46 protein-coding genes and 6 tRNA genes are annotated in these 46973 nt (G+C 67.2%); 36 read left to right on the top strand and 16 right to left on the bottom strand.

The features are described from left to right. Positions 1-191 precede the first annotated feature (191 nt). Positions 192-527: a hypothetical protein gene (locus tag AC1RHV_RS19590; protein ID WP_156337323.1), complete on the bottom strand. Its 336-nt coding sequence runs from the start codon at positions 525-527 to the stop codon at positions 192-194. A gap of 120 nt (positions 528-647) precedes the next feature. Between AC1RHV_RS19590 and AC1RHV_RS19585 the strand changes: the two genes are divergently transcribed. The 5 genes from AC1RHV_RS19585 (at position 648) to AC1RHV_RS19565 (ending at position 3477) form a co-directional block, all read left to right on the top strand. Then, the gene (locus tag AC1RHV_RS19585) at positions 648-962 is read left to right on the top strand and encodes an ArsR/SmtB family transcription factor (protein WP_054451557.1); all 315 of its coding nucleotides are present in this window, start codon (positions 648-650) and stop codon (positions 960-962) included. Further along, positions 959-1318: an SRPBCC family protein gene (locus tag AC1RHV_RS19580; protein ID WP_492301742.1), complete on the top strand. Its 360-nt coding sequence runs from the start codon at positions 959-961 to the stop codon at positions 1316-1318. Before AC1RHV_RS19585 ends, AC1RHV_RS19580 begins: the two co-directional genes overlap by 4 nt. Positions 1319-1362: 44 nt before the next feature. After that, complete coding sequence (locus AC1RHV_RS19575; protein ID WP_054451559.1) at positions 1363-1968, top strand: ATP-dependent Clp protease proteolytic subunit; 606 nt, start codon at positions 1363-1365, stop codon at positions 1966-1968. 70 nt (positions 1969-2038) lie between these two features. Next, entirely contained in the window at positions 2039-2716 is a 678-nt protein-coding gene (locus tag AC1RHV_RS19570; RefSeq protein ID WP_054451560.1) for a VOC family protein, read from the top strand. Between the two features lie 50 nt (positions 2717-2766). Then, positions 2767-3477: an alanyl-tRNA editing protein gene (locus AC1RHV_RS19565; RefSeq protein WP_492301739.1), complete on the top strand. Its 711-nt coding sequence runs from the start codon at positions 2767-2769 to the stop codon at positions 3475-3477. A 190-nt stretch (positions 3478-3667) separates the two neighbouring features. Here the strand turns inward: AC1RHV_RS19565 and AC1RHV_RS19560 are convergent, their stop codons facing one another. Further along, positions 3668-4429, bottom strand: a complete 762-nt coding sequence (locus AC1RHV_RS19560) for a phosphatase PAP2 family protein (protein ID WP_460360844.1) — start codon at positions 4427-4429, stop codon at positions 3668-3670. A 171-nt stretch (positions 4430-4600) separates the two neighbouring features. On the opposite strand from AC1RHV_RS19560, the gene miaB reads away from it, so the two are divergent. From miaB to lnt, 5 genes are all read left to right on the top strand, one after another. After that, the gene (miaB, locus tag AC1RHV_RS19555) at positions 4601-6034 is read left to right on the top strand and encodes a tRNA (N6-isopentenyl adenosine(37)-C2)-methylthiotransferase MiaB (protein ID WP_054451562.1); all 1434 of its coding nucleotides are present in this window, start codon (positions 4601-4603) and stop codon (positions 6032-6034) included. After that, positions 6031-7056, top strand: a complete 1026-nt coding sequence (locus tag AC1RHV_RS19550; RefSeq protein WP_054451563.1) for a PhoH family protein — start codon at positions 6031-6033, stop codon at positions 7054-7056. Before miaB ends, AC1RHV_RS19550 begins: the two co-directional genes overlap by 4 nt. Next, positions 7046-7519 carry an rRNA maturation RNase YbeY gene (ybeY, locus tag AC1RHV_RS19545; protein WP_119451034.1) on the top strand — a complete coding sequence of 158 codons (474 nt, stop codon included), beginning with the start codon at positions 7046-7048 and terminating at the stop codon, positions 7517-7519. The genes AC1RHV_RS19550 and ybeY overlap by 11 nt, the downstream gene beginning before the upstream one ends. Positions 7520-7756: 237 nt before the next feature. Next, positions 7757-8647, top strand: a complete 891-nt coding sequence (locus AC1RHV_RS19540; RefSeq protein ID WP_192354022.1) for a CorC family transporter — start codon at positions 7757-7759, stop codon at positions 8645-8647. Beyond that, complete coding sequence (gene lnt / locus AC1RHV_RS19535) at positions 8644-10272, top strand: apolipoprotein N-acyltransferase (RefSeq protein ID WP_054451566.1); 1629 nt, start codon at positions 8644-8646, stop codon at positions 10270-10272. Before AC1RHV_RS19540 ends, lnt begins: the two co-directional genes overlap by 4 nt. Positions 10273-10279: 7 nt before the next feature. Here the strand turns inward: lnt and AC1RHV_RS19530 are convergent, their stop codons facing one another. Continuing rightward, positions 10280-11335 (bottom strand): aldo/keto reductase, encoded by a 1056-nt coding sequence (locus AC1RHV_RS19530; protein ID WP_492301735.1) that lies wholly within the window; start codon positions 11333-11335, stop codon positions 10280-10282. A gap of 353 nt (positions 11336-11688) precedes the next feature. Here AC1RHV_RS19530 and AC1RHV_RS19525 point away from each other — a divergent pair. The 9 genes from AC1RHV_RS19525 (at position 11689) to AC1RHV_RS19485 (ending at position 16307) form a co-directional block, all read left to right on the top strand. Beyond that, positions 11689-11764 (top strand) — tRNA-Ala (locus tag AC1RHV_RS19525). A 39-nt stretch (positions 11765-11803) separates the two neighbouring features. Then, a tRNA-Glu gene (locus tag AC1RHV_RS19520) sits at positions 11804-11879 on the top strand. A gap of 64 nt (positions 11880-11943) precedes the next feature. Beyond that, positions 11944-12020 (top strand) — tRNA-Asp (locus AC1RHV_RS19515). Between the two features lie 102 nt (positions 12021-12122). Further along, positions 12123-12198, top strand: a tRNA-Ala gene (locus tag AC1RHV_RS19510). A gap of 39 nt (positions 12199-12237) precedes the next feature. Continuing rightward, positions 12238-12313 (top strand) — tRNA-Glu (locus tag AC1RHV_RS19505). A 71-nt stretch (positions 12314-12384) separates the two neighbouring features. Beyond that, positions 12385-12461: transfer RNA gene (locus AC1RHV_RS19500), tRNA-Asp, on the top strand. 215 nt (positions 12462-12676) lie between these two features. Beyond that, the gene (locus tag AC1RHV_RS19495; protein ID WP_119451031.1) at positions 12677-14170 is read left to right on the top strand and encodes a PAS domain S-box protein; all 1494 of its coding nucleotides are present in this window, start codon (positions 12677-12679) and stop codon (positions 14168-14170) included. A 245-nt stretch (positions 14171-14415) separates the two neighbouring features. Beyond that, positions 14416-15435, top strand: coding sequence for a biotin synthase BioB (gene bioB / locus AC1RHV_RS19490; RefSeq protein ID WP_054452235.1), 1020 nt, complete (start codon positions 14416-14418; stop codon positions 15433-15435). Continuing rightward, a complete protein-coding gene (locus tag AC1RHV_RS19485) occupies positions 15432-16307 on the top strand; it encodes an EamA family transporter (protein WP_175213130.1) in 876 nt (291 codons plus the stop codon). The genes bioB and AC1RHV_RS19485 overlap by 4 nt, the downstream gene beginning before the upstream one ends. A gap of 16 nt (positions 16308-16323) precedes the next feature. Here the strand turns inward: AC1RHV_RS19485 and AC1RHV_RS19480 are convergent, their stop codons facing one another. Both AC1RHV_RS19480 and AC1RHV_RS19475 read right to left on the bottom strand, forming a co-directional pair. Beyond that, positions 16324-17718 (bottom strand): MFS transporter, encoded by a 1395-nt coding sequence (locus AC1RHV_RS19480; RefSeq protein ID WP_492301733.1) that lies wholly within the window; start codon positions 17716-17718, stop codon positions 16324-16326. 86 nt (positions 17719-17804) lie between these two features. Beyond that, positions 17805-18308, bottom strand: a complete 504-nt coding sequence (locus AC1RHV_RS19475; protein WP_492301731.1) for a peroxiredoxin — start codon at positions 18306-18308, stop codon at positions 17805-17807. A 245-nt stretch (positions 18309-18553) separates the two neighbouring features. Here AC1RHV_RS19475 and AC1RHV_RS19470 point away from each other — a divergent pair, with 245 nt between their 5' ends. Beyond that, entirely contained in the window at positions 18554-18976 is a 423-nt protein-coding gene (locus tag AC1RHV_RS19470) for a hypothetical protein (protein ID WP_175163597.1), read from the top strand. Between the two features lie 947 nt (positions 18977-19923). On the opposite strand, the gene AC1RHV_RS19465 is transcribed toward AC1RHV_RS19470, so the two are convergent. Together AC1RHV_RS19465 and AC1RHV_RS19460 are read right to left on the bottom strand one after the other, a co-directional pair. Next, on the bottom strand, positions 19924-20802 hold the full coding sequence (locus AC1RHV_RS19465; RefSeq protein WP_119452207.1) for a dienelactone hydrolase family protein: 879 nt from the start codon (positions 20800-20802) through the stop codon (positions 19924-19926). A gap of 63 nt (positions 20803-20865) precedes the next feature. Beyond that, positions 20866-24510: a DUF748 domain-containing protein gene (locus tag AC1RHV_RS19460; RefSeq protein WP_492301729.1), complete on the bottom strand. Its 3645-nt coding sequence runs from the start codon at positions 24508-24510 to the stop codon at positions 20866-20868. 171 nt (positions 24511-24681) lie between these two features. Between AC1RHV_RS19460 and moaC the strand changes: the two genes are divergently transcribed. The 5 genes from moaC to AC1RHV_RS19435 are packed head-to-tail and all read left to right on the top strand — an operon-like array spanning position 24682 to position 27619. Continuing rightward, positions 24682-25170 carry a cyclic pyranopterin monophosphate synthase MoaC gene (gene moaC, locus AC1RHV_RS19455; protein ID WP_042794830.1) on the top strand — a complete coding sequence of 163 codons (489 nt, stop codon included), beginning with the start codon at positions 24682-24684 and terminating at the stop codon, positions 25168-25170. Continuing rightward, a complete protein-coding gene (locus AC1RHV_RS19450) occupies positions 25151-25402 on the top strand; it encodes a MoaD/ThiS family protein (protein WP_054451574.1) in 252 nt (83 codons plus the stop codon). Before moaC ends, AC1RHV_RS19450 begins: the two co-directional genes overlap by 20 nt. Before the next feature lie 5 nt (positions 25403-25407). Next, on the top strand, positions 25408-25875 hold the full coding sequence (locus tag AC1RHV_RS19445) for a molybdenum cofactor biosynthesis protein MoaE (protein WP_054451575.1): 468 nt from the start codon (positions 25408-25410) through the stop codon (positions 25873-25875). Between the two features lie 13 nt (positions 25876-25888). Further along, positions 25889-26410 (top strand): molybdenum cofactor biosynthesis protein B, encoded by a 522-nt coding sequence (gene moaB / locus AC1RHV_RS19440; protein WP_054451576.1) that lies wholly within the window; start codon positions 25889-25891, stop codon positions 26408-26410. Between the two features lie 3 nt (positions 26411-26413). Then, entirely contained in the window at positions 26414-27619 is a 1206-nt protein-coding gene (locus AC1RHV_RS19435; protein WP_054451577.1) for a molybdopterin molybdotransferase MoeA, read from the top strand. On the opposite strand, the gene mobA is transcribed toward AC1RHV_RS19435, so the two are convergent. Genes mobA through AC1RHV_RS19420 form a run of 3 tightly spaced genes read right to left on the bottom strand, consistent with a single transcriptional unit; the run spans position 27604 to position 30420 of the window. After that, entirely contained in the window at positions 27604-28218 is a 615-nt protein-coding gene (gene mobA / locus AC1RHV_RS19430; RefSeq protein ID WP_492301727.1) for a molybdenum cofactor guanylyltransferase MobA, read from the bottom strand. The genes AC1RHV_RS19435 and mobA overlap by 16 nt on opposite strands. Continuing rightward, entirely contained in the window at positions 28211-29305 is a 1095-nt protein-coding gene (moaA, locus tag AC1RHV_RS19425) for a GTP 3',8-cyclase MoaA (RefSeq protein ID WP_119449253.1), read from the bottom strand. The genes mobA and moaA overlap by 8 nt, the downstream gene beginning before the upstream one ends. 35 nt (positions 29306-29340) lie before the next feature. After that, the gene (locus AC1RHV_RS19420) at positions 29341-30420 is read right to left on the bottom strand and encodes a substrate-binding domain-containing protein (protein ID WP_492301725.1); all 1080 of its coding nucleotides are present in this window, start codon (positions 30418-30420) and stop codon (positions 29341-29343) included. 140 nt (positions 30421-30560) lie between these two features. Between AC1RHV_RS19420 and AC1RHV_RS19415 the strand changes: the two genes are divergently transcribed. The 7 genes from AC1RHV_RS19415 (at position 30561) to AC1RHV_RS19385 (ending at position 39716) form a co-directional block, all read left to right on the top strand. Beyond that, positions 30561-31118, top strand: coding sequence for a formate dehydrogenase subunit gamma (locus AC1RHV_RS19415; RefSeq protein ID WP_054451579.1), 558 nt, complete (start codon positions 30561-30563; stop codon positions 31116-31118). Beyond that, positions 31115-32686 carry a formate dehydrogenase beta subunit gene (locus AC1RHV_RS19410; RefSeq protein WP_175212474.1) on the top strand — a complete coding sequence of 524 codons (1572 nt, stop codon included), beginning with the start codon at positions 31115-31117 and terminating at the stop codon, positions 32684-32686. The genes AC1RHV_RS19415 and AC1RHV_RS19410 overlap by 4 nt, the downstream gene beginning before the upstream one ends. A 13-nt stretch (positions 32687-32699) precedes the next feature. Beyond that, positions 32700-35576 carry a formate dehydrogenase subunit alpha gene (gene fdhF, locus AC1RHV_RS19405; RefSeq protein ID WP_054451581.1) on the top strand — a complete coding sequence of 959 codons (2877 nt, stop codon included), beginning with the start codon at positions 32700-32702 and terminating at the stop codon, positions 35574-35576. Positions 35577-35605: 29 nt separating this feature from the next. Continuing rightward, complete coding sequence (gene fdhD, locus AC1RHV_RS19400; protein WP_310534958.1) at positions 35606-36427, top strand: formate dehydrogenase accessory sulfurtransferase FdhD; 822 nt, start codon at positions 35606-35608, stop codon at positions 36425-36427. A gap of 18 nt (positions 36428-36445) precedes the next feature. After that, positions 36446-36703 (top strand): formate dehydrogenase subunit delta, encoded by a 258-nt coding sequence (locus AC1RHV_RS19395; RefSeq protein WP_054451583.1) that lies wholly within the window; start codon positions 36446-36448, stop codon positions 36701-36703. Positions 36704-36811: 108 nt separating this feature from the next. Next, positions 36812-38479 carry an OFA family MFS transporter gene (locus AC1RHV_RS19390; protein ID WP_054451584.1) on the top strand — a complete coding sequence of 556 codons (1668 nt, stop codon included), beginning with the start codon at positions 36812-36814 and terminating at the stop codon, positions 38477-38479. A 118-nt stretch (positions 38480-38597) separates the two neighbouring features. Further along, the gene (locus AC1RHV_RS19385; protein WP_192352649.1) at positions 38598-39716 is read left to right on the top strand and encodes a methyltransferase; all 1119 of its coding nucleotides are present in this window, start codon (positions 38598-38600) and stop codon (positions 39714-39716) included. Between the two features lie 52 nt (positions 39717-39768). Here AC1RHV_RS19385 and AC1RHV_RS19380 read toward each other — a convergent pair whose 3' ends face one another. Genes AC1RHV_RS19380 through AC1RHV_RS19370 form a run of 3 tightly spaced genes read right to left on the bottom strand, consistent with a single transcriptional unit; the run spans position 39769 to position 41589 of the window. After that, positions 39769-40455, bottom strand: coding sequence for a DUF1345 domain-containing protein (locus AC1RHV_RS19380; RefSeq protein ID WP_125473546.1), 687 nt, complete (start codon positions 40453-40455; stop codon positions 39769-39771). A 34-nt stretch (positions 40456-40489) separates the two neighbouring features. Continuing rightward, positions 40490-41014, bottom strand: a complete 525-nt coding sequence (locus AC1RHV_RS19375; protein WP_054451587.1) for a chromate transporter — start codon at positions 41012-41014, stop codon at positions 40490-40492. Then, positions 41011-41589 carry a chromate transporter gene (locus AC1RHV_RS19370; protein WP_054452241.1) on the bottom strand — a complete coding sequence of 193 codons (579 nt, stop codon included), beginning with the start codon at positions 41587-41589 and terminating at the stop codon, positions 41011-41013. Before AC1RHV_RS19370 ends, AC1RHV_RS19375 begins: the two co-directional genes overlap by 4 nt. 124 nt (positions 41590-41713) lie before the next feature. Here AC1RHV_RS19370 and AC1RHV_RS19365 point away from each other — a divergent pair, with 124 nt between their 5' ends. From AC1RHV_RS19365 to AC1RHV_RS19350, 4 genes are all read left to right on the top strand, one after another. Further along, positions 41714-42634, top strand: a complete 921-nt coding sequence (locus tag AC1RHV_RS19365; protein ID WP_119449246.1) for a LysR family transcriptional regulator — start codon at positions 41714-41716, stop codon at positions 42632-42634. Between the two features lie 47 nt (positions 42635-42681). Beyond that, positions 42682-43485, top strand: coding sequence for a glutamate racemase (gene murI / locus AC1RHV_RS19360; RefSeq protein WP_492301721.1), 804 nt, complete (start codon positions 42682-42684; stop codon positions 43483-43485). A gap of 141 nt (positions 43486-43626) precedes the next feature. Further along, positions 43627-44052, top strand: coding sequence for a universal stress protein (locus AC1RHV_RS19355; protein ID WP_192492452.1), 426 nt, complete (start codon positions 43627-43629; stop codon positions 44050-44052). A gap of 16 nt (positions 44053-44068) precedes the next feature. Next, a complete protein-coding gene (locus AC1RHV_RS19350) occupies positions 44069-44497 on the top strand; it encodes a universal stress protein (protein ID WP_119449244.1) in 429 nt (142 codons plus the stop codon). A gap of 16 nt (positions 44498-44513) precedes the next feature. Here the strand turns inward: AC1RHV_RS19350 and AC1RHV_RS19345 are convergent, their stop codons facing one another. The 3 genes from AC1RHV_RS19345 to AC1RHV_RS19335 are packed head-to-tail and all read right to left on the bottom strand — an operon-like array spanning position 44514 to position 46848. After that, positions 44514-45890, bottom strand: coding sequence for a sensor histidine kinase (locus AC1RHV_RS19345; RefSeq protein ID WP_054451591.1), 1377 nt, complete (start codon positions 45888-45890; stop codon positions 44514-44516). Then, complete coding sequence (locus AC1RHV_RS19340) at positions 45887-46549, bottom strand: response regulator transcription factor (RefSeq protein ID WP_054451592.1); 663 nt, start codon at positions 46547-46549, stop codon at positions 45887-45889. The genes AC1RHV_RS19345 and AC1RHV_RS19340 overlap by 4 nt, the downstream gene beginning before the upstream one ends. After that, positions 46549-46848, bottom strand: coding sequence for a PepSY domain-containing protein (locus tag AC1RHV_RS19335; RefSeq protein ID WP_223283490.1), 300 nt, complete (start codon positions 46846-46848; stop codon positions 46549-46551). The genes AC1RHV_RS19340 and AC1RHV_RS19335 overlap by 1 nt, the downstream gene beginning before the upstream one ends. Between the last annotated feature and the right edge of the window lie 125 nt (positions 46849-46973).

Below are 46973 nucleotides of genomic sequence, written 5' to 3'. Positions count from 1 at the left end.
ATGGCTCTTCGAGCTAAGCCCGAGCCGTCATGCGCCGCAGCGCGCCATGACTTGGAACGCGACGGCTCCCAGCTGACCCTTGCCAATCCAACCCAGGGACTCCACGTGCGGGGCGCTAAGCGTAACGTCCTGTCATGCCGCAGTTTTTCAGGCCGAGTCTATGGCCTGAAAAGCTTGACGGTGGACATTTTTTATTGCGCGGCGCTTGCCGTCTTACGCCTGGCCAGGCGCCGCAGGGCCAAACCGCTCGGAACCACGGCGAATTGCAGCAAGCCGGCGTAGAGCCAGGCCCAGGTCCAGCGGAAACGCCACGGAATGAATTCAGGCACCCCGTTGTCGTCGAAGTACGGGTCATGAATGACCAGCGCCAGGCCGACCAGATACGAAAGCACAAGGCATCCCGCCACGAACAGCCACCGCCGCGTAGCCGGGGCCTTCCAACCATGACGCCGGCCATGCACGGCGCCGGCCGCCAGGCTGATCAGCAGGCTGGCCGCGAACAAGACGGGGAATAGAAGAAAAGCCACGGCGTCGCTCCCGACTGCAGGTCCGGCGCCATTGTGCCAGCCGCGATCGCAAATGGCTCTCGGACGCGCACAGGGTGCTTTCCGCTTGACCAACACATAAGTATTGACTAATGTATTGTCATGCTCGAAACCGACATCTTCAAGGCCCTGGCCGATCCGACCCGCCGTGCCATCTTCGAAAAGCTCGCCGCCGGCGGCATGAACGCCAGCGCCCTGCGCGTCGGCATGGAGATCAGCCAGCCAGCCATGTCGCAGCACCTTGCGGTGCTGCGCAAGGCCCGCCTGGTGCGCGAGGAAAAACAAGGCCGTTTCGTGAACTATGAAGTCGACCCCGACGGGCTTGCGCTCATCGCCGGATGGCTGGCGAAGTACCGCGCTTACTGGCCGGCCCGCATCGAAGCCCTGAACGCCCTGCTCAAGGACATGGACCAATGAAGCCGACCGCGCCGCAAGACCCGCCCCAGGACATCGTGCTCGAATACGAACTCGACGCGCCGCCCGAAAAAGTCTGGCGCGCCATCAGCATCCCCGAATTCCGCGAGCAATGGCTGCCTGGACGGGCGCTGACCAGCGCCGAACCCGCGGACGCGACGCCTGCCGAAGAAATCCAATACCGCATGCGCGACGAGGAGCCGCCTTTCCTCGAAAGCCTGGTGACCTTCCAGATCCGGCCCGTCGCCGACGGCCGCACGCTCCTGCGCATCATCCACGCGCTGGACGACGCGCGGTTCGAACGCCGCGGGCGCCCAGCCGCCAACGACGCCGGCCCCTTCCTCATGCGCGCCGCCTGAACCCGGCCCAAGCGCAAGGCAATCGCAACCCAGGAGATTCGTCCATGCAGGACGTGATGCAATACGTACCCATGGTGGTCGAGCAGTCCGGCCGCGGCGAGCGGTCCTTCGACATCTATTCGCGACTGCTGCGCGACCGCATCATCTTCCTGAACGGCGAAGTCAACGACTCGGTGTCGGCGCTGGTCTGCGCCCAGCTGCTGTTCCTGGAATCCGAGAACCCCACCAAGCCCATCCATCTCTACATCAACTCCCCTGGCGGCGTCATCACCAGCGGCCTGGCCATGTACGACACCATGCAGTTCATCACTGCGCCGGTGCACACGCTGTGCATGGGCACGGCGCGCTCCATGGGCTCGTTCCTGCTGATGGCGGGCGAACCCGGCGAACGATGCGCGCTGGCCAATGCCAGCGTGCACGTGCATCAGCCTTTAGGCGGCTTCCAGGGCCAGGCCTCGGACGTGCTCATCCACGCCGAGGAAATGCGCAGGACCAAGGACCGCGTCACGCGCGTCTACGCCCAGCACTGCGGACGCAGCTACGAAGACGTAGAGCGCACACTGGACCGCGACTGCTACATGAGCGCGGAGGAAGCGCTGGAATGGGGCCTGATAGACCGGGTGCTGAAGCGCCGGGACCTGGGCGTCTGACACTGTACCGCCCGCCCCCGTCGCGCTGTACGGGTACGGATCCGCGCGGATTCGCTACCATAGCCGGACCATGAAACTCGTCATCGATCACCTCGTCATCGCCGCCGCGGACCTGGACAGCGGCACCGAATACGTCGCAGCACTGCTCGGCATCGCCCCCTCGGGCGGCGGCGCGCATCCGCGCATGGGCACCCACAACCGGGTGCTGGGCATGGCCGGCGGCATCTACCTCGAAGTCATCGCCATCGATCCTCAGGCCCCGGCGCCTGCGCGGCCACGTTGGTTCGGGCTGGATCAGGACGCCGTCCGCGCCCGCATCGCCCAGGGTCCCTACCTAGCGCATTGGGCGGCGCGGGTCGAAGCGCCGCTGGATCTGACGCGTATGCAGGCGGAGCATCCCGCACGCATCCCGCCCGCCATTCCCATGGAACGCGGGCAGTTGCGCTGGCGGCTGACGGTGCCCGACGACGGCAGCCTGCCCGCCTGGCGCGAAGCGGGCCATGCGGCCGGCGACGGTCTGCTGCCCACGCTGATCCAGTGGGACGTGGCCGACTACCCCGGCGTCAGCCTGCCGCGCCAGCACCTCACACTCAAGCAACTGTCCGGCAGCCATCCGCAGGCCGGGCTGCTGCGCCAAGGGCTGGCCTGGCTGGGCGCGGACCACCTGATCCAGGTGGAACAGGTCGACGGCCCGCCGCGCCTGAGCGCACAGATCGAAACGGCCGGCGGCCTGAAGATCCTGGCCTGATCGTCCGCCCCGCCTTGCAAAAAAAACCAGAACATCCGGAGACCCTTTACATGCATGCCACCCGCAAGCGATTCGACGAAGACCCTTACCTGGACCAATGCGAGGCCACCGTGATCGCGGTCAGCCCCGAGGGCGTCGAACTGGACGAGACTGTCTGCTACGCACGCAGCGGCGGCCAGGCGGGAGACAGCGGCACCTTGACGCTGGCCGACGGCCGCGCGCTGACGCTTGCCGACACCGTCTACGCCGAAGACCGCAAGCGCATCCTGCACGTGCTGGAAGGCGGCATCGCACCGCAAGTGGGCGACCGCGTCTCGGTGACCATCGACTGGCCGCGGCGCCACCGCCTCATGCGCCTGCACACCTGTCTGCATCTGCTGGGCGCGCTGGTGCCCGCCCCCGTGACCGGCTGCAGCATTTCACCCGACTCCGCGCGCGTCGACTTCGACCTGCCCGAATCCACGCTGGACAAGGCCGACCTGACCGAACGCCTGAACGCCCTAATCGACGCCCGCACCGGCGTCAGCATCAACTGCATCACGCCCGAGGAACTGGCCGCACAACCCGATCTGGTGCGCACCATAGGCGCCGCGCCCCCGGCCGGCACGGCCAGCATACGCATCGTCGAGATTCCCGGCGTGGATCGCCAGCCCTGTGGTGGCACGCACGTGGCCAACACCGGCGAGATCGGCGCGGTGATCGTTACGAAGATCGAGAAAAAGAGCCGCACCAACCGGCGCGTGGTAGTGAATTTCGCGTAAGGCGTAGTCTGGAGCCCGCCCCTGGCCGGAATCATGTATGTGTTGTTCGGCCGCCCGCGCGGCCGAACAACACGGGCAGCCCACGACTCGCCCCCGACCACAGCTCCAGCAGCGCAACTCGCCAAGACGCACGTAGCCCGCGACGACGGGCGACCTACGAAGCACAACCCAACGTCCGCAACAGCAGACCTTATTTCTTCCACCAGCGCCAGGGCGCGCGCAGAGGCCACTGATATCCGGCGCCCAGCACACGGGGCGCCAGCACGTGCCCGACCAGCACCGCAATGCCCGCGGCCGTCATCACGTCCGACAGATAGTGGTCCAGGTTGACCAGCCGGCTCATCGCCACCAGCGCCGCCAGCAGCAGGAAGACCCAGCGCCAGCGCGGCGCCAGGATGCCCAGCACCACTGCCACGGCAAATGCCGCATAGGTGTGGCTGGAGGGGAAGGAGTTGTACAGCTGGGCGCGCGAGAACGACTCGCCCACCCCGTAGATGCCTTTTTCGAAGAACAGCTCGGGACGCGCCCGCGCCACCGAACGCTTGAGCACCAGCACCACCAGTCCGCCGACCGCCAGGGTCGACAGCATCAGCAGGCTGCCGCGCGCCATGCTGGCGTAGCTCATGCGCACCGGATTGCGCCAGCCGCGCGCCAGGCCGACCAACCCGATCACGTAGAAGGCCAGCGCCACACCGATATAAGGGCCGCTTTCGCCGAGTTCACCGATCCATTCGAAGGATTCGTTCACGCCTTCAGATACCGACTGCTTGATCCACACCGCCAGCGGCAGGTCCACCCACAACGCGCACGCGCTGGCGGCCAGCGCCAGGGCGCAGCCCAGCAGCACCCAGGTCAGCGCGGAAAAGGGGTTGCGGAACTGGTCCGGCGCGGGGCCGGCTGAGGCGTCGGATACGGGAGCGGCCGCCGAAGGCGTCAGGGGATTGCTGTTCATCGATACCGCTATCGGGAAATGAGAAACGTTCCTGGGCTGCAAAATCAGCCCAGCACGCTATCGTAACGGCCTGCGCGCGCCAGACCAAGAAGCAAATGCGGGCAAGGGTTAAAATCCCGGGTTTCCTACCATTCTCTGCCCCCGGGATCTACACCCGTCACGGCGACCATCATGCAAGAAACCACCCTCAAGCGCGCCGACGCCGCGCCCGACGGCGCCAGCGCCGCCCTCCCCGCCGCAGACGCCGGCTCCCCCCGCAAGTTGTACATCCGCACCTTCGGCTGCCAGATGAACGAGTACGACTCGGACAAGATGGCCGACGTGCTACGCGGCGACCAGGGCCTGGAACTCACCGACAACCCGGAAGACGCCGACGTCATCCTGTTCAACACCTGTTCGGTGCGCGAGAAGGCGCAGGAAAAGGTCTTCTCGGACCTGGGCCGCGTGCAGCACCTGAAGAAGACCAATCCCAACCTGGTGATCGGCGTGGGCGGATGCGTGGCCAGCCAGGAAGGCGAAGCCATCGTCAAGCGCGCGCCCTACGTGGACGTGGTGTTCGGTCCGCAGACGCTGCATCGCCTGCCGGACCTGATCAAGCGCCGCCGCGACGAAGGCCGCTCGCAGGTGGACATCAGCTTCCCCGAGATCGAAAAGTTCGACAACATGCCGCCGCCCCGCGTGGACGGCGCCACGGCGTTCGTCTCCATCATGGAAGGCTGTAGCAAGTACTGCAGCTTCTGTGTCGTGCCCTACACGCGCGGCGAGGAAGTCTCGCGCCCCTTCGAGGACGTGCTGGTGGAGGTCGCCGACCTGGCCGACCAGGGCGTGAAGGAAGTGACGCTGCTGGGCCAGAACGTCAACGCCTACCGCGGCCGCATGACCGACAGCGACGAGATCGCCGACTTCGCCATGCTGCTGGAATACGTGCACGAAATCCCGGGCATCGAGCGCATCCGCTACACCACCTCGCACCCCAAGGAAATGACCCAGCGCATGGTGGACGCCTACGCCCGCCTGCCCAAGCTGGTGTCCTTCCTGCACCTGCCGGTGCAGGCCGGCAGCGACCGCGTGCTGGCGGCCATGAAGCGCGGCTACACCACCCTGGAATTCAAGTCGGTGGTGCGCCGCCTGCGCGCCGCCCGCCCCGACCTGACGCTGTCCTCGGACTTCATCGTGGGCTTTCCCGGCGAAACCGAGGAAGACTTCGAAAAGACCATGAAGCTGATCGAGGACGTCGGCTTCGACACCTCGTTCTCGTTCGTGTATTCGCGCCGCCCGGGCACGCCCGCCGCCGACCTGCACGACGACACGCCGCAAGACGTGAAGCTGCGCCGCCTGCAGCGCCTGCAGGCGCTGATCAACGAGCAGGCGGCCACGATCGCCCGCAACATGGTCGGCACGCGCCAGCGCCTGCTGGTCGAAGGCCCCTCGCGCCGCGACCCGAACGAACTGATGGGCCGCACCGAGAACAACCGCATCGTGAACTTCGCCGCGCCCGCGCGGCTCATCGGACAAATGGTCGACGTCATCATCACCGAAGCGCACACCAATTCGCTGCGCGCCCGGGTCGCCGACGTGGACCGCACTCCCCAAGAGGCCGAATGACCACTCCCCGCTCCCGCGCCCGCCGCAGCATGCCCATCGTCGTCACCCTGGACGGCGACAACACCCATCTGGCCAATCTCTGCGGCCCGCTGGACGAAAACCTGCGGCAGCTGGCCGACGGCATGAACGTCAAGCTCTCGCGCCGCGGCAGCCGAGTCACCATCGAAGGCGAACTCGCGGAACTCGCCGGCCGGATACTGCGCCGCTTCCACGAACAGGCCGTGCACCGCGCCCTGTCGGTCGACGACATCCAGCTCGGGCTGGTCGAGATCGGCGTCGGGCGGCAGGAACAGGAACTGAAGGAAGAGCAGGCCCGCGAGGCCGACCCGCTGCCCGCCCTGGACGACGAAAGCGACAGCATCGCCCTGCGCACCAAGCGCAGCGACCTGCGTCCGCGCACGCCGCGCCAGCGCGACTACCTGAACAACATCCTCAAGCACGACATCACCTTCGGCGTCGGTCCCGCCGGCACCGGCAAGACCTGGCTGGCCGTGGCCTGCGCCATCGACGCAATGGAGCGCGACACCGTGCAACGCCTGGTGCTGACACGCCCCGCGGTCGAAGCCGGCGAACGCCTGGGCTTTCTGCCCGGCGACCTGGCGCAGAAGGTGGACCCGTACCTGCGCCCGCTGTACGACGCGCTGTACGACCTGATGGGCTTCGAAAAGGTGCAGCGCCTGTTCGAAAAGCAGACCATCGAAATCGCGCCGCTGGCCTACATGCGCGGCCGCACGCTCAACCACGCCTTCGTCATCCTGGACGAAGCGCAGAACACCACGCCGGAACAGATGAAGATGTTCCTGACGCGGATCGGCTTCGGCAGCAAGGCGGTCATTACCGGCGACCCGTCGCAGGTGGACTTGCCGCGTGGCCAGGACAGCGGCCTGGCGCATGCGGTGAAGGTGCTGCACGACGTGCAGGGCATCGCCACCACCCGATTCACCAGCCGAGACGTCGTGCGCCATCCCCTGGTCGCCCGCATCGTCGACGCCTACGACCGCGCCGCAGAAGATGAAACCTGAACTGTCCCTGTCCGTGCAATACGGCGTCGAGGAAGCCCGCCTGCCCCGCTGGCGCCTGCGCCGCTGGGCCGAACGCGCGCTGGCGGGCGCGGCCGACGACGGCCTGGTCGCGTTTTCCGCGGCGGAGCTGAGCTTGCGGCTGGTTGGCGCGGCCGAAGGCCGGCGCCTGAACCGCGACTTCCGCGGCCGCGACTATGCCACCAATGTGCTGACCTTCGAATACGGCGTGGATCCGCTGGGCGTTGCGCGCGGCGACATCGTCATGTGCGTGCCGGTGCTGGTGCGCGAGGCCCGCGAACAGCGCAAGGCGCTCCTGGACCACGCCGCCCATCTCACCATCCACGGCGTGCTGCACGCGCTGGGCTACGACCACATCAAGGCCCGCGACGCCAAGCGCATGGAGGCCCTGGAGACCGCCACGCTGGCCGCCATGCGCATCGCCGATCCTTACATGGCAGCCTGACTCGCGGACTCGGGTCAACCCTGAGAAAAATTGGCCCCCACGCTGCGCGCCTTAGGCGCTTGCTGCCCCCCGAGGGGGCGATTTTTGCCTTGGGGCGGCCCGGCGGCAAAAATTGCCGCAAAATGGCGTCCAGCAAGGCGCAGATGGCGGCGGTTCCCCTCATTTTGGGGGCCGCCGTTACAAATTGCAGGCCAGTATCGGTTATGCTGGGCCCTCCATAACTTGTCCTCCCGGACGATGTCTGACCCTTATCCTGCTCCCGAAGCGACGCCTGCTCGCTCCTCCAAACCCGCCGCCAAATCCCTTCTAGACCGCCTGCTTTCCCTCGTGCGCCGCGAGCCCGAGGACCGCGAAGGCATCAAGGCCGTTCTGGAAGCCGCGCACGAACGCCAACTGCTCGACGCGGAATCCTACAAGATGATCAAGGGCGCGCTCGCCGTGTCCGAAGGCACCGTGGGTGACATCATGGTCCCGCGTTCGCGCATGGATCTGCTGGACGTCACGCAGCCCATTCCCTACCTGGTCGCCTCGGTCATCGAGACCGCCCACTCGCGCTTCCCCGTCTACGAAGGCGATCGCGACAACATCATCGGCATCCTGCTGGCCAAGGATCTGCTGCGCTGCATGCTGGAGCCCGGCATCGAGGTGCGCACGCTGGTGCGGCCCGCCGTCTTCATCCCCGAATCCAAGCGCCTGAACGTGCTGCTGCACGAGTTCCGCGCCAGCCGCAACCACCAGGCCATCGTCATCGATGAGCATGGCGGCATTTCCGGCCTGGTGACGATGGAAGACGTGCTGGAACAGATCGTCGGCGATATCGAAGACGAATTCGACGAAACCGAGGAAGACTCGATCTTCCCCGAAGGCGAAAACCAGTGGCGCGTCCTGGCGGCCACCGACATCTCGCACTTCAACGACGTGTTCGGCTGCCAGTTGCCCGACGACGAGTACGACAGCGTCGGCGGCTGGATGGGCGGACAACTGGGCCGCATCCCGCGCCGCGGCGACATCGCCGAATTCGACGGCCTGCGCCTGGAAGTGGCCCGCGGCGACGCGCGCCGCGCCATCTGGCTGCGCGTCAAGCGCAACGCCGCATCCCAAGCCCCCCGCTCCTCCGAAGACGCATGACCCAGTCCCCGCGCAGCCATAAACTGCGCGGCGCCGCCGGCCTGGTGCTGGCGGGCGCCGCGCACGCCCTGACTTTTTCGCCCGGTCCCCTGCCGGATTGGGCCTTGGCGGCCACACAGGTCCTGATGCTGGCCATCGTTGCGCGCGTGACCCTGTATGCGCCCTCGGCCAAACAGGCCTGGCTGCGCGGCTGGCTGTTCAGCTTCGCCAGCTACTCGCTGGGCCTCTACTGGATTTTCATCAGCCTGCACCGCTACGGCGATCTGGCCGCGCCGCTGGCCGTGGCCGCGGTGCTGGCGCTGTCGGCCTTCCTGGCGCTGTTCCCGGCCACGGCCAGCGCGCTGGCGCGCCGCTACGCGCCGCTGGAGCCGGGCTCTCCGCCCTCCCGCATACTGTCGGGCACGCTGGCCTGGGCTGCGATGTGGGCGGCCTTCGAATGGCTGCGCGCCGTGCTGCTGACGGGCTTTCCCTGGCTCAATATCGGTTACGCGCAAGTCGATAGCCCCATCGCAGGCTGGGCGCCGCTGCTTGGCGTGCACGGCATGGCCTTCCTGGCCGCCTTCGTCGCCGCTGCCCTCGCCAGCCTCTGGCAGCCCTCGCGTAAAAGCGGGACTGGCTCGCGCCACGCCCTGGCCGCCGGTATCGCGCTGGCCCTGGCCGCCGCTGGCTGGCCGCTGTCCCGCATCGACTGGTCCACGCCGTCCGGCGATCCGCTGAACGTGCGCCTGGTCCAGGGCAACATCGAGCAGTCGCAGAAGTTCGACCCCGCCCTGCTCGACCAGAGCCTGGTGCGCCACCTGGACCTGGCAGCCATGCCGCCGGCTCCCGGCGTGCCCGCGCCGCAGTTGATCATCTTGCCGGAAACCGTGCTGCCCATCTTCCAGGACCAGCTGGATCCGCGCGTCTGGGCGGTCTGGCGCGACCTGGCCGCCCAGCGCAATACCACCATCGCCATGGGCGTGCCGCTGCACGACCGCGTCAATGGCCGCGAGCGCTACACCAACAGCGTCATGGGCTTTGACGGCAATACCCCGGTCGAACAGCTCGTGGCCGGCACCACCGCCATGCGCTACGACAAGCGCCACCTGGTGCCCTGGGGCGAATACGTGCCGCCCGGATTCCACTGGTTCGTCGACATGCTGAACATTCCGCTGGGCGACTTCGATCGCGGCGCGGTACGCCAGACGCCCTTCGCGGTCGGCGGCCAGCACATCGCGTTCAACATCTGCTACGAAGACCTGTTCGGACCCGACCTGTTGCCCGCGCTGCAACCCGGCCCCAACGGCGAACCGGGCGCGACGATACTGGTGAACGTGAGCAACCTGGGCTGGTTCGGCGACTCCTGGGCCTTGCGCCAGCATCTGCAGATCGGCCGCGTGCGCACCATGGAAACGGCGCGGCCCATGCTGACCTCCACCAACACCGGCATCACCGCCGCCATTGACGCCAAAGGCCGCGTCGCGGCCCAGCTTGCGCCGCTGCAGGCCGGTGTGCTGCCGGTGGCCGTGCAAGGCATGACGGGGCTGACGCCATACGCGCGCTTTGGCGACAAGACGGCGCTGGCCCTGATCGGCCTGGCGCTGATCGCCGCGTTCGGCAGCGGCCGCAAGACGCGTCGCGCCTGAGGCGCCCTCAAGCGAACAGATTCGCCGGCAGCGCGCCGCTCTCCCCGGGCGGGCGCAGCGGCCCGCTTCCGGCGCCGGTACGCTCGATCGCGTCCGCGATGGCGTCCATGTCATCGCCATCCAGTTCCAGCGACGCTGCGCCCAGCAGTCCATTCACCTGAGCCGCGCTGCGGGCGCCTACGATCGCGCCCGTGACGCCCGGCCAGGCCAGCGTCCAGGCCGCCGCCACGGCCGCCACCGTGGCGCCGTGGCGTTCGGCGATGGGCTTGAACGCATCGGCCAGCGCCAGGTTGCGCTCGATGCCGGGCGAGGCGAACTCCGCGTTGCGCGCGCGCCAATCATCCGCCGGCAGAGCACGGGCGCGCTCCACGCTGAAGGCGCCGGTCAGCAGGCCGGACTGCATCGGGCTGTAGACGATCACGCCCGTGCCGTTACGTTCGCACCACGGAATCAGCTCCGCGCCCGCGGCGCGCTGAATGGCCGAAAACGGCGGCTGCAGCGTATCCACATGCCCCAGCGCTTCTGCCTGCTGCAGCTGGGCAAGATTGTGGTTGGACAGGCCCACCGCCCTGACCTTGCCCTCCCGCTTCAGATCCAGCAGTTCCTGCCAGTACACCTCCAGCGGCGTGCCATCGCCCGCCGGCCAGTGGATCTGGTAGAGATCGATGCGTTCGACGCCCAGCCGGCGCAACGAATCTTCGATTTCGCGCCGGATGCTGGCCGGCGCGCCGGTGCGCCGCGGCATCGCCTGCGGCTGTTCCGCAGACCAGGTCAGGCCGCACTTTGTGAACACGTAAGGCCGGGCGTCAGGCGCCATCTGCGCCAGCGCGCGGCGCACGATCTCCTCGGAATGCCCCAGGCCGTACACCGCCGCGGTATCGATCCAGTTGATGCCGCGCTCGACGGCCCGGCGGATCGCCGCCACCGAATCGGCGTCGTCCTGCGGCCCCCACCCCACCGCCCAACCGCTGCCGCCGATGGCCCAGGCGCCCAGCCCGATGCGGGTGATGTCCATGCCGCTCTGGCCCAGCGGGCGTGTGGGGAACGAAGTCTTGCTGCTCATGGCGATGTCCGTGTGTGCGGGTCCGGCGCAAAAAATGCCGGATCGACGAAAAAAATTTCCGCTCACGATAGCATTCTCACAAGTCTTTGATTTACTTGATTTCTGCATCAATCACGCTAGCTCAAGCTGAGCAATAAAAGCGCGAAATCGGCCCTAAAATGCCTTCCAGCCCCCTTTTTTTCACGACTTTTTAGCTTTTTGCCTCATCGCGACTTGCACACCCAATTTAGTTCGTGCATAATCTCGTTTCTTCGCCAACGGCACTAAACAAAACCGGCAACGAACTACGAAAAAGCACTCGGTAAAACGTGTGTTCGGTTTCGTAAAACGTTGAACGGGCTGATTAGAAAGACGGGGGTATAGCTCAGCTGGGAGAGCGCTTGCATGGCATGCAAGAGGTCAGCGGTTCGATCCCGCTTACCTCCACCAGTCAACGGCGAAGGATGCAGTACCAGTTTGCAAGTCCAAGTCCCCTTCGTCTAGAGGCCTAGGACATCACCCTTTCACGGTGAGTACAGGGGTTCGAATCCCCTAGGGGACGCCAGTTCTTCTGGCAGCAGTATGTAGTGATGCAGTTGAAGTGACAATGTAGTTGAGTACGCCGCTGCGGAGCGGTAGTTCAGTTGGTTAGAATACCGGCCTGTCACGCCGGGGGTCGCGGGTTCGAGCCCCGTCCGCTCCGCCAAAGCTCTCGCTCAGAGTCTTTCAAGAGCTCCGTTTTCGGGGCTTTTTTGCTTTATATAGTGTGAGACCTTGTTGTCTGTAGTTTGGGGCATCGAGGATCCTGGGGGGTATAGCTCAGCTGGGAGAGCGCTTGCATGGCATGCAAGAGGTCAGCGGTTCGATCCCGCTTACCTCCACCAGTAAGCAGTACGGTAGTAAAGTAGTTCTGTTTTGTTCAGGTCCCCTTCGTCTAGAGGCCTAGGACATCACCCTTTCACGGTGAGTACAGGGGTTCGAATCCCCTAGGGGACGCCAGTCTTTCTGGCATGTAGTACCAAACTGCCTTGACACCGCAGTGCATTGAAGAAGTCAGAGTAAACCGCTGCGGAGCGGTAGTTCAGTTGGTTAGAATACCGGCCTGTCACGCCGGGGGTCGCGGGTTCGAGCCCCGTCCGCTCCGCCAAGCACATCACGCAGTTCGCAAGCGCCTCGGCCTTGCCAGCCATAGAAAGCTCCGGTTTCCGGAGCTTTTTTGCATTCCGGCCCGCATCATCTAGCGGCAGCCATCTTCCCCGCCATTGCCCCCTACGCTCAGACTCGTCCATTTCGCCATCTGGACAGCCTTTCAGTGCGCCTTCATTCTCTTTGCGTCGTGCCCTGCGAAAAGAAGAGGACTACGTGACCGCGAACGCCGCCGCTCCCCATCCGCACCGCCAGCATCTGCAACGCATCATCGCAGGCCTGAACGAAGGCATCATCCTGCTCGAAGCGGACGGCGCCATCGCCTGGGCCAATGCCAGCGCGCTCAAGCTGCATGGCACCGATAACCTGGATGAACTGGGCGGCACGCCAGCCGGCTACCGCAAGCGCTACAGCCTCAGCTACCGCAATCATCACCGCGTGCCAGCGCGCCAATATCCGCTGGACCTGCTGGCCGCGGCCGAGCCGTTCGACGAACTGCTGCTGGACCTGGAACGCAAGGACGATGACGCGTTCCTGCGCAACATACGCGCCAGCGGCCTGAACCTGGACGGCAGCGAAGGGACCGACTACCGCGTCCTGATCCTGCATGACCAGACTGAGCAGATCAATGCCGAAGTACGCTTCGAGCGCGCCTTCGGCGCCAATCCCGCGCCCGCCCTCATCTGCCGCCTGTCCGACCTGCGCTATGTGAAGGTGAACCAGGGCTTCCTGGAGATGACCGGCTATGCACGCGACGCCATCGTGGGCAGGTCGGCCTATGAGCTGGACGTGCTGGACGGCGGCGACGACAAGGACAACGCGATCGCCAGCCTCAACGAGGGGCAGACCATTGCGCAGCGCGAGGGCGTGTTGAAACTGGCGGACGGCAGCGTGAAGTTCGTCATCGTCGCGGGCCAACCCATCGACATGCAGGGCGAGCCATGCATGCTGTTCACCTTCATCGACCTCGAGGCCCGCAAGCGCACCGAACTGGCCCTGCGCGAAAGCGAGGAACGCTTCTCCAAGACATTCCGCCTCGCGCCCGTGCCCATGGCCGTCTGCGAGGGCGAGACCCTGCTGGCGCTGGACCTGAACGACGCTTTTGCCACGGCCGCCGGCGCCTCTGCGCAGGACGGCATAGGCCAGACGCTGACCGGATTGGGGCTCCAGCTCGCCGAAGATCTGGAGGCCAGCCTCAAGCGCGGTGAAAGCGCCCGCAACCGCGAGGTGGCATTGGCTGCCCGGGACGGCAGCCGGCTGGATTGCCTGCTGTCGGCCGAACCCGTGACTATCGGCGGGCAGCCGCGCGTATTGCTGGCGGTCCAGGACATCACGGAACGCAAGCGCTCCGAGGCGGAACTGCTGACGGCGATCGAGGCCGTCATGCAGGACACTTCCTGGTTCAGCCGCAGCGTCATCGAAAAGCTGGCGCAACTGCGTGAGCCGGCGCCCGCCACCCGCGACGTGGCAGAACTGGCGCAGCTCACTTCCCGCGAACGCGAGGTGCTGGGCCTGATGTGCCAAGGCCATGACGACGAGGGCATTGCCCGGCAGTTGAAGCTGTCGCGCAACACGGTGCGCAACCACGTGGCCACGATCTACAGCAAGATCGGCGTGCACCGCCGCAGCGCGGCCATTGTGTGGGCGCGGGACCGCGGCATCACCGGGCATGAACAGGCGCAGACGCGAAACAAGCGCGCCAAGGGCTGACATCCCTCGACTATTTACAATTTGATTCAAAATAAACGACTGCCCGGCGTCCCCGAAGATGTGCGCCACTTAGAAGTCGACGCCCCTCAAAATCTTCCATTTCCAACAAAAATCACAGCAACAGGCCGTTAATTTCGGCCACGCAGCCTGCATTGCGCAAACCCTGCGCAGCTTCTTACGATCCGCCGATCCTGCCCTTGCCCGACAAGCGGCGCGATCCCCGCAAGACCGAAAGGAGCCCATCCGTGCAGACCGCCTACATTCCCGTCCCGACCGTCGCCAAACCGACCGCCGCCCCCGCCTGGAGCGCCGCCGACATCATGGCGCTCTACGAGTTGCCGTTCATGGATCTGGTGTTCCGGGCGCAGCAGACGCACCGCGCTCATTTCGATCCCAACGCCATCCAGCTGTCCAGCCTGCTGTCGATCAAGACCGGCGGCTGTCCCGAGGACTGCGCCTACTGCCCGCAGTCCTCGCACTACGACACCGGCCTGGACGCCGACAAGCTGATGCCCCTGGCGGACGTGGTGGCAGCGGCCCGCAAGGCCCAGGAAGGCGGCGCACAGCGCTTCTGCATGGGCGCCGCCTGGCGCAGCCCCAAGCCGCACCACCTGGAGGCGGTGGCCGAGATGGTCAGCGCGGTGAAGGCCCTGGGCCTGGAGACCTGCGTGACGCTGGGCATGCTGCGCGAGGGCCAGGCCGAACAGCTCAAGAGCGCGGGCCTGGATTACTACAACCACAACCTCGACACCTCGCCCGAGTTCTACGGCAAGATCATCTCCACCCGCACCTACCAGGACCGGCTGGACACGCTGGACCGGGTGCGCGACGCCGGCATCAACGTGTGCTGCGGCGGCATCGTCGGCATGGGCGAATCGCGCCGCGAGCGCGCCGGCCTGATCGCCCAGTTGGCCAACATGGAGCCCTATCCCGAGTCCGTGCCGATCAACAACCTGGTGCAGGTGGAAGGTACGCCGCTGGCCGGCGTCGAAGCCCTGGACCCGTTCGAGTTCGTGCGCACCATTGCCGTGGCCCGCATCGCCATGCCGCGCGCGGCCGTGCGCCTGTCCGCCGGCCGCGAAGCCATGGATGACGCGTTGCAGGCCCTGTGCTTCATGGCGGGCGCCAACTCCATGTTCTACGGCGACGCCCTGCTGACCACGGCCAATCCGCAGATGGAAGCCGACCAGCGCCTGCTGCAGCGCCTGGGCATGCGCATCGACGCCGCCCAGCACACGCACCACGACGCCACGGCATGCCGTTGACTCCCGGCCTCCTCTACCTGCTGGCCAGCGTCGCCTGCAGCGTCACCGTGGCCGTGCTGCTGAAGCTGGCGCGGCGCTATCAAGTCGACGTGCGCCAGGCCATCGCCATGAACTATGCGGTGGCCGCCCTGCTCTGCTGGGCCGTGCTGCGCCCGGACCCGGCGGCGCTGCTGACCCCACAGACGCCGTGGCTGGTGCTGGCCGCGCTGGGCGTACTGTTGCCCAGCGTGTTCCTGGCGATGGCGGCGGCCGTACGTCATGCCGGCATCGTGCGCAGCGACGCGGCGCAGCGCCTGTCCCTGTTCATCCCGCTGCTGGCGGCCTTCCTGCTGTTCGGCGAACCGGTAAGCGGCCGCAAGCTGGCCGCGACCCTGCTGGCCGCCAGCGCCTTGTACTGCCTGCTGCGCCGCGCACCCCGCGCGCAGACGCCGGGCGAGGACACGGCCGCAAGCAGCCGCGCCATGTGGCTGTGGCCGCTGGTGGTCTGGGTGGGGTATGGCGTCATCGACATCCTGTTCAAGCAGATGGCGCGCGCGGGCACCGCTTTCGCGGGCGGGCTGCTGCTGGCCTTCCTCGTCGCCGGCGTGCTGATGCTCTGCTACCTGCTGTGGCGCCGGGTGCGCTGCCAGCTTCGGCACCTGGCCGCGGGTGCGGCGCTGGGACTGGCGAACTTCGGCAACATCCTGACCTACATCCGCGCGCACCAGTCGCTGCCCGAGCACCCCGCGCTGGTGTTCGCGTCCATGAACATGGGCGTGATCACCCTGGGCACGCTGGTCGGCGCACTGGCCTTCCGCGAACCGCTGACCCGGCTGAACCTGCTGGGCATCGCGCTGGCGCTGGCTGCCATCGTGCTGATGGCGCCCTGGTAAGGACGCGACCCCGGCCTCAGGTGCCGGTGCGCCTCTGGCGGCCGTCTTCGGCCGCGTCGTCCGCCACATCCGCCGCCACATCCGCCGCGGCATCGCCAGGCGGTTCCGCAGCGGGCGGCTCAGTGGCTGCCACCGGCGCCACTTCGGGCTGCACCATTTCCATGGCGATGTCGGTTGCTGGATCCACGCGCGGATCCAGCACCGCCGCGGCGGGCGAGCTCTGCAGCGTGTCCGGCATGGGCACGAAATGCGTGGGCGCTTCTTCCACCTGATGCGCACCGGTGACGCGCGTGGGACGCACATGCCAGACCAGGATCAAGGCGCAGGCGGAGATGAACACGTAGTACATGCTGGGGCCGGCCAGGGACATCAGCACCCCGGCAATCATCGGCCCCACGCATGCACCGACCCCGTAGGTCATGAGCAGCACGGCCGACAGGCTGACCCGGCGCTCGGATTCCACGTGATCGTTGGCGAACGCCGCGCCCAGCGGGTACAGCGTGAACTGCAGCACGCCGAAGACACAGGACATGGCCACCAGCGCCCAGTACGGCAGCACGATCCAGCCCCACATGACCACCGGCAGCAGCACCAGCAGCAGCGCATTGAAGCGGATCAGACCGGCGCGGTTGATGCGGTCGGAAAGCCAGCCCATGGGCCATTGCGACAGCAGGCCGGCGGTCACTGCGGCGGCCACGAAAATCGCCGCCTGCGAGGTGGACAGGCCATGCTTGGCGCCATAGACGGCCGCCAGGCCATAGAACGCGCCGGAAAGGTTGCCGGCCACGAACAACACCGTCATCGACAGCGGCACGCGCCGCATGAAGAAGCGTATGTCCAGCGGCGCCGGCAGCGGCGTGGGCGGGTGCGAGCGCGCGGTGACGGCGATAGGCACCAGGCACAGCACCAGGCACATGGCCACCAGCGTCAGCGGCCGCAGGTCCAGCGTGGCATAGGCCGTCAGGGCCAGTTGGCCCAGCACGGTGCCCAGGCCGGACACGACCATGTAGACGGAGAAGACGCGCCCGCGCTGGTGGTTTTCGGTCTGCTCGTTGAGCCAGCTTTCGATGACCATGAATTCGGTCACCATCACGATGCCCGAAATGACGCGGAACACCAGCCACAGCGGCATGGATTCGACCAGCGTCTGGGCCAGGATCATGCTGGTGGCCACCGCCGCACAGGCGACGAACGCCCGGATGTGGCCCACGCGGATGATGAGTTTGTGCCCCAGGCGGGCGCCGCACACCAGGCCCAGGTAGTAGCCGGCGATCAGGGCGCCGATCCACACCTCGCTGACAGACTGCGCTGTCAGCCTGAGCCCCATATAGGTGTTGAACAGACCCGTGCCGATGAGCATCAGCAAGGTCGCGAAGTAAAGCGACGAAAAGGAGGAAAGGGTGGCGAGCATGGCGTCGGCAACCGCTGCTGGCGGCAGCGCAACAGGCCGCGAAAGCGGCCCGCTGCGCTAAGCGGTAAAACAGGAACTGCGTGGGATCAGACTTGCGACAGCATCGTGGCGGCGTCGCTGACTTCGAACTTGCCGGGGCCTTCGACGTTCAGCTGCTTGACCACACCGTCGACGATCAGGGCCGAGTAGCGCTGCGAGCGCACGCCCATGCCGCGCTGGATCAGGTCCAGCTCCAGGCCCAGTTCCTTGGTCCACAAGGCGGAACCGTCGGCCAGCATGCGGACCTTGCCTTCGGTCTTCTGCTCGCGGCCCCAGGCGCCCATGACGAACGCGTCGTTGACCGACACGCACCAGATTTCATCGATGCCCTTGGCCTTCAGGGCCGCAGCCTGTTCCACATAGCCCGGCAGATGCTTGGCCGAGCAGGTGGGCGTGAAGGCGCCCGGCAGGGCGAACAGCGCAATGGTCTTGCCGCGGGTCAGGTCGGCGACCTGGAACGCGTTGGGGCCCAGCGAGCAGCCGGCGGTTTCGGTTTCGATGAATTCGGTCAGGGTGCCGTCCGGCACGCGATCGCCGACTTTGATCGTCATGTAGATCTCCAGGAGGAATAGGGGCAATGCATTGGGGCAGGAGCGCCCCACAGGCTCCATCATAGTTCCTGCGCGGCCGCCTTGCTGGCCAGCCAGCGTCAGGGAAAGAAAGATGCACAGTCTGAAACGACTCCACACCAAGGCTACACGGGCGCGAAACGGCTGATTGCCATAATGTTGTGGTTGCAATCACCGCCCGCGCACGCCGCGCTGCCGGCTGGCGGGCATCTAGCGGAGATTCATCGATGCGCAAGATCTTGACCGGCCTGGCCCTGGCGCTGACCTCGGCCGCCACGGCCTGGGCGGCTCCCGATGCCGCCGAACAGGCCCAATACGACTCCTTCGTCATCGCCGCCGGCGCCTCCAACGGCGCCGCCCGCGCCTGCGGGGCTTCCGAACCCGATCTGGCCCAGCACCAGGCCACGGCCCGCAAGAACCTGCTGCAGTATGCGCAGGAATATGGCTTTCCTTCGGGCGGGTATGACGGGCTGTTCCAGAAGGGACAGGCGCAGGGAACGGCGATGATGGAAGAGATGAAGCGATCGGGGGTGGACGGGTGCCGGGGGGTGTTGGGCGGGTTTCAGGGGGAGAGGGTGATGGAGTATGAGGATATGAAGAGGGCGTTGGCGGAGGTTAGTGATGGGTTGCCGGGGGAGAAGGCGCAGTAGCAGGTTCTGTTTCTGTTTCTGAAGGTTCAGGTTCTTGAGACGCCAGTCGCGGCGGCGGGGCCAGAGGCGCGGGGCAACGATTGCGGTCCGGAGCCTTCGCTCCGGACTTCCCCTTCGTCATCTTCGTCACCGCCTTCGGCGGTTCCTTCAGATTCCCTCGGGCTTATCGACGCCCCGCGCCTCTGGCCCCGCCGCCGCGACTGGCTCTGCTGGTTGAAACTTCCTGGCCCCAGGGACGAACGGTGTGCTTAGGGTTCTCGCCGCCGGTGGGGTTTGGCGATGGATCTTGCGGGGCCCGCCCCCGGCCGGCCGCGCGGGCGGCCTCTGGGGGCTTACGCGGTGTCTTGCGATTCCCGATGGCGCTGCGCGCTGGTGGGGAGTGATCGTGGATATCACGGGCACTTTTTCATGACGGCCCATCAAAGCCCGTTGGCAAGTCAATCGCCACTTGAACTCCAAAGCCGGATGGGTGGCGCGCGTACGGGTCTTCATGCGCAAACGGCTGCCCGCCGCGCGCCACCCATCACCGCCCCCCTCCCCCTAACGGCAACGCCATCAGAAAACCCACCTACGCATGCGCGCTAGCGATCACAATCACACTTCAAATAATGACGTATGTATTAATCGGCCGCCCGCGCGGCCGATTAATACGGGCGCCCAAGACTCACCCCCAACCACGGCTCCAGCAGCGCAACAAGCCAAGACGCACGTAGCCCGTCGGCGCGGGCGGCGTGGCGGCTCGCAACCTCGATGCGCCCGAGGGAATCTGAAGGAAAGGCCGCAGGCCTTGACGAAGATGACGACGGGGGAGTCCGGAGCGAACGCTCCGGACCGCAATCGTGGGCGCGAGCCGCCACGCCGCCCGCGACGACGGGCGACCTACGAAGACTCGTGCGCACTCATAGCGCCCAACAAGCCCCAAGAAGACCCAAACGAACCCACGAAGATCAAAGCCCGTTCTGCTTGAACCAATCCAACATCCGCGTCCAAGCCTGCTCCGCCTCAGCCTTCCGATAAGAAGGCCGATAATCCGCATGAAACGCATGCGGCGCGTCCGGATACACATCGATCCGCGAAGCCTTCGCCGCCGCCGGCCCCTGCGCCAGTTCCAGCCGCATCTTGTCCACGTCCGCCATCGAAATCCCGGCGTCCTTGCCGCCATAGGCTCCCAGCACCTTCGCCTTCAGGTCGTTCACCTGGCTCAGCACCGATTTGGGCTTCAGTTCCGAAGGCTGCCCGCCCAACTGGCCGTACCAAGCCGCGCCGGCCTTGAGCTTCGGGTTGTGGGCCGCGTACAGCCAGACCTGGCGGCCGCCCCAGCAAAAGCCCACGATGCCCAGCCGGTCCGGATTGCCGCCGTTGGACGTGGCCCAGGCCGCGGTCGAGTCCAGGTCGGACATCACCTGCGCGTCCGGGACCTTGCCGATGATTTCCGCCTGCAACTTGGGGATCTCGGTGTACTTGGACGGATCGCCCTGGCGTGCGAACAGCTCGGGCGCGATGGCCAGATAGCCCTGGTGGGCCAGCCGCCGGCACACGTCCTGGATGTACTCGTGCACCCCGAAAATCTCCGACACCACCAGCACCGTGGGCAAGTCCTTCTTGCCCTTGGGCGCCGCGCGGTATGCCGGCATCTTGCCGTCCTTGACCGGGATGTCCACCTTGCCGGCGACAAGGCCGTTGACGTCCGTGGTGATCGTGGTCTGCGCCACGGCCTGTCCGGCCGCCAGCGAAAACCCCGTCGCCACCGTGGTGGCCATGAAACCCCGCCGGTTCAGCCGCAGGGGCGGCAGCAGGCTGTCGAAGTGCGCGTCCTGGTCATTCATCGAGAATCTCCTGGCAAAAAGCTGGCAGGGGCGGCTGGACGCCGCCTTCCGGACCAGCCTGGTTCACTTCAGGGAGAAGTCCACGCGCGAGGGTTGCCCCTCGTCCTTGATGCCATCCGCGTCCAGTTGCGGCGCAACGATGAACACGCGATCCGCGAGTCCTTCCTGGGCTTGCAGCTTCTCATAAACCGCCTGCGCGCGCGCATCGGCCAGTTGGCGCAACTGCTCGTCGCCCACCGGCGCCACGCTGCGCAGCATCTCCTCCATCTGCACCGCCGGCACGGATTTGGACATGCCGATGAAGTTGCGCGGCTTGTCCTTGATGTCCGTGTCGTCGTAGACCTCTTCCAGATACTTGGCGCGCTCCGCGCCCGAGACCTCGACGCCGGCCGGGTTCGGCTTCTTGCCGCGCGGCGCGACGTCCGCTGCCTTGGCGGCGCGGATCTTGGCGTCGACCCAGGCCTGGCGCAGGCCTTCCATGTCGGTCTTGGGATCGGCGCGGCCGCTGATGTCCATCTTCAGGGCCGGACGGTCCGTCAGCGCCTTGGTCAGCGTGTCGATGCGCTGCAGGCTGTCCTCGGTCAGCGCCGCGCTGCCCGGCGCAAATTCCACGTAGGACAGTTCTTCCCCGCCGCCGAAGGCCGAGGCCAGCAGACTGAAGGGCGAAGTCACCGCCTTGACCACCAGGTTCAGCAGCACGCGCACCACGATGCCGCCCACCGAGAACTCCGGATCGTCCAGCGAACCGGAAATCGGCAGGTTGATGTCGATGTTGCCGCGCGAGTCCTTCAGCAAGGCCACGGCCAGCAGCACCGGCAGCTTGGTCGCGTCGGGACTGTTGGTCTTGTCGCCGAAGGTCAGCTGGTTCAGCACCACATGGTTGGTGGCTTGCAGCGCGCGGTCCTTGATCTTGTATTCCAGGTCCACCGAGAGCTTGCCGCGCTTGATGGGGTAGCCCACGTACTTGGCCGAATAGGTGTTGAAGCGCGGCAGGTCCACGCCCTTGGCCGAAGCCTTCAGGTCCAGCGACAGGTACTTGGCGAAAGGCTGCACCACCCCGCTGATCGACAGCGGCGCGGTGGTGTAGACGCGCCCGGTAACCTTGACCTTGGCGGGCTGGGGATTGGTGGACGACACCGCCGTGATCGAACCTTCGATGCTGGAGAGCTCGGCCACGTAGTTGGGCTTGACGAAGCGGTCCGTGAAGGTCATGCGGCCGCGGTTCAAGGTGACGCTGTTAACCGAGATGTCCGGCATGCCCCCGCCCCCCTTGGCGGCGGGCGCGGCGGGTGGCGGCGCGGCGCTGCGGCCAGGCGTCTGGGTGTCCTGGGTGATGGAGCCCCCGGCCTGGCCGGGAGCCGCCACCAGGTCCATGACATTCAGGCGACCTTGGGCGTTGAGCAGCACGCGGCCGTAGAAATCCTCGAGCGCGATGTCGCCCAGCTTGGCGCCGATCTTGTCGCCCGCCACCGAGATGTCCATGCCGGTAAAGCCCAGGCGCTTCCAGTTCAGGAAGTCATCCTTGTTGACTCGGTCCTGCAGGTCCACGCCGGTGACTTCGACGCCGCCCTTCCAGCTGGCCTTCATCGGCGCCGAACCGGCCGCGGCGGCGAACTCCGCGTTGCCCTTGGCGCCCAGCGTGATGGCGCGCACCGTGGCGTTCAGGCTGGAGGCCGCATAGGGCGCAAAGGACGCGACGTTCAGTTCCGACAAGTCCACGGAGGTTTTCACCGTCAGCGGCTGCGGCGTGAACGCGCCCTTGAGATCGAGCTTGCCATTGCCCTGGATGCCGGCGGCGGCCAGGGTGAAATTGCTCTGGCCCGGACCCATGGCCAGGCGGTCGGCGGTCACGCGCAGGCTTTGCAGCGCGATGTCCACGGCGGGCTTGAGGGATTCGTCGCGGGCCTTGAATTGGGTCAGGTCGGCCTGCACGGCGCTGGCGGATGCATCCACCGCGCCGTTCGTTTCCTTCACATGAACTTGCGCGCTGGCGGCCAGGCGGCCATCCAGCAGCGCGATCGGCGCCGCGTTGCGCACGGCCGGCGCCAGGGGCGCCAGCGCAATGTTGCCCAAGCGCACGCCCAGTTCCAGCGACAGCGGCTTCAGGACCAGCGGCCCCTTGGCGCGCAGCCAGCCGCCGTCGGTGCTGTTGTCCATGGTCAGCCACAAATTGATGGGCTGGCCGGACACCTGCGGCAGGGCCACGCCCTCGACCGTCGCGGCCAGGCCGGTCATCACGTAGTCCAGCTTGCTGACCGCGTCGGTGACGTAGACCTCGCCTTCGTGCAGATTGAAGGCATCCAGCTCGACCTTCCATTCAGCGGGCGCGGGCGCCGGCTGAGGCGCGGCGGCGTCCACGGCCGGGGTTCCTGCCGGAGTCGTGGCGGGGGGAGCGACGGGCGTTCCCGCGGCGGGAGCGCCCGCAGCGGGCGCTCCTGCGGCGGCGGCCGCTGCTGCTGCAGGCGCAGCGCCCTTGGCGGAGGGGTCCGAGGTTGCGCCCGCTGCGGCCGGCGCGCCCTGGGCCTGGGGCTGGGCCGGGGCCGCGGCGGGACCGGCTTTGCCACCCGCCTTGGCCGGGTCCAGGCCGCTGGCCTTGCGCAGCTTGTCGGCCACCGGCGTGGCGGTCGGCTCCACGCCGCCCAATCGTTTCAACCCGGCGACCACGTCCAGCCAGTTCAGGTTGGCATTGGCGTAGCGGCGCACATGGATCTGCGGCGCCCACAGGCCCACCTCGCCCACATAGGCGTGGCGCGCAATGGGCTCCAGTTCCAGGCGGGTGACCGTCAGCGCGCTCCAGGCGACGAGATTTGCGCCAGCGGTGTCGCGCAGGTCCAGCCGCCGCAGGCCAAGGTCTCCGACCACGCGGATCTTGGGCGGCGCGTCCTTGGGCTGCTCGAACACCACTTGCAGGTTGGAATCCAGCAGCGCGCTTTCCACCTTGAACGGCAGCGGCATGGGCCAGACGTCCGCCCACTTTTCCAGTTGCAGCCCGTTGAAGGCCACGCGCAGCGTGGACGAGGGCACCTTGTCGAAGGGGCGCGCCACGCCGTTCAGATCAAAGGGGCTGCCGTTGATGCGCAGATGCACGCGCGGCTGCACATCGATGTCGGTGGCGTAGCCGAACGTGGAGATGAACGGCACGCCCACGCCCAGCTCGTCGACCACCTGCTTGCGGCCGGTGACCTTGTCATCCAGCGTGATCGTGCCATTCTCGATCACCATATTGTTCAGCGAGAAGCGCGGCAGCCCTTCGTCCGGCTTGGGCGGTTCTTCGGGCTGGGCGGCCGTCAATTCGGCCACTCGTTGCTGAATATCAGAGAAATTGAAGCGCGTGACGTCCTCGCGGACGATGGCGATGTTAGGCTCGCGCAGCGTCATTCGATCGACGACCGGCGCAAACCAGAACAGGGAAGTCCAGGCCGCGCTGACGTCCAGCTCGGCCAGCGTCAAGAGCGGCGTCTGCGAATCGGGCTGGGCCACGGCCAGGTCGCGCGCGCGGACGGTCAGCGTGAAGGGATTGAAGCTGATGTCGCCGACGGAGACGTCCCGCCCGATCATCTTGGAGACGTCCTGCACCAGGACGTTGTGCAGCACTTTGGGGACTTGCCAGGCGGCAACCCCGAAAAGGATCAGTACGAATGCCGCAATACCCAGAAGAATCTTGCCGACCCGGCGGGTTAACCGAAGCTTGGGCATCCGCAAGGGCATTGCGCGTCTCCTGATACGAATTGAAGGACGAGCGTTTCCGTCCTTCTAATGACTACAGGCGCGATTATCGCGCCCCCTGCACCGCTCGTCTATCATAGGCGTATCGATGGGCCGATCCGGCCAGCCGGGACCGCCCTTTTCAATCATTAACAATTATCGCTCCCGATTCCCATGTCCACGCCCACCCCAACCTTGAGCCACCTGGATGAAGCCGGGCAGGTCCGCATGGTCGACGTCATCGCCAAGACCGACACCGAGCGCGTGGCGATCGCCACCGCCAGCGTGCGCATGAACGCCGTCGCCTATGGCCTGCTGACCCAGCCGGGCCAGGGCAAAGGCGAAGTCCTCAACACCGCCCGCGTCGCCGCCATCCTGGCCGCCAAGCGCTGCGCCGACACCATCCCGCTGTGCCACAGCCTGCCGCTGGCCTTCGTCGGCGTCGAGTTCGCGCTGGACGACGCCGAACACCGCATCGACGTGCTGGCCACCTGCCGCACCAGCTACAAGACCGGCGTGGAAATGGAAGCCATGATGGCCTGCAGCGTCGCCGCGCTGACCATCTACGACATGTGCAAGGCTGCCGACAAGGGCATCGTCATCGAGCAAGTTCGCCTTAAGTACAAGGCAGGAGGAAAAAGCGGTGAATGGCGCAACGATTAATCTTCTCTACTTCGCGCGCGTGGCCGAACTGGTCGGCAAGCGCTCCGAAGCCTGGCCACTGGAAGGCGAGTCCACCGGCGCGCAGCTGCTTGCCGCGCTGGGCGAACGCTACCCCCAGCTGGCGCCCTCCGCGCGCCTGAAGCTGGCCATCAACCAGACCCACTCCAAGCCGTCCGCGCCCATCCGCGCGGGCGACGAGGTCGCGGTATTCGAACCCGTCACCGGAGGTTGAACGCCATGATCAGCGTCCAGGAAGCCGACTTCGACGGCGCCGCGCTCACGGCCGCGCTGCGGGAGAGCGCCGGCCCGGGCGTGGGCGGCATCGTCACGTTCGTGGGCTATGTGCGCGACTACGCGCCCGACACGCCCACCGACACGCTCTTTCTCGAACACTACCCAGGCATGTGCGAACGTGAACTGGAAGAGATCGCCGCGACCGCCCGCGCGCGCTGGAACCTGGCCGGCACGGTCATCGTGCACCGGGTGGGCGCGCTGCACCGCAATGCCCAGATCGTCTTCGTCGCGGCGGCCAGCGCCCATCGCGGCGACGCCTTCCGCGGCTGCGAATACATCATCGACGCGCTCAAGACGCGCGCGCCCTTCTGGAAGCGCGAAACCCTCGCGGGCGGCAGCAGCTTCTGGGTGGAGCAACGCCAATCCGACCAGGACCGCACGCAGTCCTGGGATGAAGACACCACCGCCTAGAAGAGGAAAATCCATGAGCGACGAAAGCCTTGTTTCGCTGGCCTGCGCCGTGCTTACGGTCAGCGACACCCGCAGCGCGGGCGACGACACCTCCGGCAATCTGCTGGCTCATAGCCTCGCGCATGCCGGCCATCAGTGCGTGCGCCGCGACATCGTCAAGGACGACATCTATCAGATCCGCCGCATCATGAGCGACTGGATCGCCGATCCCGAGGTGCAGGTGATCCTGACCACGGGCGGCACGGGCTTTTCGCATCGCGACCACACGCCCGAGGCCATCATGCCCCTGCTGGACCGCGAGATTCCCGGCTTCGGCGAGCTGTTCCGCCAGATCTCCTATACCGAGATCGGCAGCTCCACCATCCAGTCGCGCGCCTTTGCCGGCTCGGCCAACCAGACGCTGATCTTCTGCCTGCCCGGCTCGAACAACGCCTGCGAAACCGCCTGGGCGCAGATCATCCGCGAGCAGCTGGACAGCAGTCACCGCCCCTGCAATTTCGCCACCCATTTCAAGCAACGCGAAGAAGACAACTGACCCATGCTGGATTTTGATCAAGCCCAGACCCTGCTGGCCAACGCCGCGGGGCCGCTGCAACGCAGCGAAGAGGTGAGCCTGGCCGATGCCGCCGGCCGCGTGCTGGCCGCCGATCTCACCGCCACCGTGGACATACCGCCTGCCGACAACAGCGCCATGGACGGCTATGCGCTGCGCGTGGCCGACTGGGGCGCCGGCGTGCGCCTGCCCATCCAGCAGCGCTGCTACGCGGGGGAAATGCCGGAACCGCTCAAGCCTGGCCACGCCATCCGCCTGTTCACCGGCAGCCTGATTCCCGAAGGCGCGGATACGGTCGTCATGCAGGAAGACACCACCGAAGCCGACGGCCAGGTGGAAATCTCGCGTGCGCCCAAGGCCGGCCAGCACATCCGCCGCCGCGGCGAAGACACCATGGCCGGCGCGCCGCTGCTGGCCGCGGGCACCGTACTTGAAGCCGCCCACGTGGCGCTGATGGCTTCGCAAGGCCTGGCCCGCGTGCAGGTGTTCGGCCAGTTGCGCGTGGGCATCCTGACCACCGGCGACGAGCTGGTGCTGCCCGGCCAGCCGCGCGCGGCCGAGCAGATCTACAACTCCAACGGCCCCATGCTGGCCGCCCTGGCGCGCGGCATGGGCGCCCTGCCCGTGCACGTGCTGCACGCCCGCGACACCGAGGCCGACCTGCACGCCGCATTCAAGACGCTGCTGGCCGATTGCGACCTGGTGGTGAGCGTGGGCGGCGTGTCGGTGGGCGAACGCGATCTGGTCAAGCCCGCGCTGGCCTCGCTGGGCGGCGAACTGGCGCTATGGAAGGTGCGCATGAAGCCGGGCAAGCCGGTGGCGCTGGCGCAGATCGACGGCAAGCCCGTGGTCGGCCTGCCCGGCAACCCGGTGTCGGCCTACGCCGTGTTCACCCTGCTGGTGACGCCGCTGATGCGCCGCATGCAAGGCCGCGAAACCCTGTTCCCGCCGACCAGCCTGCTGCCGCTGCGCACCGAGCATCCACGCCAGGACAGCCGCGAGGAATTCCTGCGCGTGCAGCGCCGTCTGGCCGACGACGGCAGCGCCGAACTGGTGCCCTACGGCCATCAGGGTTCGGGGGTGATCAGCTCGCTGCCCTGGGCGACGGGCCTGGCCCGACTGCCGGCCGACGTGCAAGTGCAGGACAAGGACCGGGTCGCCTACTACGACCTGCGTCACTGGTTGGCGTAGCGCTCGGCCCGCGCCAGCTCATCTGGCGTGTTGACGTTCATGAAGGCATCGGGCGCGTCGTCGAAGCAGGCTTCGACCGCGCCCATCCTCGCCTGCCACAGCCCCACCTTGCGGTCCCCGGCCCGCAGGTATGCCAGCAGATCGGGCAATAGCGACGTGCGCAAGGCCATGCAGGCCGAATGGCGCTGTCCGTCCGCCACCGCATAGGCCATGGGCGCATTGGCGGACTCGGCCGCGCGCACCAGGCGCGCTGCCAAATCCGTGGGCAGGAACGGCGTATCGCAAGGCGCCACCACCAGCCAGGCCTCCTGGCGTGCGGCATCCAGGCCCGCGGCAATGCCCAGCAGCGGCCCTTGCCAGGCGCCCAGATCGGCTTCGCCGTCCTGCACGACGGCGCCGTAGCGGGCATAGAGATCCAGGTGACGGTTGGCGCTGATGACGAGGCGCGACACCTGCGGCGCCAGGCGGCGCGCCACGTGCGCCACCATGGGCTCGCCGCGCAACACGACCAGGCCCTTGTCCTGTCCGTTCATGCGCGCGCCCTGGCCGCCCGCGAGGATCAGGCCGGCGATGCCCCTGCTGGCAAACGCTTCAGCCACCGATGTAGCTCATCTCGATCTTGCGCGCCGGGTCGGCCATGTTGCGGCCGCGCAGCTCGGAATAATGGTCGTTGCGCCCCGCCCAGATGCCCGCGATGATGCCGGCGAGTTCGGCATCGCTGGCCCCGTCGCGCAGCGGTGCGCGCAGGTCGTAGCCATCGTGCGCAAACAGGCACAGGAAGAGCTTGCCTTCCGGCGACAGGCGCGCGCGCGTACAGCCGCCGCAGAAGGCGTGCGTGACGCTGGAGATGACGCCGATCTCGCCGCCGCCGTCCAGGTAGCGCCAGCGTTCGGCCACGCGGCCCATTTCGCCGCTGGCCACGGGTTCCAGCGGATAGGCCGCGCCGATGCGGTCCAGCACTTCCTGGCTGGGCACCACCTCGGCAAGATTCCAGCCGTTGGTATTGCCCACGTCCATGTATTCGATGAAGCGCAGGATGTGGCCTGAATGGCGGAAGCGTTCGGCCATGGGCAGGATCTGCCCGTCGTTCAGGCCGCGTCGCACCACCATGTTGACCTTGACCGGCGCGAGCCCGGCCTCGGCCGCGGCGTCGACGCCGCGCAGCACGTCGTCGGGCGTGAAGCCGCTGTCGCTCATGCCCTGGAACATGGCCGGGTCCAACGCATCCAGGCTGACGGTGACACGCGTGAGCCCGGCGCTCTTGAGCGCCTCGGCCTTGCGCGCCAGCATGCTGCCGTTGGTGGTCAGGGTCAGGTCCAGCGGGCGGCCGGCGGGCGTGCGCAGGTCGGCCAACTGGCCCACCAGGTTCTCGATATGCTTGCGCAGCAGCGGCTCGCCGCCCGTCAGGCGGATCTTCTCCACGCCCAATTGCGTGAAGATGCCCGCCAGGCGGCTGATTTCCTCGAACGACAGCAGCGCCGAATGCGGCATGAAGGTGTAGCTGCTGTCGAAGACTTCGCGCGGCATGCAGTAGGTGCAGCGGAAGTTGCAGCGGTCCGTGACCGAAATCCGCAGGTCGCGCAAGGGACGCGCGCGCTGGTCCAGCGCGGGCTGTCCGTGCGGCGGCAGTTCGCCGGGCGCCAGCGGGCCGCTGCGGCGATCGGCAAGAAAGATCACTTTGCTCATGGGAGCATCATATCCCGGCGCATCGCGTTTCGCGCTCATGGAAAGGCCTCCTGCAGCGACTGCAGCCTGCCGGTGTCGCGGGCGTCGTAGCCCGCCAGCTGGCCGACGTAGCCGACGTAGTCCGGGCTGCGCATGATGGACAGCAGGTCGCGCATGGCCGGCGTCTCCAGCGAGGCCTTGCGGATGGCGAAGAAATAGCGTTCCCGCACCAGCGGGATGAAGTCCAGTCCGAAGCGGCAGGCGGCCGTTTCCACCCCCACGCCCGTGTCGGCCATGCCGCTGGCGATGTGCGCGGCAATGGCCATATGGGTGAACTCGTTGGTTTCGTAGCCCTGGACCTCGCTGATCGAGACCCCCGCCCGCTGCAGCATCAGGCCCACCAGATAGCGCGTGCTGGAGCCGATCTGGCGGTTGACGAAACGCACGTCGGGCCGCGCCAGGTCAGCCATGCCGCGTATGTGCTTGGGGTTGCCGGCGGTGACGAACAGGCCGGCATTGCGCACCGCCAAGTGGATCAGCATGTACTCGTCAGCATGCAGCCATTGGGCGTAGCGTTCCATGATGGGCGCTTCGAAATCGCCCAGCGGCACCTGGAAGCCCGCCAGGTCGCACTCGCGACGCTCCAGCGAGGCCAGCGCCTCGATGGCGGTGCGGTAGCGCAATTCCAGGCCCGGCTTGCGGTTGCCCATGTGCTGCATCAGCGACTCCACCGCGAAGCCGTGGCTGGCATGCAGCCGCAGATGCGGGCCGCTCTCGGACAGCAGGCGCTCCAGTTCTTCCTGCAGTTCCGAGGCCATGCTGTCCAGCGTGGGCATCAGGCGCGCCTCGATGCGGCGGTTGGCCCACAGCAGGCGCTGCGCGAACGGCGCCAGCTGCGTGCCCTGGCGGCGGTTGGTGATGAGCAACTGCGTACCGAAGATTGCCTCGAAACGGCGCAGCACGCCCCAGGCATGCCGGTACGACAGGCCACAGGCGCGACAGGCCCCGGCAATATTGCCAGTGGCATCGATCGCGGACAGCAGCGCCAGCATATCCTGCAATGGCACGGGTGCCGGGTCGTCGTCTCCGCCCAGGGTCCATTGCGGCCGCAGGCCGATACGGAACTTATATGTCATTTATTTCTTATTGAAGACGGTGAATTACCCCGTTAGAGTACACAAATAACGCGGTTGGAGGGAGTTTTATATGTTTTTTAAAACATATAAAACCGAACAACATCCAGCCCGGCACAACAGCAACACAGGAGGAGACCGACGTGCATCAGCGCGAGGCAACATCCGATCTGGCGTCCAGCGGCGGCGCCCGCGGCGGCCAGATGGCCCTGGACGCGGCCCAGGCGTCCCACACCCCGGCCATCGCGGCCACCGCCCGCATACTCGCCCGGCTGAAGGACCAGCCCGGCCCGCTGCTGCCCGTGCTGCACGCGGTCCAGCATGAACTGGGCTGTATTCCGGCCGCGGCGGTGCAGACCATCGCCGAGGCCCTGAACCTGTCCCGCGCCGAGGTCCACGGCGTCATCACCTTCTATCCGCATTTCCGCAGCGAACCCGCGGCGCGCCACACCCTGGAGGTCTGTCGCGCCGAAGCCTGTCAGGCCATGGGCGGCGAACATCTCGCCGCCCATGCGCGCACGGCGCTGGGCTGTGATTTCCACGCCAACAGCAAGAACGGCGATTTCACCCTGGAACCGGTGTACTGCCTGGGCCTGTGCGCCCAGTCGCCGGCGGTGATGATCGACGGGCGGCCCCATGCCCGCGTCACGCCGGAAAAGCTCGACCGACTGCTGGCCCGCACGCGGGAGGCGCAATCATGAGCTCCCCCATTGTCATCTACGTGCCGCGCGACGCCGCGGCGCTGGCCATGGACGCCGACACGGTGGCGCGCGACATCGAACGCGCCGCCGACGCCCGCGGTCTGTCCGTGCAGATCGTGCGCAACGGCTCGCGCGGCCTGCTGTGGCTGGAACCCATGGTCGAAATCACTACCCCGCAAGGCCGCATCGCCTACGGGCCGGTGCAGCCCGAAGACGTCGCCGCGCTGTTCGACGCCGGCTGGCTAAGTGGCGGCGAGCATCCGCTGCGCCTGGGCCTGACCGAAGAAATCCCCTACCTGAAGCACCAGGAACGCCTGACCTTCGCCCGCGTCGGCGTGACCGATCCGCTGTCCCTGCAGGACTACGCCGCCCATGGCGGCCTGCAGGGCCTGCAACGCGCCCTGGCCATGGAGCCCGGGCAGATCGTCGACGAAATGGTGGCCTCGGGCCTGCGCGGCCGCGGCGGCGCGGCGTTCCCGACCGGCATCAAATGGAAGACGGTCGCAGGCACCCCCGGCACCCAGAAATATATCGTCTGCAACGCCGACGAAGGCGACTCCGGCACCTTCGCCGACCGCCTGCTGATGGAAGGCGACCCCTATGTGCTGATCGAAGGCATGACCATCGCCGGCCTGGCGGTGGGCGCGACCTACGGCTACATCTACGTGCGTTCGGAATATCCGCAAGCGATCGACACGCTGGAAGCCGCCATCGCGCGGGCGCGCAGCGTGGGCTGGCTGGGCAATGACGTGCACGGCAGCGGCCGCCGCTTCGACCTGGAAGTGCGCAAGGGCGCGGGCGCCTATATCTGCGGCGAGGAAACCTCGCTGCTGGAAAGCATCGAGGGCAAGCGCGGCGTGGTTCGCGCCAAGCCGCCGCTGCCGGCGATCTCGGGCCTGTTCGGCAAGCCCACGGTCATCAACAACGTGATTTCTCTGGCCACCGTGCCCATCATCCTGGCCAAGGGCGCCGCCTATTACCGCGACTATGGCGTGGGCCGCTCGCACGGCACGCTGCCGTTCCAGCTGGCCGGCAACCTCAAGCACGGCGGCCTGGTCGAGAAGGCCTTCGGCCTGAGCCTGCGCGACCTGCTGTACGGTTTCGGCGGCGGCAGCGCCTCCGGCCGCCCGCTGCGCGCGGTGCAGGTGGGCGGCCCGCTGGGCGCCTACCTGCCGGAATCGCAATGGGACGTGCCGCTGGACTACGAGGCCTACATCCAGATATCCGCCATGGTCGGCCATGGCGGCCTGGTGGCCTTCGACGACACCGTCGACATGGCGCGCATGGCGCGCTATGCGATGGAGTTCTGCGCCATCGAATCCTGCGGCAAATGCACGCCCTGCCGCATCGGCTCCACCCGCGGCGTGGAAACCATAGACAAGATCGTCGCGGGCGGCCCCGGCCGCGAGCAGCAGGTGCATCTGCTGCGCGACCTGTGCGACACGATGCTGGGCGGCTCGCTGTGCGCCCTGGGGGGCATGGCGCCCTACCCGGTGCTGTCGGCGCTGAACCACTTCCCGCAGGACTTCGGCATCGAGTCCTCCCAGTCTGCCGCGCACGCGGCCTGAACCCGAGACCGACATGCTAGAAACCGTCATCAAGCGCGATCGCGACCTGGGCACGCCGGCGCGCGAGTCCGCCGTAACCGTCACCCTGACCATAGACGGCCAGGAAATCACGGTGCCCGAAGGCACCTCGCTGATGCGCGCGGCCGCCGAGGCCGGCATCAACATTCCCAAGCTGTGCGCCACCGACAGCCTGGAGCCCTTCGGTTCGTGCCGGCTGTGCCTGGTGCAGATCGAAGGCCGCCGCGGCTATCCGGCGTCGTGCACCACCCCCGCCGAGAACGGCATGGTGGTCTACACCGAAACCCCCAAGCTGCACGACCTGCGCCGCGGCGTGATGGAGCTGTACATCTCCGACCACCCGCTGGACTGCCTGACCTGCCCGGCCAACGGCGACTGCGAGCTGCAGGACATGGCCGGCGTGGTGGGCCTGCGCAACGTGCGCTACGGCTACGACGGCGCCAACCACCTGAAGAGCGAAAAGGACGAGTCCAATCCGTACTTCACCTATGACGCGTCCAAGTGCATCGTCTGCAACCGCTGCGTGCGCGCCTGCGAGGAAACCCAGGGCACCTTCGCCCTGACGATCTCCGGCAAGGGCTTCGAGTCGCGCGTGTCGCCGGGGCAGGACCAGCCCTTCCTGGACAGTGAATGCGTGTCCTGCGGCGCCTGCGTGCAAGCCTGTCCGACCTCCACGCTGCAGGAAAAGACCGTCATCATGATGGGCCAGGCCGAGCACTCGGTCGTGACCACCTGCGCCTATTGCGGCGTGGGCTGCGGCTTCAAGGCCGAGATGAAGGGCCAGGAAGTGGTGCGCATGGTGCCCTGGAAGGACGGCCAGGCCAACCGCGGCCATTCCTGCGTCAAGGGCCGCTTCGCCTGGGGCTATGCCACGCACAAGGAACGCGTGCTCAAGCCCATGATCCGCAAGCACATCACCGACTCCTGGAAGGAAGTGTCCTGGGATGAGGCGATCAACTATGCGGCCTCCGAGTTCCGCCGCATCCAGGGTCAGTACGGCCGCGATGCGGTCGGCGGCATCACCTCCTCGCGCTGCACCAACGAAGAAACCTGGCTGGTGCAAAAGCTGGTACGCGCGGCCTTCGGCACCAACAACGTCGACACCTGCGCGCGGGTCTGCCACTCGCCCACGGGCTACGGCCTGAAGCAGACGCTGGGCGAATCCGCCGGCACCCAGACCTTCGATTCCGTCATGCACACCGACGTGGTCATCGTGATGGGCGCCAACCCCAGCAGCGGCCATCCGGTGTTCGCCTCGCGCTTGAAGCGCCGCCTGCGCCAGGGCGCGCGCCTGATCGTGATCGATCCGCGCCGCATCGAACTGGTCAGTTCGCCGCACATCAAGGCCGACTTCCACCTGCAGGTGCGCCCCGGCACCAACACCGCCCTGTTGTCCTCGTTGGCCCACGTGATCGCCACCGAAAACCTGATCGCCGAGGACTTCGTGGCTGAACGCTGCGAAGCCAAGGCCTTCAAGGAATGGCGCGACTTCGTCTCGCTGCCTGAGAACTCGCCGGAAGCCATGGAAGAGATCACCGGCGTGCCGGCGCAGGCGGTGCGCGGCGCGGCGCGCCTGTACGCCACCGGCGGCAACGGCTCGATCTACTACGGCCTGGGCGTGACCGAACACAGCCAGGGCTCCACCACCGTCATGGCCATCGCCAACCTGGCCATGGCCACCGGCAACATCGGCCGCGAAGGCGTGGGCGTGAATCCGCTGCGCGGGCAGAACAACGTGCAGGGTTCGTGCGACATGGGCTCGTTCCCGCATGAGCTGCCGGGCTACCGCCACATCTCCGACAACACGGTGCGTGCGCAGTTCGAACAGGACTGGGGCGTGACCCTGCAGCCGGAACCCGGCCTGCGCATCCCCAACATGTTCGAGGCTGCGCTGGGCGGTTCGTTCAAGGGCCTGTATTGCCAGGGCGAGGACATCGTGCAGTCGGACCCCAACACGCAGCACGTGGCGGCGTCCCTCGCTGCCATGGAATGCATCGTGGTGCAGGACCTGTTCCTGAACGAAACGGCCAAGTACGCCCACGTGTTCCTGCCCGGCTCCTCGTTCCTCGAAAAGGACGGCACCTTCACCAACGCCGAGCGCCGCATCTCGCGCGTGCGCAAGGTCATGGAACCCAAGAACGGCAAGTCCGACTGGGAAGTGACGGTGGCGCTGTCCAACGCGCTGGGCTACCCCATGAACTACAAGCATCCCAGCGAGATCATGGACGAGATCGCGCGCCTGACGCCCACTTTCACCGGCGTCAGCTACGAAAAGCTGGACAAGCAGGGCAGCCTGCAATGGCCCTGCAACGAAGAAGCGCCCGATGGCACGCCCATCATGCACATCGACGAGTTCGTGCGCGGCAAGGGCAAGTTCATGATCACCAAGTACGTGCCCACGGACGAGCGCAGCACGCGCCGCTTCCCGCTGCTGCTGACCACGGGCCGCATCCTGTCGCAGTACAACGTGGGCGCGCAGACCCGGCGCACCCCCAACGTCATGTGGCATGGCGAGGACGTGCTGGAACTGCATCCGCAGGACGCCGAGGACCGCGGCGTGAAGGACGGCGACTGGGTCGGCATCCAGAGCCGCGCGGGCGAGACCGTGTTGCGGGCCACGCTGACCGACAGGGTGCAGCCGGGCGTGGTATACACCACCTTCCATTTTCCCGAGTCCGGCGCCAACGTCGTCACCACCGACAGCTCCGACTGGGCCACCAACTGCCCCGAGTACAAGGTGACGGCCGTGCAGGTCACGCGCGTGTCGCAGCCTTCGGAGTGGCAACGCCAGTGGTCGCGCTTTGCGGACATCCAGCAAAAGCTGCTGCGCGAGCGTTCGCGAGAAAGCGAGGCGGCGCTGACCGGGAAATAACCGCCAGCCCGAAACGCCAGGACGTCGACATGCCCACGCCACCGCCTTCCCGCCCCGATTGCACGCAGGTACAGGTCACCCGCGTGCGGGGCGGTGTCCTGGTCCCCAAGATCGAAACCGACTCCGTGGCCGAGGAAACCCCGGTGGCGCTGGAGTTCAACGGCATCAGCCACGCCACCATGCTGGCCACGCCGGCCGACCTGGAAGACTTCGCGGTCGGCTTCGCGCTGTCCGAAGGCATCATCGACGGCATCAGCGACGTGCGCGGCATCGACCTGCTGCCGCAATGCGACGGCATCGTGGTCCAGCTGGAAATTTCCACTGCCTGTGAAGTGCGGCTGAAGTCCCGCCGCCGCGCCATGGCCGGGCGCACCGGCTGCGGCCTGTGCGGCGTGGAAACGCTGCCCGAAGTGCTGCGGCCTGTCGCGCCCGTCACCAACGGCTCGCCCGTGCGCATCCAGGCCGTGCTGGCCGCCATGCGCGACATGCGGGCGCGCCAGGCGCTGCACGACATCACGGGCGCCACCCACGCCGCCGGCTGGGCGGGCGCCGATGGCGCCGTCGCGCTGGTGCGCGAGGACGTGGGCCGCCACAACGCGCTGGACAAACTGATAGGTGCACTGGCACGCCAGGCCATGCATGCTGGCGACGGCATCGTGGTGGTGTCCAGCCGCGCCAGCTTCGAAATGGTGCAGAAGACCGCCGCCGCCGGCGTCGCGGTGCTGGCATCCGTCTCCGCACCCACCGCGCTCGCCATCCGCCTGGCCGATGAAGCCAACGTCAGCCTGCTGGGTTTTCTACGCGGCGACGACGCCACACTGTACTCACACCCCCAACGCATCATCTCCTGAACCGGACTTCACGCAAGCATGGAAATCGGCAACCTGATCCGCATGGCCAACCGCATCGGCCAATTCTTCGAAGCCATGCCCGACCGGCCCGAGGCCCTGGAGGGCGTGGCCAACCATATCCACAAGTTCTGGGAGCCGCGCATGCGCAATGAGCTCCTGAACTTTCTCGAACAAAACCCCGACGGCGACGCCGGCGGGGAACGACTGCACCCGCTGGTGCTGGAAGCGGTCACCCAGAACCGCCAGCGCCTCACACCGCTGGCCCGCGTGGCGTAACGCGTCGGCGACAGGCAAGACGGCAGGAACAATCACAAGAAAAGGCGGCGGGACCGGCCGGATGCCGGACCACGCGCGCCAACGAGCGGCCCCCAAAGAGGAGACAACATGCAAAGCACTGCCACGCTGGACCTGCCCGGTTCGAAGCCGGGTTTTTTCGATAAGGAACGCACCATCGCCGGACCGGGCTTCTCGCGCTGGCTGGTTCCCCCGGCCGCCCTGGCCATCCACCTGTGCATCGGCATGGCCTACGGTTTCTCGGTGTTCTGGCTGCCGTTGTCCAAGGTCGTGGGCGGCGCCAAGCCGCTGGCCTGCCCCGCGGACATGAGCCTCGCAGCCGAGCTGTTCGCCACCAACTGCGACTGGAAGATCTCGACCATGGGGTGGATGTACACCCTGTTCTTCGTGCTGCTGGGCTGCTCGGCCGCGCTGTGGGGCGGCTGGCTGGAACGCGCGGGCCCGCGCAAGGCGGGCGTGGTGTCGGCCCTGTGCTGGTGTGGCGGCCTGGTCATTTCGGCCATCGGCGTGTACCTGCACCAGATGTGGATGCTGTGGTTGGGCTCGGGCGTCATCGGCGGCATCGGCCTGGGACTGGGCTACATCTCGCCCGTGAGCACGCTGATCAAGTGGTTCCCCGACCGCCGCGGCATGGCCACGGGCATGGCCATCATGGGCTTTGGCGGCGGCGCCATGATAGGCGCGCCGCTGGCCGACCTGCTGATGCGCCACTTCGCCACGCCTGAATCGCCGGGCGTCTGGCAGACCTTCCTGACCATGGCCGCGGTGTACTTCGTCTTCATGATGTCGGGTGCGCTGGGCTACCGCGTGCCGCCGACCGGCTGGAAGCCCGAGGGCTGGACCGCTCCGGCCAAGCATGCCGGCAACGCCATGATCACGAAGGGCCATGTCCATGTGCAGCGCGTCTGGGGCGTGCCGCAGTTCTGGCTGGTGTGGTGGGCGCTGTGCCTGAACGTCACGGCGGGCATCGGCATACTGGGCATGGCCTCGCCGCTGCTGCAGGAAGTGTTCGGCGGCGGCCTGATCAACCAGCCTGAACTGGGCTACTCGCAACTGGACAAGAGCCAGTTGGCGGCCATCGCCGCCATCGCCGCCGGCTTCACCGGCCTGCTCAGCCTGTTCAACATCGGCGGCCGCTTCTTCTGGGCCAGCCTGTCCGACAAGCTGGGCCGCAAGACCACCTACTTCATCTTCTTCGTGCTGGGCTTCGCGCTGTATTCGGCCATCCCCTGGACCGCGCACATCGGCGCGCTGGCCCTGTTCGTGGCCGCCTTCTGCATCATCCTGTCCATGTACGGCGGCGGCTTCTCCACCGTGCCGGCGTATCTGGCCGACCTGTTCGGCACGCAGATGGTCGGCGCCATCCATGGACGGCTGCTGACGGCCTGGTCGGCGGCGGGCATCTTCGGACCGGTGCTGGTGAACTACATCCGCGAATACCAGCTGTCCATCGGCGTGCCGCGCGCCCAGGTGTACGACATCACCATGTACATCCTGGCCGGGATGCTGGTGCTGGGCTTTCTGTGCAACCTGGCGATCCGGCCCGTGAACCCCAAGTACTTCATGAATGACGAGGAACTGGCGCGCGAGAAGGCGCTGGCCCACGAACGCGCCGTTGCCACGGAAACGCACGGGGTCGGAACATCCGCGTTCCGCACGCCGGCGGCGCTGGTGGTGTTTGCCTGGGCTTGCGTCGGCATCCCCCTGGCCTGGGGCATCTGGATCACGCTGCAGAAGGCGGTGGTGCTGTTCCACTGAGCCCAAGCGGACGCCGCGACGGGGCGCGAAGCTGCTACATTGGCAGCCCGCGCCCCTTCTTTTTTGCTTTATCCATGACCACCCTGCCCCGCGCGCCCCGCCTTGCTGGAGCGACACGTTGACCGTCCCTGAAATCCGCTGGGAAGAAAACCAGACCCCGCACGCCGCCCGCTGGCGCTCCGAATCCGGCGCCGCGCCGCCCAAGCGCGTAGTGGTGGCGGACGACACCATGACCGCCGACATGGCCTACCGCCAGGCCTGCGAAGGTGTCGGCCTGCTGTGGCGCGGCGACTTCCAGAACGCGCGGCAACTGCTGCAGGCCATCACGCGGCGGGTCGACAAGCGGCCCCGCAAGCCCGTGGACAGCCTGCTGGACGCCTTCAACCAGCACCGCCAGATCCAGTCCCAGCGCGCCCGCATCCTGGGCATGCTGCTGATTCCGTTCGACGCCGGCCACGGCATTCCGCTGCGCCGCGCACCCGACGCCCGGCTCGCCTGCGAAGAGGCCCATGGCCCCGCCGAGGAGCCCTACGTCGCGTCGCTGCGCGAGCTGCTGGGCCTGATCGGCGCCTTCGAATGGCGCAAGAAGGGCGTGGAAATTCCCGCCCTGAATGCCCGCATCCATCCGCACTACGGCGTGTTCTCGCCGCTGCGCGGCGAGTACGTCGACCTGGTGGCGCGCACCCCGATGCCGCGCGGCAGCGTGGCCTTCGACATCGGCACCGGCACAGGCGTGCTGGCCGCCGTGATTGCGCGCCGCGGCGGCAAGCGTGTCATCGCGACCGACACCGATCCGCGCGCCCTGGCCTGCGCCCGCGAAAACCTGGAGCGGCTGGGCCTGTCCAAGCAGGTCGACGTCGAAGAAACGGACCTGTTCCCCGAAGGCCGGGTCTCCCTGATCGTGTGCAACCCGCCGTGGCTGCCCGCCCGCCCCAGCTCGCCCGTCGAGCATGCGGTCTACGACCCTGACAGCCGCATGCTGCGCGGTTTCCTGAATGGGCTGGCGGCGCATCTGACGCCCAATGGCGAGGGCTGGCTGATCCTGTCGGACCTGGCCGAACACCTGGGCCTGCGCAGCCGCGAAGCGCTGCTGGAAATGATCAGCCAGGCCGGCCTGCGCGTGATCGAGCGCATCGACACCCGTCCCACGCACGGCCGCGCGCAGGACGCGAGCGACCCGCTGCATGCCGCCCGTTCGAAGGAAGTCACGTCCTTGTGGCGCCTGGGCGCAGCCTGACGCGGCCCGGCCTGACGCGGCCCGGCCTGGTGCAAGCCCCCGGGGCGCGGCTTCAGGCCCGCCCCGCCGCGACGTTCACGCTGATGGCGATGATGAAGACGTTGAAGAAAAAGGCGATGACGCTGTGCGTCAGGGCTGTGCGGCGCACTCGCCGGTTCACGATCTGCACGTCCGACACCTGGAACGTCATGCCCAGCACCAGCGCGAAATAGGCGAAGTCCCAGTAGTCGGGTTCATCGGTACCCGGGAAATCCAGCCCTTTGTGCATGGCGTTGCGGTGGCCGTAATAGCCATGCGCGTAGTGCAGCGCGAAGATCATGTTCATGTAGAGCCATGACAGGATGATGGTGACGGCGGCGGCCAACATGGCAAGCACGTCGCCCGCGCCGCCTTCCCCCCGCAGTTCGACCCACAACGCCATCATCACCATGCAGGACAGCGCCACGCTGCTCCACAGCACGCCGGTGCGCCCCACGTCCTGCTGCTGCGCATGCTGGCGCATGGCCGCCGCGCTGGTGCGGCCGAACACCCGCGCCGTCATCAACAGGAACACAAGCGCCCCCGCATCGAATCCCAGCAGCAGCGACAGCACCCAGGGCACGCCCAGGGCATACAGGCCGCCCGCCGTCACCAGCAGCAAACCAGCGCATCCGACCAGGCGACGATGCGCATGGAAAAACGGCAGGGCGGCGCCAGCGGCGGAGTCGTCCTCGGGCTCGAAATCCTTGAGCGGCGGCATGCGGCTGCTCCTTTTGGTGTGAGCAGCCCTAACGCTAACCGATGCCGAGCAAACCGACCAGCGCGCCGCCAAACAGCAGCCACAACGGATGGATGCGGGTGAAGCTGCCCAGCAGCGCCACCACAGCGGTAATGGCGCCCAACAGCCAGGTATGCACCGAGGCTTCGGTGATGAGCGCCGCGCTGGCCGCCACCAATCCCACCGTCATCGGGAAGATGCCCGCCTGGATGACGCCGCGCCAGGGCCGGTCCTTGAAGCGTTCCCACAGGCCCAGCGCGATCACAGTGATGATGGACGACGGGCCGAACTTGGCGATGGTGGTGACGAGCATGCCCAGGCCGCCCGCCACATGCCAGCCCACCAGCGTGACCACCATCAAATTGGGACCCGGGGCGGCCTGCCCCAGGGCGAACAGCGCGGAAAAGTCCGCCGCCGTCATCCAGCCATGCACGTCCACCACCTGCCGCTGCATCTCGGGCAGGATGGTGTTGCCGCCGCCGAACGCCAGCACGGACAGTTCGGAAAAGATCAGGGCCAGGGCGATCAGTGTGTGGATCATCGACGTTGCCTCCAGACCATCAGGATGCTCAGCGGCGTCAGCACCGCCATGGTGGGCAGCAGCGGAATGCGCAGCACGGCGATGGCAATGAAGCAGGCCGTGGCCACCACGCCGGCCAGCCAGTCGCGGCGCTTCACCACCGGCACCCCGATCTTCACCGCCATGGAAATCAACAGGCCCGCGGCCGCGGCCGCCAGACCGGCAAACAGGTGCTGGATGTGCGGATCGTTCTGGAAGCGGTCGTACACCATGCCCAGCAGCACCACGATGGCGGACGGCGCCAGGATCAGGCCCATCAGCGCCGCGAACGCGCCGCGCGGCCCGCGGAACTTCATGCCCAGCGCCACCGACAGGTTGATGATGTTGCCGCCGGGCAGGAACTGGCACAGGCCCAGCAGATCGGTGAACTCGGCGCCGCTGAGCCAGCGGTGCTTTTCGACGACCATGCGGCGCGCCAGCGGCAAGGCGCCGCCGAAGGCCGTCAGGCCGAGCATCAGGAAGCCATAGAACAATTGCCCGCACGTGGGCGGAGGCCGCAGATCGGCCTCGGAGGTGGAAGGTGCTGCGTTCATCATTTTCATGCCGGCGCCGCCGAAGCGGCGCGGAGTGGAACCAGGGAAGGACAACGAGATTGCAGCCTACTCTTCGCCTTGGATAATGTCTAATATATGACTATCTATATATTCATATCGGTTGAATATGGCATCCGTAGACTTGAGGCTGTTGCGCTACTTCCTGGCCGTGGCCGAGGAATCCCATCTGACCAAGGCCGCGGCGCGGCTGGGCATACGCCAGCCGCCGCTCAGCCAGCAGATCCGCGTGCTGGAGCAGGAACTGGGCGTGACGCTGTTCCACCGCCTGCCGCGCGGCATGGAGCTGACCGAAAGCGGCCGCGCGCTGCTGGACGATGCGCGCAATATCGTGGCCCTGGTGGACCAGGCCGTGGAAGGCGTGCGGCGCGTGTCGCAGGGCGAGGCCGGGCGCCTGACCGTGGGCTTCACCGGGTCCGCGGCGTTCCATCCCTTCGTGCCGTCCGTCATCCGCCGCTTCCGCGAAACGGCGCCCAATGTGCGGCTGGTGCTGGAGGAAAGCAGCACCGGCGAACTCATGGAGGCCGTGGGCGCGGGCCGCGTGGACGTGGCATTCATCCGCGGTCCCTATGGCCTGGGCCCGGGCGTGGTGGTGGAAACCGTGCTGGAAGAGCCCATGCTGGCCGCGTTTCCCGCCGACCACCCAACCGTCAAGGGCCGGCCGCGCAAGCGCATCGCGCTGTCGGAACTGGCCGACGAATCGCTGATCCTCTACCGCCGCCACAGCGGGCCAGGCCTGTACGACGCCATCATTGCGGCCTGCGGCGCCGCCGGTTTCAGCCCGCGCGTGGCCCAGGAAGCGCCGCGCATGCTGTCCACCCTGAGCCTGGTGGCAGCCGGCCTGGGCGTGTCGCTGGTGCCGGCGTCGCTGCGCCGCGTGAACATCGAAGGCGTGGTCTACGTCAACCTGGCCCAGCCCGCGGAACTGCGCGCGCCGCTGAACCTGATCTGGCGCGACGAAGCGCTCTCCGGCGCGGCCCGCAAGCTGATCGGCGAGGCGCGGCGGCAGCGCGAGGAATCGCCGGCCTGAGCGCGCAGCGCTACACTGCCCGGCACCCCGCACTCCGCATTGCAGCCATGTTCCCAGATTCACCCATAGGCATCTACGACTCCGGCGTCGGCGGGCTGAGCGTGCTGCGCGCCATCCGCGACGCCCTGCCCCACGAATCCCTGCTGTACGTGGCCGACTCCGCCCACGTGCCCTATGGCGAAAAAACGCAGGACTACGTCGAGCAGCGCGCCAGCACGATTGCCGATTACTTCGTGTCGCGCCAGGCCAAGGCCATGGTGGTGGCCTGCAATACCGCCACCGCGGCCGCCATCGCCCAGCTGCGCCTGCGCCATCCGCAACTGATCATCATCGGCGTGGAGCCGGCCATCAAGCCCGCCGCGCACCTGACCACGAGCGGCGTGGTCGGCGTATTCGCCACCACCGGCACTCTGGCCAGCCCCAAATTCGCCGCGCTGGTCCGGCGCGAGGCGCCCGAAGTCCGCATCCTGTTCAGGCCCTGCCCCGAGTGGGTACGGCTGGTGGAGCATGGCGTGCTCAGCGGCCCCGAGGCCGAAGCCGCGGTGCGCGCTCCCGTGGCTGAGCTACGCGAGGCCGGCGCCGACGTGCTGGTGCTGGGCTGCACCCACTTTCCCTTCCTGCGCGACGCGATCCAGGCGGCCGCTGGCGCCGACGTGCCGCTGCTGGAGACGGGCGCGCCCGTGGCGCGCCGGCTGCGCCACCAGTTGCAGGAACGCGGCCTGTTGCGCGCCGACGGTCCGGGCGGATTGCGCCTGGAGACCAGCGGCTCGGCCGAGGCATTGAGCACTCTCGCCGCACGGCTGCTCGGGCAGGCCCCGGCCGTGCACGTCCTGGAGCCGCGCTGGCGCTGATCCCGCGCCGAGTCCGCCGCCCGGCGGCGCGCGCTGATTGCGCCCGGTTTGATCCTGCGCATGACGCGCCTGTCCGATTCGGCGAATAATTCGGATACAGTGGACTACAACGCCGCCCGCGGCGCGCACAAGGAGACGCTCATGAAACGCATCCTGATCCCCGTGGACGGCTCGCAGCCCGCCGTCCATGCGGTCCAAGCCCTGCTCGACGCCCGCAGCTACGACCCCATCGAACGCGTGGAGCTCCTCACGGTCCAGATCCCCCTGAAAGCCGGCAAGATCGGCCGCGGCCTGTCGCAGGCCGAGATCGACGCCTATCACGAGGAAGAAGGCCGCAACGCGCTGCAGGCCGCCAGCGAACTGCTGACCCAGGCCGGCGTGCCCTTCCAGACCCACATCGAAATAGGCGCCGCCGCCGAAACCATCGTGCGCATAGCCGGCGAATCCGGCGCAGACGAAATCTACATGGGCTCGCGCGGGTTGGGCTCGGTGTCGTCCTGGTTCCTGGGTTCGGTCGCGACCCGCGTCCTGCATCTGACGGAGTTGCCCGTCACCCTGGTCAAGTAACCGTCAAGGAGCATCCATGCTGAACATCCTGGTCCCTGTCGACGGCTCCGACAACGCCAACCGCGCCGTCCTGTACGCCCGCCAGCTCGCCCAAGGCGCCGGCGCCGCCCGCATCCATCTGCTCAACGTCCAGACGCCCGTGCAAGGCCGCGCGGGGCTGTCACGCCTGATCACGCAGGACATGATCGACGAGTTCTACCTGCGCGAAGGCCAGGAGGCCGCGGACGAGGCGCGCAAACTGCTGGACGTGACCGGCGCCGACTACACCAGCCACGTGGCGTTTGGCCACGCGGCCACGGAAATCGCCGGCTACGCCCAGGACCACGGCTGCGCCCGCATCGTCATGGGCACGCGCGGCAACGGCTCGCTGACGAACATCCTGATCGGCTCGGTCGCCAATCAGGTGCTGCAACTGGCCGAAGCGCCGGTGACGCTGGTCAAGTGACCCCCGGGTGCCGGCCTCAGGCGGCCGGCAGCCACAACGACACCCTCAAGCCGCCCAGCGGCGAACGCTCGGCTTGCGCCTGGCCACCATAGGTGCTGGCCAGGTCGCGCACGATGTCCAGGCCCAGGCCCGATCCGGGACGCTGCTCGTCCATGCGCACGCCGCGCAGGAAGATGCGCTCGCGTTCCTCGTCGGCTATACCCGGGCCGTCATCGTCGATCTGGATGAGCAACTGGCCCTGGCCGGCGGCGCTTGCGCTGACCTGCACCTGGCGCTCGGCCCATTTGCAGGCGTTGTCCAGCAGGTTGCCAACCATCTCCTGCAGATCCTGTTCTTCACCGCGGAATACCAGGCCCTCGGCAAATTCCGGCATTTCCAGCAGCAGTCCGCGCTGCGCATACAAGCGCTGCATGACGCGCAGCAGCCCCTCGATGGGTTTGCGCAGCGGTGTGCGGCTGTCGGCCGCGCCAGACGCGGCGGCGGCGCGGGCGCGCGCCAGGTGATAGTCGATCTGGCGGCGCGCCATGCCGACCTGCTCCTGTACCAGCGCCGCCAGCGGCCCTTCCTCGCGCGCCGCGGCATTGCCCAGAATCGTCAGCGGCGTCTTCACCGCATGCGCCAGATTGCCGGCCTGCGTGCGCGCGCGCTGCACCATGTCGGCATTGACGTCCAGGACGCGATTGAAGTCGTCGACGAGCGGCTGGATTTCGCTGGGAAAGCGGCCTTCGATGCGCACGCTGGCGCCCCCGTGCTGCCCGGCGAGCTGCCGCCTGAGCCTGGCCAGCGGCCGCAACCCGACCAGGACCTGGACCACGGCCGCCAGCGTCAAGCCTGCCGCCAGCGCGCCCAGCGAAATCAACAGCATGTGATTGAAGCGCTCGATCGGCTCCGCCAGCACCTGGCTGTCGGCCGCCACGATCAGGCGCAACGGCGCTGCCTCGGTCTCGGCCGGTTCCAGCGTGCGCGTCAAGGCGGTCAGCCTATGCTTTTCCGGCCCCGCGATTTCATACACCCCGTCGGCGCTGTCCGCGGCGGGCAACTCCAGCACCTGATCCCAGAGCGAACGCGAGCGCGCCGCGCCCACGGCCGCCGGACGGCCCTGTTCGTCGAGCCGGTCGATTTGCCAATACAGGCCTGATAGCGGTTGCTCCAGGCGTGGATCGCTCAGGGGCGGCGAGACCACCAGGCGACCGTCCGGAGCCGTGTTCACCGCGGCCGTCAGCTGGTTCAGGTGCAGGGTCAGCTCGGCGCGCAGCTGCTCGGTGATGTGCTGGCGGAACAAGCTGCCCAAGCCCCAGCCGGCCAGCACCACCGTGACCAGGATCCAGGCCAGCGTGCCGGCCAGCAGGCGCCAGCGCAGCGAGCCGGGCGCGCGCGCGCGCTGCGGCATCATGCGGCGCAGGCCAGGCGGTAACCCAGGCCGCGCACGGTTTCGATGGTATCGGGCGGCAGTTTCTTGCGCAGCCGCGCGATGAACACATCGATGGTGTTGGAGTCACGGTCATTGTCCTGGGCGTAGACGTGCTCGGTCAGCTCGCTGCGCGAAATCACTTCGCCCGCGCGTTGCATCAGCACGGCCAGCACCTTGAATTCATGGCTGGTCAGGGACAGCGCCTGGCCGTCCACCGTGACCTTGGCCTGCCGCGTGTCCAGCATCAGCGGACCGCAGCGCCATTGCGCGCTGGCGTGGTTGCTGGAGCGGCGCAAGAGCGCCCGCACCCGCGCCAGCAGCTCTTCCATGTGGAAGGGCTTGGTCAGGTAATCGTCGGCGCCGGCATCGATGCCGGCGACCTTCTCGTGCCAGTTGTCGCGCGCCGTGAGGATCAGCACCGGCATGCCCTGGCCGCCCGCGCGCCACTGCTTGAGCACGGTGAGGCCGTCCATGACCGGCAGGCCCAGGTCCAGCACCACCACGTCGTAGGTCTCGACCGCGCCCATGTACTGGGCCGTTCCGCCGTCCGCGGCGGTGTCGACGGTATAGCCCGCTTGGCGCAAGGCATCGGCCAACTGCGTGGCCAGCGTCGGTTCGTCTTCAACCACGAGTATGCGCATCAGTGCTTGTCCCGGAATTGGATGTCGCGCCCCTTCACGCCCAGCACCTTGCCGTCGCGCGCGTCGATCTTCAGCTTGACCAGCCGGCCGCCGCTTTGCAGCAGCCGGATCTCGTAGATGAACTCGCCGTCGTCCTCTTCGAACTCGACCTTGACCACCTGCCCAGGATAGTCGCGTTCGACGATGTCCAGCACCGAACGCAGGGGCAGCACCTTGCCGGCCTGCAAGGCCTGGCGCGCTTGTTCGTGGTCGCTTTCATCGGCCAGGCCCGCGTTGGGGCCCGCGGCCAGCGCCAGCATCAGCGCGCCGCAGGACAGCCAGATTCGGGTACGAGTTCCTCGGGTCATGGTTTCTTTCGCATTCGGGGTTCGCCATAAGAGGCGATTGTCCGCCCAGTTATAGCGCCGGAAAAATGAACGGCACG

This window comes from Achromobacter sp. GW823-FHT04E03 (genome assembly GCF_058796095.1).
Note: the sequence above shows the minus strand (reverse complement) of the source record. Positions and strands in the feature narration are given on the sequence as shown.

What these genes read in the sequence shown, in the direction of transcription:
- AC1RHV_RS19580 (WP_492301742.1), top strand. Translation starts at nt 959, where the DNA reads ATGAAGCCGACCGCGCCGCAAGACCCGCCCCAGGACATCGTGCTCGAA.
- AC1RHV_RS19575 (WP_054451559.1), top strand. Translation starts at nt 1,363, where the DNA reads ATGCAGGACGTGATGCAATACGTACCCATGGTGGTCGAGCAGTCCGGC.
- AC1RHV_RS19470 (WP_175163597.1), top strand. Translation starts at nt 18,554, where the DNA reads ATGCGCAAGATCTTGACCGGCCTGGCCCTGGCGCTGACCTCGGCCGCC.
- AC1RHV_RS19335 (WP_223283490.1), bottom strand. Translation starts at nt 46,848, where the DNA reads ATGCTGGCGCTGGCCGCGGGCCCCAACGCGGGCCTGGCCGATGAAAGC.
- miaB (WP_054451562.1), top strand. Translation starts at nt 4,601, where the DNA reads ATGCAAGAAACCACCCTCAAGCGCGCCGACGCCGCGCCCGACGGCGCC.
- AC1RHV_RS19375 (WP_054451587.1), bottom strand. Translation starts at nt 41,014, where the DNA reads ATGATCCACACACTGATCGCCCTGGCCCTGATCTTTTCCGAACTGTCC.
- AC1RHV_RS19420 (WP_492301725.1), bottom strand. Translation starts at nt 30,420, where the DNA reads ATGACATATAAGTTCCGTATCGGCCTGCGGCCGCAATGGACCCTGGGC.
- AC1RHV_RS19390 (WP_054451584.1), top strand. Translation starts at nt 36,812, where the DNA reads ATGCAAAGCACTGCCACGCTGGACCTGCCCGGTTCGAAGCCGGGTTTT.
- AC1RHV_RS19345 (WP_054451591.1), bottom strand. Translation starts at nt 45,890, where the DNA reads ATGATGCCGCAGCGCGCGCGCGCGCCCGGCTCGCTGCGCTGGCGCCTG.
- AC1RHV_RS19570 (WP_054451560.1), top strand. Translation starts at nt 2,039, where the DNA reads ATGAAACTCGTCATCGATCACCTCGTCATCGCCGCCGCGGACCTGGAC.
- AC1RHV_RS19585 (WP_054451557.1), top strand. Translation starts at nt 648, where the DNA reads ATGCTCGAAACCGACATCTTCAAGGCCCTGGCCGATCCGACCCGCCGT.
- AC1RHV_RS19465 (WP_119452207.1), bottom strand. Translation starts at nt 20,802, where the DNA reads ATGAATGACCAGGACGCGCACTTCGACAGCCTGCTGCCGCCCCTGCGG.
- AC1RHV_RS19445 (WP_054451575.1), top strand. Translation starts at nt 25,408, where the DNA reads ATGATCAGCGTCCAGGAAGCCGACTTCGACGGCGCCGCGCTCACGGCC.
- AC1RHV_RS19370 (WP_054452241.1), bottom strand. Translation starts at nt 41,589, where the DNA reads ATGATGAACGCAGCACCTTCCACCTCCGAGGCCGATCTGCGGCCTCCG.
- moaB (WP_054451576.1), top strand. Translation starts at nt 25,889, where the DNA reads ATGAGCGACGAAAGCCTTGTTTCGCTGGCCTGCGCCGTGCTTACGGTC.
- fdhF (WP_054451581.1), top strand. Translation starts at nt 32,700, where the DNA reads ATGCTAGAAACCGTCATCAAGCGCGATCGCGACCTGGGCACGCCGGCG.
- AC1RHV_RS19560 (WP_460360844.1), bottom strand. Translation starts at nt 4,429, where the DNA reads ATGAACAGCAATCCCCTGACGCCTTCGGCGGCCGCTCCCGTATCCGAC.
- AC1RHV_RS19350 (WP_119449244.1), top strand. Translation starts at nt 44,069, where the DNA reads ATGCTGAACATCCTGGTCCCTGTCGACGGCTCCGACAACGCCAACCGC.
- AC1RHV_RS19340 (WP_054451592.1), bottom strand. Translation starts at nt 46,549, where the DNA reads ATGCGCATACTCGTGGTTGAAGACGAACCGACGCTGGCCACGCAGTTG.
- murI (WP_492301721.1), top strand. Translation starts at nt 42,682, where the DNA reads ATGTTCCCAGATTCACCCATAGGCATCTACGACTCCGGCGTCGGCGGG.
- AC1RHV_RS19565 (WP_492301739.1), top strand. Translation starts at nt 2,767, where the DNA reads ATGCATGCCACCCGCAAGCGATTCGACGAAGACCCTTACCTGGACCAA.
- fdhD (WP_310534958.1), top strand. Translation starts at nt 35,606, where the DNA reads ATGCCCACGCCACCGCCTTCCCGCCCCGATTGCACGCAGGTACAGGTC.
- AC1RHV_RS19435 (WP_054451577.1), top strand. Translation starts at nt 26,414, where the DNA reads ATGCTGGATTTTGATCAAGCCCAGACCCTGCTGGCCAACGCCGCGGGG.
- AC1RHV_RS19395 (WP_054451583.1), top strand. Translation starts at nt 36,446, where the DNA reads ATGGAAATCGGCAACCTGATCCGCATGGCCAACCGCATCGGCCAATTC.
- AC1RHV_RS19410 (WP_175212474.1), top strand. Translation starts at nt 31,115, where the DNA reads ATGAGCTCCCCCATTGTCATCTACGTGCCGCGCGACGCCGCGGCGCTG.
- AC1RHV_RS19380 (WP_125473546.1), bottom strand. Translation starts at nt 40,455, where the DNA reads ATGCCGCCGCTCAAGGATTTCGAGCCCGAGGACGACTCCGCCGCTGGC.
- AC1RHV_RS19530 (WP_492301735.1), bottom strand. Translation starts at nt 11,335, where the DNA reads ATGAGCAGCAAGACTTCGTTCCCCACACGCCCGCTGGGCCAGAGCGGC.
- moaC (WP_042794830.1), top strand. Translation starts at nt 24,682, where the DNA reads ATGTCCACGCCCACCCCAACCTTGAGCCACCTGGATGAAGCCGGGCAG.
- lnt (WP_054451566.1), top strand. Translation starts at nt 8,644, where the DNA reads ATGACCCAGTCCCCGCGCAGCCATAAACTGCGCGGCGCCGCCGGCCTG.
- AC1RHV_RS19460 (WP_492301729.1), bottom strand. Translation starts at nt 24,510, where the DNA reads ATGCCCTTGCGGATGCCCAAGCTTCGGTTAACCCGCCGGGTCGGCAAG.
- AC1RHV_RS19475 (WP_492301731.1), bottom strand. Translation starts at nt 18,308, where the DNA reads ATGACGATCAAAGTCGGCGATCGCGTGCCGGACGGCACCCTGACCGAA.
- AC1RHV_RS19355 (WP_192492452.1), top strand. Translation starts at nt 43,627, where the DNA reads ATGAAACGCATCCTGATCCCCGTGGACGGCTCGCAGCCCGCCGTCCAT.
- AC1RHV_RS19550 (WP_054451563.1), top strand. Translation starts at nt 6,031, where the DNA reads ATGACCACTCCCCGCTCCCGCGCCCGCCGCAGCATGCCCATCGTCGTC.
- moaA (WP_119449253.1), bottom strand. Translation starts at nt 29,305, where the DNA reads ATGAGCAAAGTGATCTTTCTTGCCGATCGCCGCAGCGGCCCGCTGGCG.
- ybeY (WP_119451034.1), top strand. Translation starts at nt 7,046, where the DNA reads ATGAAACCTGAACTGTCCCTGTCCGTGCAATACGGCGTCGAGGAAGCC.
- AC1RHV_RS19365 (WP_119449246.1), top strand. Translation starts at nt 41,714, where the DNA reads ATGGCATCCGTAGACTTGAGGCTGTTGCGCTACTTCCTGGCCGTGGCC.
- AC1RHV_RS19480 (WP_492301733.1), bottom strand. Translation starts at nt 17,718, where the DNA reads ATGCTCGCCACCCTTTCCTCCTTTTCGTCGCTTTACTTCGCGACCTTG.
- AC1RHV_RS19540 (WP_192354022.1), top strand. Translation starts at nt 7,757, where the DNA reads ATGTCTGACCCTTATCCTGCTCCCGAAGCGACGCCTGCTCGCTCCTCC.